The 55,309-nt window shown below is 59.7% G+C and carries 59 protein-coding genes (2 of these 59 running past the window's edge); 29 read left to right on the forward strand and 30 right to left on the reverse strand.

The window, feature by feature from the left end; genetic code table 11:
- The 3 genes from PH558_RS29685 to PH558_RS29695 all read left to right on the forward strand — a co-directional run.
- A protein-coding gene (locus PH558_RS29685) for an extracellular solute-binding protein (protein WP_285208021.1) crosses the window boundary here: on the forward strand, nt 1-1,108 show its 3' portion. Its footprint begins 218 nt before the window's first position; the window shows 1,108 of its 1,326 coding nt (coding positions 219-1,326); its start codon lies off the left edge, out of view; the stop codon is at nt 1,106-1,108.
- A gap of 156 nt (nt 1,109-1,264) precedes the next feature.
- Nucleotides 1,265-2,131, forward strand: a complete 867-nt coding sequence (locus PH558_RS29690) for a carbohydrate ABC transporter permease (RefSeq protein WP_095437510.1) — start codon at nt 1,265-1,267, stop codon at nt 2,129-2,131.
- Between the two features lies 1 nt (nt 2,132).
- A complete protein-coding gene (locus PH558_RS29695) occupies nt 2,133-2,954 on the forward strand; it encodes a carbohydrate ABC transporter permease (protein ID WP_095437509.1) in 822 nt (273 codons plus the stop codon).
- 69 nt (nt 2,955-3,023) lie between these two features.
- Here the strand turns inward: PH558_RS29695 and PH558_RS29700 are convergent, their stop codons facing one another.
- Genes PH558_RS29700 through PH558_RS29715 form a run of 4 tightly spaced genes read right to left on the reverse strand, consistent with a single transcriptional unit; the run spans nt 3,024 to nt 6,455 of the window.
- Nucleotides 3,024-4,010, reverse strand: a complete 987-nt coding sequence (locus PH558_RS29700) for a branched-chain amino acid ABC transporter permease (RefSeq protein ID WP_285208022.1) — start codon at nt 4,008-4,010, stop codon at nt 3,024-3,026.
- A complete protein-coding gene (locus PH558_RS29705; RefSeq protein ID WP_285208023.1) occupies nt 4,007-4,915 on the reverse strand; it encodes a branched-chain amino acid ABC transporter permease in 909 nt (302 codons plus the stop codon). Before PH558_RS29705 ends, PH558_RS29700 begins: the two co-directional genes overlap by 4 nt.
- On the reverse strand, nt 4,912-5,661 hold the full coding sequence (locus PH558_RS29710) for an ABC transporter ATP-binding protein (RefSeq protein ID WP_285208024.1): 750 nt from the start codon (nt 5,659-5,661) through the stop codon (nt 4,912-4,914). Before PH558_RS29710 ends, PH558_RS29705 begins: the two co-directional genes overlap by 4 nt.
- Entirely contained in the window at nt 5,658-6,455 is a 798-nt protein-coding gene (locus PH558_RS29715; RefSeq protein WP_285208025.1) for an ABC transporter ATP-binding protein, read from the reverse strand. The genes PH558_RS29710 and PH558_RS29715 overlap by 4 nt, the downstream gene beginning before the upstream one ends.
- 120 nt (nt 6,456-6,575) lie before the next feature.
- Between PH558_RS29715 and PH558_RS29720 the strand changes: the two genes are divergently transcribed.
- The 8 genes from PH558_RS29720 to PH558_RS29755 all read left to right on the forward strand — a co-directional run bounded on the left by PH558_RS29720 (nt 6,576) and on the right by PH558_RS29755 (nt 13,770).
- Complete coding sequence (locus tag PH558_RS29720; RefSeq protein WP_095437714.1) at nt 6,576-7,310, forward strand: GntR family transcriptional regulator; 735 nt, start codon at nt 6,576-6,578, stop codon at nt 7,308-7,310.
- Nucleotides 7,307-7,795 carry a DUF3830 family protein gene (locus PH558_RS29725; RefSeq protein WP_285208026.1) on the forward strand — a complete coding sequence of 163 codons (489 nt, stop codon included), beginning with the start codon at nt 7,307-7,309 and terminating at the stop codon, nt 7,793-7,795. The genes PH558_RS29720 and PH558_RS29725 overlap by 4 nt, the downstream gene beginning before the upstream one ends.
- A 1-nt stretch (nt 7,796) precedes the next feature.
- Nucleotides 7,797-8,150 (forward strand): TIGR04076 family protein, encoded by a 354-nt coding sequence (locus tag PH558_RS29730; protein ID WP_095437503.1) that lies wholly within the window; start codon nt 7,797-7,799, stop codon nt 8,148-8,150.
- 5 nt (nt 8,151-8,155) lie between these two features.
- Nucleotides 8,156-9,211 (forward strand): aldo/keto reductase, encoded by a 1,056-nt coding sequence (locus PH558_RS29735; protein ID WP_285208027.1) that lies wholly within the window; start codon nt 8,156-8,158, stop codon nt 9,209-9,211.
- Nucleotides 9,208-9,636, forward strand: a complete 429-nt coding sequence (locus tag PH558_RS29740) for a hypothetical protein (protein ID WP_285208028.1) — start codon at nt 9,208-9,210, stop codon at nt 9,634-9,636. The genes PH558_RS29735 and PH558_RS29740 overlap by 4 nt, the downstream gene beginning before the upstream one ends.
- Nucleotides 9,637-9,688: 52 nt before the next feature.
- Complete coding sequence (locus PH558_RS29745) at nt 9,689-10,945, forward strand: ABC transporter substrate-binding protein (RefSeq protein WP_285208029.1); 1,257 nt, start codon at nt 9,689-9,691, stop codon at nt 10,943-10,945.
- 134 nt (nt 10,946-11,079) lie between these two features.
- Nucleotides 11,080-12,378, forward strand: coding sequence for an NAD(P)/FAD-dependent oxidoreductase (locus PH558_RS29750; protein WP_285208030.1), 1,299 nt, complete (start codon nt 11,080-11,082; stop codon nt 12,376-12,378).
- 174 nt (nt 12,379-12,552) lie between these two features.
- The gene (locus PH558_RS29755; RefSeq protein ID WP_285208031.1) at nt 12,553-13,770 is read left to right on the forward strand and encodes an SfnB family sulfur acquisition oxidoreductase; all 1,218 of its coding nucleotides are present in this window, start codon (nt 12,553-12,555) and stop codon (nt 13,768-13,770) included.
- A gap of 76 nt (nt 13,771-13,846) precedes the next feature.
- Here the strand turns inward: PH558_RS29755 and ftsZ are convergent, their stop codons facing one another.
- The 4 genes from ftsZ to PH558_RS29775 all read right to left on the reverse strand — a co-directional run bounded on the left by ftsZ (nt 13,847) and on the right by PH558_RS29775 (nt 18,407).
- Complete coding sequence (ftsZ, locus tag PH558_RS29760; protein ID WP_285208032.1) at nt 13,847-14,854, reverse strand: cell division protein FtsZ; 1,008 nt, start codon at nt 14,852-14,854, stop codon at nt 13,847-13,849.
- A 375-nt stretch (nt 14,855-15,229) separates the two neighbouring features.
- Nucleotides 15,230-16,435, reverse strand: a complete 1,206-nt coding sequence (locus PH558_RS29765) for an acyl-CoA dehydrogenase family protein (RefSeq protein WP_285208033.1) — start codon at nt 16,433-16,435, stop codon at nt 15,230-15,232.
- Between the two features lie 71 nt (nt 16,436-16,506).
- Nucleotides 16,507-17,550 (reverse strand): substrate-binding domain-containing protein, encoded by a 1,044-nt coding sequence (locus PH558_RS29770; RefSeq protein WP_285208034.1) that lies wholly within the window; start codon nt 17,548-17,550, stop codon nt 16,507-16,509.
- Nucleotides 17,551-17,735: 185 nt separating this feature from the next.
- The gene (locus tag PH558_RS29775) at nt 17,736-18,407 is read right to left on the reverse strand and encodes a TetR/AcrR family transcriptional regulator (protein WP_285208035.1); all 672 of its coding nucleotides are present in this window, start codon (nt 18,405-18,407) and stop codon (nt 17,736-17,738) included.
- A 105-nt stretch (nt 18,408-18,512) separates the two neighbouring features.
- Here PH558_RS29775 and PH558_RS29780 point away from each other — a divergent pair, with 105 nt between their 5' ends.
- Nucleotides 18,513-19,880 carry a cytochrome P450 gene (locus PH558_RS29780; RefSeq protein WP_285208036.1) on the forward strand — a complete coding sequence of 456 codons (1,368 nt, stop codon included), beginning with the start codon at nt 18,513-18,515 and terminating at the stop codon, nt 19,878-19,880.
- Nucleotides 19,881-19,924: 44 nt separating this feature from the next.
- Here the strand turns inward: PH558_RS29780 and PH558_RS29785 are convergent, their stop codons facing one another.
- On the reverse strand, nt 19,925-20,962 hold the full coding sequence (locus PH558_RS29785; RefSeq protein WP_285208037.1) for a dipeptidase: 1,038 nt from the start codon (nt 20,960-20,962) through the stop codon (nt 19,925-19,927).
- A 566-nt stretch (nt 20,963-21,528) separates the two neighbouring features.
- Here PH558_RS29785 and PH558_RS29790 point away from each other — a divergent pair.
- The 3 genes from PH558_RS29790 to PH558_RS29800 all read left to right on the forward strand — a co-directional run bounded on the left by PH558_RS29790 (nt 21,529) and on the right by PH558_RS29800 (nt 23,841).
- On the forward strand, nt 21,529-22,716 hold the full coding sequence (locus PH558_RS29790) for a helix-turn-helix domain-containing protein (RefSeq protein WP_483314209.1): 1,188 nt from the start codon (nt 21,529-21,531) through the stop codon (nt 22,714-22,716).
- A gap of 270 nt (nt 22,717-22,986) precedes the next feature.
- Nucleotides 22,987-23,208 (forward strand): hypothetical protein, encoded by a 222-nt coding sequence (locus tag PH558_RS29795; protein ID WP_069609932.1) that lies wholly within the window; start codon nt 22,987-22,989, stop codon nt 23,206-23,208.
- Nucleotides 23,209-23,403: 195 nt separating this feature from the next.
- Nucleotides 23,404-23,841: a VOC family protein gene (locus PH558_RS29800; protein ID WP_095437492.1), complete on the forward strand. Its 438-nt coding sequence runs from the start codon at nt 23,404-23,406 to the stop codon at nt 23,839-23,841.
- 136 nt (nt 23,842-23,977) lie between these two features.
- Here PH558_RS29800 and PH558_RS29805 read toward each other — a convergent pair whose 3' ends face one another.
- The 4 genes from PH558_RS29805 to PH558_RS29820 all read right to left on the reverse strand — a co-directional run bounded on the left by PH558_RS29805 (nt 23,978) and on the right by PH558_RS29820 (nt 27,189).
- On the reverse strand, nt 23,978-24,349 hold the full coding sequence (locus tag PH558_RS29805) for a hypothetical protein (RefSeq protein ID WP_168192600.1): 372 nt from the start codon (nt 24,347-24,349) through the stop codon (nt 23,978-23,980).
- A gap of 225 nt (nt 24,350-24,574) precedes the next feature.
- Nucleotides 24,575-24,997: a hypothetical protein gene (locus tag PH558_RS29810; RefSeq protein ID WP_244575378.1), complete on the reverse strand. Its 423-nt coding sequence runs from the start codon at nt 24,995-24,997 to the stop codon at nt 24,575-24,577.
- A gap of 116 nt (nt 24,998-25,113) precedes the next feature.
- Complete coding sequence (locus tag PH558_RS29815; protein WP_095437491.1) at nt 25,114-25,938, reverse strand: hypothetical protein; 825 nt, start codon at nt 25,936-25,938, stop codon at nt 25,114-25,116.
- A gap of 228 nt (nt 25,939-26,166) precedes the next feature.
- Nucleotides 26,167-27,189: a LacI family DNA-binding transcriptional regulator gene (locus PH558_RS29820; RefSeq protein WP_285208038.1), complete on the reverse strand. Its 1,023-nt coding sequence runs from the start codon at nt 27,187-27,189 to the stop codon at nt 26,167-26,169.
- A gap of 169 nt (nt 27,190-27,358) precedes the next feature.
- Here PH558_RS29820 and ltnD point away from each other — a divergent pair, with 169 nt between their 5' ends.
- The 6 genes from ltnD (at nt 27,359) to PH558_RS29850 (ending at nt 32,912) form a co-directional block, all read left to right on the forward strand.
- A complete protein-coding gene (gene ltnD / locus PH558_RS29825) occupies nt 27,359-28,267 on the forward strand; it encodes an L-threonate dehydrogenase (protein WP_285208039.1) in 909 nt (302 codons plus the stop codon).
- 3 nt (nt 28,268-28,270) lie between these two features.
- Entirely contained in the window at nt 28,271-29,545 is a 1,275-nt protein-coding gene (gene otnK / locus PH558_RS29830) for a 3-oxo-tetronate kinase (protein WP_285208040.1), read from the forward strand.
- Nucleotides 29,542-30,192 carry a 3-oxo-tetronate 4-phosphate decarboxylase gene (gene otnC, locus PH558_RS29835; protein ID WP_285208041.1) on the forward strand — a complete coding sequence of 217 codons (651 nt, stop codon included), beginning with the start codon at nt 29,542-29,544 and terminating at the stop codon, nt 30,190-30,192. Before otnK ends, otnC begins: the two co-directional genes overlap by 4 nt.
- 2 nt (nt 30,193-30,194) lie before the next feature.
- Complete coding sequence (locus PH558_RS29840; RefSeq protein WP_285208042.1) at nt 30,195-30,959, forward strand: hydroxypyruvate isomerase family protein; 765 nt, start codon at nt 30,195-30,197, stop codon at nt 30,957-30,959.
- 193 nt (nt 30,960-31,152) lie between these two features.
- Nucleotides 31,153-32,139: a D-erythronate dehydrogenase gene (gene denD / locus PH558_RS29845; RefSeq protein WP_285208043.1), complete on the forward strand. Its 987-nt coding sequence runs from the start codon at nt 31,153-31,155 to the stop codon at nt 32,137-32,139.
- Nucleotides 32,136-32,912, forward strand: a complete 777-nt coding sequence (locus PH558_RS29850) for an SDR family oxidoreductase (protein WP_285208044.1) — start codon at nt 32,136-32,138, stop codon at nt 32,910-32,912. Before denD ends, PH558_RS29850 begins: the two co-directional genes overlap by 4 nt.
- 59 nt (nt 32,913-32,971) lie before the next feature.
- Here the strand turns inward: PH558_RS29850 and PH558_RS29855 are convergent, their stop codons facing one another.
- On the reverse strand, nt 32,972-33,934 hold the full coding sequence (locus tag PH558_RS29855) for a S1C family serine protease (RefSeq protein WP_285208045.1): 963 nt from the start codon (nt 33,932-33,934) through the stop codon (nt 32,972-32,974).
- A 172-nt stretch (nt 33,935-34,106) separates the two neighbouring features.
- Nucleotides 34,107-34,589: a MarR family winged helix-turn-helix transcriptional regulator gene (locus PH558_RS29860; protein ID WP_285208046.1), complete on the reverse strand. Its 483-nt coding sequence runs from the start codon at nt 34,587-34,589 to the stop codon at nt 34,107-34,109.
- Between the two features lie 39 nt (nt 34,590-34,628).
- Here PH558_RS29860 and PH558_RS29865 point away from each other — a divergent pair, with 39 nt between their 5' ends.
- Nucleotides 34,629-35,897, forward strand: coding sequence for an FAD-dependent monooxygenase (locus tag PH558_RS29865; protein WP_285208047.1), 1,269 nt, complete (start codon nt 34,629-34,631; stop codon nt 35,895-35,897).
- An 80-nt stretch (nt 35,898-35,977) separates the two neighbouring features.
- Here the strand turns inward: PH558_RS29865 and PH558_RS29870 are convergent, their stop codons facing one another.
- Nucleotides 35,978-36,484, reverse strand: coding sequence for a hypothetical protein (locus tag PH558_RS29870; RefSeq protein WP_285208048.1), 507 nt, complete (start codon nt 36,482-36,484; stop codon nt 35,978-35,980).
- 166 nt (nt 36,485-36,650) lie between these two features.
- Here PH558_RS29870 and PH558_RS29875 point away from each other — a divergent pair, with 166 nt between their 5' ends.
- Complete coding sequence (locus PH558_RS29875) at nt 36,651-37,283, forward strand: lysozyme inhibitor LprI family protein (RefSeq protein ID WP_285208049.1); 633 nt, start codon at nt 36,651-36,653, stop codon at nt 37,281-37,283.
- Nucleotides 37,284-37,431: 148 nt separating this feature from the next.
- Here the strand turns inward: PH558_RS29875 and PH558_RS29880 are convergent, their stop codons facing one another.
- A complete protein-coding gene (locus tag PH558_RS29880; RefSeq protein WP_095437480.1) occupies nt 37,432-37,680 on the reverse strand; it encodes a hypothetical protein in 249 nt (82 codons plus the stop codon).
- Between the two features lie 279 nt (nt 37,681-37,959).
- Between PH558_RS29880 and PH558_RS29885 the strand changes: the two genes are divergently transcribed.
- On the forward strand, nt 37,960-39,183 hold the full coding sequence (locus PH558_RS29885) for an ROK family transcriptional regulator (protein ID WP_285208050.1): 1,224 nt from the start codon (nt 37,960-37,962) through the stop codon (nt 39,181-39,183).
- A gap of 88 nt (nt 39,184-39,271) precedes the next feature.
- Here PH558_RS29885 and PH558_RS29890 read toward each other — a convergent pair whose 3' ends face one another.
- The 8 genes from PH558_RS29890 to PH558_RS29925 form a co-directional block, all read right to left on the reverse strand.
- A complete protein-coding gene (locus tag PH558_RS29890; protein WP_285208051.1) occupies nt 39,272-41,299 on the reverse strand; it encodes a beta-N-acetylhexosaminidase in 2,028 nt (675 codons plus the stop codon).
- Between the two features lie 21 nt (nt 41,300-41,320).
- Nucleotides 41,321-41,791, reverse strand: a complete 471-nt coding sequence (locus tag PH558_RS29895) for a GNAT family N-acetyltransferase (RefSeq protein ID WP_095437478.1) — start codon at nt 41,789-41,791, stop codon at nt 41,321-41,323.
- An 11-nt stretch (nt 41,792-41,802) separates the two neighbouring features.
- Nucleotides 41,803-42,729, reverse strand: coding sequence for an ABC transporter ATP-binding protein (locus PH558_RS29900; RefSeq protein WP_285208052.1), 927 nt, complete (start codon nt 42,727-42,729; stop codon nt 41,803-41,805).
- On the reverse strand, nt 42,726-43,541 hold the full coding sequence (locus PH558_RS29905) for an ABC transporter ATP-binding protein (protein WP_285208053.1): 816 nt from the start codon (nt 43,539-43,541) through the stop codon (nt 42,726-42,728). Before PH558_RS29905 ends, PH558_RS29900 begins: the two co-directional genes overlap by 4 nt.
- Nucleotides 43,538-44,440: an ABC transporter permease gene (locus PH558_RS29910; RefSeq protein WP_285208054.1), complete on the reverse strand. Its 903-nt coding sequence runs from the start codon at nt 44,438-44,440 to the stop codon at nt 43,538-43,540. The genes PH558_RS29905 and PH558_RS29910 overlap by 4 nt, the downstream gene beginning before the upstream one ends.
- Nucleotides 44,437-45,420: an ABC transporter permease gene (locus PH558_RS29915; protein WP_285208055.1), complete on the reverse strand. Its 984-nt coding sequence runs from the start codon at nt 45,418-45,420 to the stop codon at nt 44,437-44,439. Before PH558_RS29915 ends, PH558_RS29910 begins: the two co-directional genes overlap by 4 nt.
- 22 nt (nt 45,421-45,442) lie before the next feature.
- Nucleotides 45,443-47,134, reverse strand: coding sequence for an ABC transporter substrate-binding protein (locus tag PH558_RS29920; protein ID WP_285208056.1), 1,692 nt, complete (start codon nt 47,132-47,134; stop codon nt 45,443-45,445).
- A 394-nt stretch (nt 47,135-47,528) separates the two neighbouring features.
- Entirely contained in the window at nt 47,529-47,924 is a 396-nt protein-coding gene (locus PH558_RS29925; RefSeq protein WP_095437472.1) for a RidA family protein, read from the reverse strand.
- Nucleotides 47,925-48,278: 354 nt separating this feature from the next.
- On the opposite strand from PH558_RS29925, the gene PH558_RS29930 reads away from it, so the two are divergent.
- Entirely contained in the window at nt 48,279-49,073 is a 795-nt protein-coding gene (locus PH558_RS29930) for an SDR family NAD(P)-dependent oxidoreductase (RefSeq protein ID WP_285208057.1), read from the forward strand.
- Nucleotides 49,074-49,162: 89 nt separating this feature from the next.
- Nucleotides 49,163-50,050: a non-homologous end-joining DNA ligase gene (gene ligD / locus PH558_RS29935; RefSeq protein WP_285208058.1), complete on the forward strand. Its 888-nt coding sequence runs from the start codon at nt 49,163-49,165 to the stop codon at nt 50,048-50,050.
- Nucleotides 50,051-50,052: 2 nt separating this feature from the next.
- Here the strand turns inward: ligD and PH558_RS29940 are convergent, their stop codons facing one another.
- The 5 genes from PH558_RS29940 to PH558_RS29960 all read right to left on the reverse strand — a co-directional run bounded on the left by PH558_RS29940 (nt 50,053) and on the right by PH558_RS29960 (nt 52,661).
- Entirely contained in the window at nt 50,053-50,619 is a 567-nt protein-coding gene (locus PH558_RS29940) for a methyltransferase family protein (RefSeq protein WP_095437470.1), read from the reverse strand.
- A gap of 3 nt (nt 50,620-50,622) precedes the next feature.
- Nucleotides 50,623-51,360: a glutathione S-transferase gene (locus PH558_RS29945; protein ID WP_285208059.1), complete on the reverse strand. Its 738-nt coding sequence runs from the start codon at nt 51,358-51,360 to the stop codon at nt 50,623-50,625.
- A gap of 193 nt (nt 51,361-51,553) precedes the next feature.
- Entirely contained in the window at nt 51,554-51,868 is a 315-nt protein-coding gene (locus PH558_RS29950; protein ID WP_285208060.1) for a plasmid stabilization protein, read from the reverse strand.
- A gap of 38 nt (nt 51,869-51,906) precedes the next feature.
- Nucleotides 51,907-52,116, reverse strand: coding sequence for a hypothetical protein (locus tag PH558_RS29955; RefSeq protein WP_285208061.1), 210 nt, complete (start codon nt 52,114-52,116; stop codon nt 51,907-51,909).
- A gap of 275 nt (nt 52,117-52,391) precedes the next feature.
- Nucleotides 52,392-52,661: a DUF2934 domain-containing protein gene (locus PH558_RS29960; protein WP_095437466.1), complete on the reverse strand. Its 270-nt coding sequence runs from the start codon at nt 52,659-52,661 to the stop codon at nt 52,392-52,394.
- A 117-nt stretch (nt 52,662-52,778) separates the two neighbouring features.
- On the opposite strand from PH558_RS29960, the gene PH558_RS29965 reads away from it, so the two are divergent.
- The 3 genes from PH558_RS29965 to PH558_RS29975 form a co-directional block, all read left to right on the forward strand.
- Nucleotides 52,779-52,997 (forward strand): hypothetical protein, encoded by a 219-nt coding sequence (locus PH558_RS29965; RefSeq protein ID WP_285208062.1) that lies wholly within the window; start codon nt 52,779-52,781, stop codon nt 52,995-52,997.
- A complete protein-coding gene (locus tag PH558_RS29970) occupies nt 52,994-54,457 on the forward strand; it encodes a phospholipase D-like domain-containing protein (protein ID WP_285208063.1) in 1,464 nt (487 codons plus the stop codon). The genes PH558_RS29965 and PH558_RS29970 overlap by 4 nt, the downstream gene beginning before the upstream one ends.
- A 123-nt stretch (nt 54,458-54,580) precedes the next feature.
- A protein-coding gene (locus PH558_RS29975) for an endonuclease/exonuclease/phosphatase family protein (RefSeq protein WP_285208064.1) crosses the window boundary here: on the forward strand, nt 54,581-55,309 show its 5' portion. 114 nt of this gene lie beyond the right edge of the window; only the first 729 of its 843 coding nucleotides appear in the window; the start codon lies at nt 54,581-54,583; its stop codon lies beyond the right edge, outside the window.

Here is a 55,309-nt window from a genome sequence, read left to right on the forward strand (position 1 = left end):
GCAGGCCGACATGGCAGCCGGCTCGAACGCCTTCGACGTCAATCTGGTCGCGACCTATTCGATCGGCCGCTATGCACCTTACATGGAGCCGATCGAACTTAATGCGGATGCCTCCAAAGTGTTCGGCGACACGGTGCTGAAGACGATGCAGTTCGATGGCAAGCAATATGGCGTGCCGACGGACCTGTCGCTGCATTTCATGTACTACCGCAAGGATCTCATTGATGCCCTCATCGCCGATCCCGATGCCAAAGCCAAATATGCCGAGATCTCCAAGAAATATCTCGGCAAGGAGCTGGCACCGAAGCAGCCTGACGATTGGACCTGGGATGACTGGGCAGCGACTTCGCTCTATTTCAGCAAGCAGGTGAACCGCCAGAGCCCAGTCCGCTACGGCACCGTGCTGCAGATGAAGAACCTTCTCTTCAACATGATGGTGTTCCAATCCCTGCCGCGCTCCTATGGCGGCGACTGGATGGACGCGAGCGGCAATGTCACGATCGAGTCGGATGCATATAAGACGGCACTGAAGCTCTATAAGACGCTTTACGATGCCGGCGCATCGCCAAAGGATTCGCTGAGCTACGAATATGCCGAAACCAATGCCGCCTTCAGCTCCGGCCAAGCCGCGACTGCCCTGCAATGGAATGCCGCGGCTGCCGAGCTCACCGATGCGAAGAAGTCGCCTGCCGTCGCCGACGTCACCGGCATCGTTGCGCCGCCGGCCGGGCCGAATGGTCGCGCCGACCATATCCACGGTCTCGGCCTAGGGCTGAACAAGAACGCGCAGAATAAGGAAGGCGCGATCAAGTTCCTCAAGTGGCTGTCCTCCGAGGATGCGGCTCTTGCCTATGCGCGCGCCGGCGGTTCACCGGCGCTGGCGCCGGATGTCGTCGCCAAGGTGGCCAAGGAGCGTCCCGATCTCGTGAAGCTCGGCGAGTTTGCCAGCAAGTATGGCTACGTCATGACAGGAGCAACCTCGGCCAAGGCGCTTTCAGTCTACGAACTGCAGGCCAAGGAATTCACCGGCTACTGGTCCGGCCAGCAGAGCCTTGAGGATGCGCTTGCCCATACCAAGGCGAGCATGCAGGATCTCCTGAAGAAATAAGGACAAGGGCCGAGTGCCGGCTTTGGAGCAATTCCAGGAAAAGTGTATTGCGGTTTTCCGTCCGGAATTGCGTAAAAACAGAAGAATAGAGCCTTTTCGCGATTCGACGAAAAGCGAAAAGGTTCTGACGGCATCCGGCCAATACGGCTGAAACCCATGGCTCTTGTAAAACGCGCCGAAGGCAGGCTTTACCTGGCACCGTTGGTCGGGTTTCTGCTGCTGTTCCTCGGCTTCCCGGCTCTTCTCAATCTTCTCTATTCCGTTTCGGCCGTTTCGTTTGAGACTTTGCGCAGCCCACGGATCAGTGGCGTCGGCAATTACGTCACAGTGCTGACGGAAGCCGCATTCTGGCAATCCGTCTGGTTCTCCTTCCGCTTCGGCATCATCACGGCTATCTCGGAATGCCTGCTCGGCCTTTTCCTGGCGATCTTTCTGAAGCCGCTTCTATCGGCACGCCCTGTTCTGATGGCTCCGCTGATGCTGCCGTTGATGGTCGCACCCGCCATGGTCGGCCTGATGTACCGCCTCGTGCTGCATGAATTTGCCGGACCTGTACCCTATTATCTTTTCGAATGGTTCGGCGACAGCCCGGCTTTCCTCGACTATCAGAACGCCTTCCGCACGCTTGTCGCCGTCGAAGTGCTGCAATGGACGCCATTCGCCTTTCTGCTCTTCTACGTCGCCTACATCGCCATTCCCGAAGATGTGCGCGAGGCCGCAGCGCTCGATGGCGCAACCGGTCTCCAGCGGCTTTGGCGTATCGAACTGCCCCTGATGCTGCCGACGCTGACCGTCGCCTTCTTCATCCGCTTCATCGACGGCTTCCGCGTGTTCGACAATGTCTACGCCCTGACCGGCAGCGGGGCCGGTGGATCGACGACCTCATTGTCGATCTACATCTACCAGGCCTTCTTCAAGGAGGGCGCCATCGGCAAGGCGGTGGCGGCATCCGTCGTCCTGTTCATCACCTCATTGCTGGTTCTCTACAGCCTGAACTGGCTTGGCGCGCGAAGGAAGAGATGAGATGCTGAAACTCCTACGCTGGATCGTTTATGGTATCGTGGTCTTCGCGATGAATTTTCCGATCCTCGTCACCCTCATTACTTCGTTCAAGACCACACGCGAGATCTCCAATAATCCCGGCCTTTGGATCGAACAGCCGACCTTCGACAACTACGTCAAGGTACTGACAGACATCGAGCGCTTCAACATTTTCCTTTATCTCGCAAACAGCGCCGCGGCAGCGCTCATGGGCACTCTGCTGGCGATCGTGCTTACCTTCCCGGCGGCTTACGTGATCGCTCGTAGCGAGACCGGACAAAAGCTCCTGCTTCCACTCGTTATCAACCTTCGCGCCGTGCCACTGGTCGTTTTCGCGATCCCGCTTTATATGATGTATCAGTGGCTTGGCCTGCTCGACACCCGGATCGGCCTCGGGCTTATTCTGACGATCGTCAATATCCCGCTGGCGCTGGTCATGCTGGTCAATGCCATATCCGACATACCGATAGAGCTCGACGAGGCCGCGACGGTCGACGGAGCCAACGTCTTCCAGATCATGATCATGGTCATTCGTCCGGTGATCCGCCCTGCGCTCGTCACCACCTTCATCTTCGGCTTCATCACTGCCTGGAACGAATTCCTCTTCGGCCTGATGCTGACGACCAACCGCGCCGTCCCGATGACGGTCGGCGCCTCCTTCTTCTTCGCGGCCAGCGGCGGCGGCGTGCAATGGGGGCTGGCATCCGCCGTCATGATCCTCGGCGCCTTGCCGCCAGCCTTGCTCGGCCTCGTGATGTATCGCCAGCTTTCGGGCTCGATGACGGCAGGCGCCGTTAAAGGTTAGAGGCAACACGCCTTGCGACTGCGCATAGCGTAAAACTGGAGCAACGCTCCAGCTCCCTCAGGCGCTAGGTTATGAGGCGGCGCTGTTCTTGTCCTCGGCCGTTTTTTGTTGCGGCGCGACCGCCGATCGCCGCCGCGGCATATTGCCAAAGAGGCCGCCGGGACGCACCAGCAGGATGATGCAGAGCATGATGCCGATTGCCACGATCTGCAGCGATGCCGCGCGAGCCTGCTGTTCGGGCGAAAAGAGGATGCTCGTCAGCGCACCGGAACCAGCCCATATAGCCCAGACCAGAACGCTGCCGACGATAGCACCCTTATTGCTGCCAGAGCCGCCGACGATCAGCATGACCCAGACCTGAAAGGTCAGGATTGGAAGATAATTATCCGGCGCGATAAAGCCAATGAAATGCGCCTGTATGGCGCCGGCCAATCCCATGACCGCACCACCGACGGCAAAGGCCTGTACGCGATAGAAGCGAGCGCTCTTGCCGAGAGAAATGGCGGCACGCTCGTCCTCACGCAGCGCCTTGAGAACACGTCCCCAGGGGCTTTTTACAAGATGCTCCAGCGCAAAATAAACGATCAGCAATGCGACGACCACGATGCCGAGATTGGCCAAATTGAAAAGAAGCGGCGTTTCGGCGAGGCTCGAAAATGGGCGCGGAATGAAGCCGATACCAAAGGGGCCACCGGTCAGTTTCTGCGCATTCAGCGCCACGAGCTGGACGACGACGGCTACGCCGAAGGTTGTGATCGCCAGATAATCGGATTTCAGTCGGAGCGTCGCCACACCGATGATGGCGGCGGCAAGACTGGCGATAATCATTGCGCCGAGCCAGCCGACGAGGATCGGCAGATCGAACCCACCAAACCGTCCGTCCGTATCCGGCGTCGTCAGCAGGGCCGAGGTATAGGCGCCAATCGCTACGAAGCCGGCGAGCCCGACATTGAAGAGGCCGGTTAGGCCCCATTGCAGGTTCAGGCCGAGGGTGATGAAGGAGAAGATCAGCGCGGTGGTCAGGAAGAAAGCGCCATAGCCAATAATGTCCATCATCGCTCTCTCACTCCGAAAAGGCCAATCGGTCGGATGAACAGCACCGCCATCAGGATGATGAACGAGATGGCGGCACGCCATTCCGCTCCGATCAGCTGAACAGCCGCTGCCTCGGCAAGGCCGATGATCAATCCACCCAAAACTGCGCCCGGCACGCTGCCGATACCACCGAGAATGGCCGCAGCAAACATCGGCAGCAGCATGTCGAAGCCCATTAACGGCCGGATCTGCACGAGAATGCCGATCATCACGCCGGCAACGCAGGCGAGCCCTCCACCGATCAGCCAGGTGACGCGCACGACCTTGGCGACATTGATGCCGACGACACGGGCAAGCGCCGGATTTTGGCTCAGCGCCTGCATGGAGCGCCCTGTCTGCGTCCTCGTCATCAGCATATGAACGCCGAAGACCAAAAGTGCCGTGACGATCAAAAGGGCGATCTGATCGGGCGTGATGCGGATGCCGAAACCGACGGGCATGGCGATCTGGATGGCGCGGCTGAAATAGGTCGGGCGCGATGTGAAGAGAAATTCGAGCAAGCTGCGCAGCGCCATGGAGGCACCGAAGCTCGCCATGACGACGATGATCGACTGGCCTTTGGCGCGTAGTCTCGCAAACAGCACCTTATCGAGTGCGAGGGCAAGGACGCCGGTAAAGCCCATCGCCACGATCACCGCCACGATCAGCGGCCAACCGAAGGAAAGCGGGCCAATGGGAGCGACTTTGCCGAAGATTGCGCCGATAGCACTGACGACGGCAAGCGTCGCATAGGTGCCCCAGGCCATGAAATCGCCATGGGCGAAGTTCGAGAAACGCAAGATCGAATAGGTGAGCGTCACACCTATCGCGCCAAGGCCAATCATCGAGCCCGTGAGCAGGCCATCGATGATGAATTGCAGGTTCATGCCGCACCTCCCTTTATCGACGGTGCTGGTCGCTGCCCGAGATAGAGTTCGGCAATGACGGGATCGTTCCAAAGCTCCGACGCAACGCCTTCATGCCTGTCCTTGCCCTCGACGAGAACATAGGCACGATCGCCAATCGCAAGCGCCGCCTTGGCATTCTGCTCGACCAGCAGAATAGTGACGCCGGATTTGCGGATTTCGGTCAGCATGTCGAAGACCATCGAGACGAATTTTGGCGAGAGGCCGGCCGAAGGCTCATCGAGAACGAGAAGCTTCGGATGCACGATAAGAGCGCGCGCAACGGCCAGCATCTGCCGCTGCCCTCCGGAAAGATTCCCGGCCGCGATGCGGCGATGACGGGCAAGATCCGGAAAGGTCGCATACATCTCTTCGATGCGAGCAGGCACGTCTCTCGGCTTCAGAATGCCGCCGGCAACCTTCAGATTGTCCTCGACGGACATCAGCGGAAAGACATTCTCCGTCTGCGGCACGAAGGCAAGGCCGAGCCGAACCATCATATGTGCGGGCGTACTCGTAATATCCCTGCCGGCCAGCTCGACCGTGCCGCTTTCAACCGGAACCAGACCGGCAATCGCCTTGATGAAACTCGATTTGCCGGCACCATTGGGGCCGAGCACGACGACAATTTCCTTCTCGGCCACCGTAATCGAAGCACCGCGCACGATCGAAACACCCGGCTCGTAACCGGCAACGAGATTGCTAACACTCAAGACCGGTTCGCTCATGCTGCGCCTCCCAGATAGGCTTCGATGACGCGTGGATCACGGGCGACCTCTTCCGGTGTGCCCTCGCAAAGAAGCTGGCCGCTCGCCATCACAAGCACGCGGTGACAGAGGCGCGTGACCATATCGATATTGTGTTCGATCAGAAGAAAGGTGACACCACGCTGGTTGATATCGCGGATACGGTCGATGATCGTCTCAAGAAGAGTGGCGTTGACGCCGGCGGCGGGCTCATCGAGCAGGATGAGGGCAGGATCGGCCATCATGACGCGAGCAAGCTCCAGAAGCTTGCGTTGACCGCCCGACAGAACGCGCGCCGGTTCATACGCCAGACGCGTCAGGTGAACGAGGTCGAGCAACTCCACCGCCTTGGCATGGGCCGCCTTCTCTTCAGCGGCGACCTTCCATGGCCGCAGGAAATTCGACAGCAGGCGCTCTCCTGTCTGACCTTGGGCGGCCAGCATGACGTTGTCGAGAAGCGTCAGATTGGGAAAAGGCCGCGGGATCTGGAAGGTGCGTCCAAGACCGCGTGCGATCCGCCGATGGGCTGCCTCGCCTGCAACAGCAGCCCCATTCAATACGATCTCGCCGCTGCTTGGTGCAACACTGCCGGCCAGAAGGTCGAACATCGTCGTCTTGCCGGCGCCGTTCGGACCGATCAAGCCGAGGATCTCGCCCTGGCGCACGTGGAAGGAAACGTCGTTGACGGCTACGAGACCGCCGAAACGCCGCACCACGTTTTGGGCCGTCAGAACAGGCGGGGCTTCCTCCCCATGCCGTTCAGTTGTCGTACTCATGAGATCCCTCTGGCCGGAAGCGATCGTTGCCGCTCCCTGATTATTTGATTTGTGATCACACTTGCATTGATCACGCTAATCAGCTTTAATCCTCTTCGCAAGCCGAAAAAGGGATTTCGAATGCAAAAGGCCACCGCCGACAAGAGCGATCCGATTGCCGCACAGCTTGCGCCAGTAGGGCGAGAAACCGTTCAGGACCGGGTCTATCTGGAGCTGCGCCGCGCGCTGATCGGCGGGCTTTTCGAGCCGAGCCAGGTGCTGACGATCCGCGGCTTGGCCGACGCATTGATGACCAGCACCATGCCTGTGCGCGAAGCGCTCGGTCGGCTTATTACCGAAAAGGCATTAGAAGCCCTTCCCAATCGATCCGTCCGCGTGCCGCCGATCACGCTGGAGCGGATGGACGATCTTCTGCGCGCCCGCATCCTGATAGAGGGCGAGGCGATCGCGCTTGCAGCCACCCGCATGACACCGCGCCAGATTACGACCATCGAAAGCATGCTCGGCGAATGGGACGAGATGCGCGCGCTGAAGCACAAGAAGGATGTCGACCGCGAGGTGACGCTCAATCAGGCCTTTCACTTCGAGATCTATCGCGCCTGCGGCTCCGCCGTTCTGATCCCGATGATCGAAAGCCTTTGGCTGCAGTCCGGCCCCTGTATCCGCGTCGCCATTTACGCCTTCTCGGATGCAGGCGAGGTCGATACTGCCCATTATCACCGCACGATCGTCAAGGCGATCGCCGCGCAGGATGCAAAGGGAGCCCGCGATGCGCTGGTGGCAGACATCAGCCGGCCGTTCACCTTCCTGCGCAGCAAACTGGAAGCCGAAGCCAAGAAGGGCCTATCCGCATGAGCCAACGCGCCATCAAGATCACCGAACCACGTTCCGGCCTCAGTATCTTGGCGCCTCTGCTGGAAGCCAAGGCGCCCGACAATACCGCCTTTCTCTGGACCTATCTGAATGAGCCGCGCGTGGTTGGCGGCATTCATGCCATGTGGACCGGCCCGGAAATCTCATGCCCGATCCCGCCGGCGCATCTGAAGGGTGCTTCCTATGCGAACGCCCTGCCCGCCGAGAACGCGACACTGACGCCGCAGCCGGGCGATATCGTACTCAGCTACGTGCCGCCGCGTATGTGGGGCGGCACTCCAGATGCGATTTTCGATATTGGCTTATTTTATGGTCAGGGCGCTCGCCTGCTCTTCCCGATCGGCTGGCTTGCCGGCAGCGTCGTCGCGCAGGCGCGCCCTGAAGAACGTGAGCACTTCGCGGCCGCTTGCGGCATCATCCGCCGCAACGGCGCCTGCGACGTCACCTTCGAACGCGCGGAGATCTGAGATGGCGGCTGAAAGCGACGACAGTTTCGAGCTCTTCGACCTTAGGGTGGAAGCGGTCATTCCCGAGGGCAAGCCGATCTATTGCGGCGCCAAGCCGGGCGACTATTTCGAACTCAAGGGCGAAATGCTGTCCCTCCCTGCGGGCCAGGGCTTTTCGATCTACTCCATTTCAGCCGTCCTGCCGCTGCTGGCGGCCAAGCAACGGCCCACCCACAAGAACGACTGGATGACCTCGGACGCAGAAATCGCCTGCCCCGACCCGAACTGCGCGAGCCGGCTGCGCATCGTCAGGACGGGCAAGCGGCGGTTCAGCCATGCCGAAACAACGGCCGTGCCGTTGCCCGAAGGAGAATAAACCGCATGACCGCCAAGACTTTTGAGCTCAGCCCCGGATACAAGATTTCCCGCGTTATTCGCGGCGGTTGGCAGCTTGCCGGCGGGCACGGCGCCATCGATCGCACCCAGGCGGTGACCGACCTGATCGCCGCCTTCGACGTCGGCATCCGCACCTATGACTGCGCCGACATCTATACGGGCGTCGAGGAGCTGATCGGCGCGGCGCGCGAACGGCTCCGCAACGAGCGCGGCACGGAAGCCTCAAGCGCGATGAAGGTCCACACGAAGCTGGTTCCCGATCTGGAGAAGCTCGCAACCATCAGCCGCGATTATATTCGTGGCATCGTCGACAAATCGCTGCACAAACTGAAGACCGAACAGCTCGATCTGGTCCAGTTTCATTGGTGGGACTACTCCCTGCCCGGCTATCTCGAAGCGCTTGGCTGGCTCGACGAGATGCGCCGCGAGGGCAAGGTGCGCAATGTCGGCACGACGAATTTCGATACGCATCATATTGCCGAGATTCTGAAAGCCGGCATTCCACTGGTCAGCCAGCAATTGCAATATTCCGTTCTCGATCAGCGGCCGTCATACAGCCTTGCCAAACTGGCCGCGGAGAATGACGTGAAGTTCCTCTGCTACGGTTCGGTGGCTGGTGGCTTCCTGAGCGACAAATGGCTGGGACAGCCGGAACCCGAGATGCCGCTCGAGAACCGCTCGCTCGTCAAATACAAGCTGATCATCGATGACTTCGGCGGCTGGGAGCTGTTCCAATCACTGCTCAGGACTTTGAAGGATATCGCCAACAAGCATGGTGTCGATATCGCGACGATCGCCAGCGCCTGGGTGCTGGAACAGCCGCAGGTCGCCGCCGTCATCGTCGGCGCCCGCAATCAGGCACATGCGCTTGCCAATGCCAAGATCATGGATATCGCCCTTTCGGACGACGACCGCCGACAGATCGCCGGCATCATCGCCCAAAGCCCTGGCCTTGAAGGCGATGTCTATACGCTGGAGCGTGACCGCACCGGCAGGCACGGCTCAATCATGCATTACAACCTCAATGCGGGGAAGATATGAGCCAGCAATCGCCCCTCTTTCAAAAGGCCAGCGCCGAAGTGCTGGATTTTCATCGCTTCTTTGAAGCCTGGTATGATGCCGCAACTGCCGACAAGACGGATTTCGGCCGCTGCGAGCGCACCTTCGGCCAGGCTTTTCACATGATCCCGCCGACCGGCCGCGTCTTCGACCGCGCTGAAACCATCGAACTCATCCGGGCAAACCGGGCGACGTTTCAGGGCAATTTCACCATCGAGATTTCGGATATCAGCGCGAGCTACGAAACTACGGATACTATCGTCCTGACTTATGTCGAAGCCCAATCGCGCGCCGGCAAATATAGCCGCCGCCAGGCGAGCGCGCTTTTCACTGCAAGTTCATCGGCACCCAACGGCGTCGAATGGCAGCATCTGCATGAAACCTGGCTGCAGATGCCGGAGACCTGACAGGTTCTAAAAAACAGAAATGAAAATCGTTGACCGAACAAGGGGAACAAAGATGAAGAAGACGATATTTCAAATCACCACGGCTCTGGCCCTTCTCGCCGCAGCCGGCGCCGCCAATGCCGCGGACTGCAAAGTCACGGTCGGCCTCGTGATGGAACTGACCGGCCCGGCCGGCGAATACGGCCAGGCGGGCGCGAAGTCTGTCGAGATGGCCTTCCGCGATATCAACGCCGCCGGCGGCGCCCATGGCTGCGATCTGGTGACGGATACGCGCGACAGCCAGAGCCAGGGCAATGTGGCAGTGGATGCTGCGACCCAGCTGGTGCAGGTCAAGAAGGTACCGGCCATCATCGGCGGCATCATTTCTTCGGTGACGATCCCGATCCTGACCTCGGTCACCGCACCCGCCAAGATCGTGCAGGTATCGCCGGCCGCCTCTTCGCCGACGCTGACGGCGCTCGGCCGCGACGGCAAGACCAACGGTATCTTCTTCCGCACCATCACATCGGATTCGCTGCAGGGCATTGCAGCCGCCAAATATGCGATCGACAAGGGCTTCAAGAAGCTTGCGATCATCCACGTCAACAACGATTTCGGCGTCAATATGGTCGCCGAATTCTCGAAGGCCTATAAGGCGCTCGGCGGCACGATCGCCTCGACGACGCCCTACAACGAAAAGCAGTCGAGCTATGCTTCGGAAGTCACCGCCGGCATGGGCGGCGATCCGGACGGCCTCTATCTCGTCAGCACGCCGGTCGACGGCGCGACCATCGCCCGCACATGGATCTCGCAAGGCGGCCCGCAGAAATTCCTGCTCAATGACGGCATGAACAGCCCGGACTTTATCGATTCCGTCGGCGCCGACTATCTGAAAGACGCCTATGGCACCTCCTCGGGTACGACGCCGACGCCCTCGACCGACTATTTCAACAAGAACTACAAGGATTTCTCGGGGATCGAGCCGACCAACCCGGCCGCTGACCGAGCCTATGATGCGGGCGCGATCGTCGGTCTCGCGCTGGCTATCGCCGGCGACGACACATCCAAGCTCAAGGATGATATCTATAAAGTCGTCGATCCCAAGGGCACGCCGATCTATGCCGGCAAGGAAGAATTCGCCAAGGCGCTCGGCCTGATCAAGGAAGGCAAGCCGATCCGTTACGAAGGCGTCATCGGCCCGGTCTCCTTCGATCAGTATGGCGACATCACCGGCCCCTTCCGGCTTTGGAAGATCGCCGACGGCAAGGTCGCGACCGATGGACAGCTGTCGATGGAAGACGTTGCAGCGCTGAAGGACAAGATCAAGTAGGCGGCACTCCACTTTGCAAAACGGCGAGGCGCTCCCATCGGCGTGCCTCGCTTGAAACCATCCTGGCGCAATCCTTTCAGCCGCTGATCCATGGTGACGGCTATCTGGTGTAGTTATTGAGAGACCCTCCGCTGATGCTCAGCAGTGCCGCTCGCCCCACCAATCCGACTTTATGGACGCTGACAGCCGACCCTGCCCCTGAACTTTCCCGCGACCTGCCTTCCCGCTCGAACGTCGTCGTGATCGGCGGTGGCTTCACCGGCCTGACCGCAGCCCTTCATCTTGCCCGCGCCGGCCGCTCTGTCATCGTCCTCGAAGCCGCGCGATTGGGCGCCGGTGCCAGCGGCATGAATGCCGGCTTCGTCGTTCCCAATTTCGCCAAGGCCGATCCGGCGACCGTCCGTCAGAAGCTGCCGCGCGACAAGGCGGATGCGCTGTTGTCGCTCGTCGGTGCGGGCGCCGACGAGGTGTTTGCGACCATCGCGGAGGAGCAGATTTCATGCGATGCCGCGCAGACCGGTTGGCTGCAGCCCGCTTACGGCGACGACATGGCCGCGATCCTGCGCCAAAGGGCGAAGGACTGGACAGAGCTTGGCCGTCCAGTCGAATTTCTCGATGCCGGCGCCATCCGGAACGAGACCGGTATGGCGATCTATTCCGGAGGATTGATCGATCACTCCGGCGGCACCATCCACCCGCTAAATTATCTCTATGGGCTCGCAAGGGCGATCATGCGGCGCGGCGCTACGATCCGCGAAAACAGTGTGGTCGAGCGCGTCGAGCGACATGGCGGCACCTGGCGCGTCGGCCTCGGGAGCCATGAAATCGAAACGGATGCCGTCATCCTCGCCACCAACGCCTTCACAAGCGGCATAGCTTCCCGCATGGGCCGAACGGGCGTGCCGTTAAAGGTGTATCAAGTGGCGATGAAGCCGATCGATGCCGAAACCGTTGCCCGGATTGCCCCAAATCGCCGGCCTGTCGGCGATACGCGCTCCAACCTCTTCACCTACCGGCTCGATCGCGACAACAGGCTGATCAGCGGTGGCATGGCGATCAATCCCATCGGCGCCTTCGAGCGTGTCGGCCGCGCAGTCGTCGACCGGCTCGCATCCGAACTCCGCCTGCCCCACCGTCCTGGGGTGGAGATCGTCTGGACCGGAACGGCGATCATGACGCCGGATTTCCTGCCGCGCCTCTACCGTTTCGGCGACGGTTTCTTCGGAGGGATCGGCTGCAACGGCCGCGGCATCGCTATGACGGCGCAACTCGGCCGGACGCTGGCGAGACTGGCGCTCGGCGAAACCGCGGAATCTCTGCCGATCCCGCTGCAATCCGATCGCCCCCTGCCATTCCACAGGTTCACGCCCCTGGTCGCCTCGCTTGCGCTGGCACATGCCCGCTTTGAAGATTGGCGAGACGGCCGTCATTGATCCACCAGGATTGCCGGCGGCCATCGAGCTGAACATCGCTCCAGACAGTAAATGACCATTAATTCTATAGAGAAAGGAATGAAGACGCGACCGCATCCCCAAAAATGAAATGCCTTTTCTCGAAGCCTGGCTTTGAATGCGGCATCGTGGCGCGAATAAAATCGGAGCCTGCCCATGAACGCGCAATTGCACCATATCAACGCCACGCACCCGGAGGCCACGGTACTGGAGACCGAACAACAGGCGCTGGCAGTCGCCCAGAAGCTCGCCGAGCGCTTTGCCGCTAGCGCATCTGAGCGCGACAGCGAGAGGTTGCTCCCCTTTGCCGAGATGGATGCGCTGGCCCAATCTGGACTGCTGGCGATTACCGTCCCCGAAGAGTATGGCGGCCTCGATGTTTCGAATGCAGCGCTGGCCGAGATCACGGCGATCCTGGCTGAGGCGGATGGCTCGATCGGACAGATCCCGCAGAACCATTTCTATATCCTTGAGGCTCTGCGCGTCGATGGCTCCGAGGATCAGAAACGCTACTTCTTCGGCCGCGCCTTGGCTGGCGACCGATTCGGCAATGCCTTGTCCGAGCGGGGCACGAAAACGGTCGGGCACTATAATACCCGCATCACCCGCGACGGCCCCGGCTATCGCATCAATGGCCGCAAGTTCTATTCGACCGGCGTTCTCTTTGCCGATTGGATCACCGTTTTCGCGCTTGACGAAGCCGATAAGCTGGTCATGGCTTTTGTGCCGAAGGGCACGGAAGGCGTCGAGATCATCGACGATTGGGATGGCTTTGGACAACGCACGACCGGCAGTGGCACGACGGCGCTCAACAATGTCTATGTGAATGCCGACCATGTCGTCCTGCATCACAAGGGCTTCGAGCGGCCGACGACGATCGGCTCCGTCGGCCAGATCATCCATGCCGGCGTTGATCTCGGCATTGCTCGGGCTGCCTTCGCCGAGACGCTTGATTTCGTGAAGGCCAGATCGCGTCCCTGGATGGATAGCGGCGTCGAGCGCGCCAGCGACGATCCGCTAACGATCGCCAAGGTCGGCCAGATCGCCATCCGGCTGGAAGCGGCGGCTGCGACCATCGAACGCGCCGGCCGCAAGGTCGATGCCGCGCAGGTCGAGACGACGGAAAAGCGGGTGGTCGAGGCGACGCTGGCCGTTGCTGCAGCGAAGGTGCTGACGACGGAAATCGCGATCGAAGCCACGAACACGCTGTTCGAACTTGCCGGAACAGCCTCCGTGAAGCTCGACCTCAATCTCGACCGCCACTGGCGCAATGCCCGCACGCATACGCTTCACGACCCCGTTCGCTGGAAATATCACGTCGTCGGCAATTATCACCTGAACGACGTCATCCCGCCGAAGAACGGCGCGCTTTGACGGATAGACGAAAGCCCCGTCGCCGGGGCTTTCATACAATCAAAGGCATAAATCGGGAGGACCACACTAAGGCCAGCTAGTGCCGATCCATACTGATTTCCATGGGCTGACCGGCGGACGCCGCGAGACTTTCCAGACCGGTTGCAACGACCGATACTCTGAACACCCCGTCGAGAGTCTTGTCAAAGATCGCACCGACGACGATATCGGCATCAGCAAAGACTTCGTCGCGGATGCGACTGGCGGCCTCATCGACCTCGAACAGCGTCATGTCTGTCCCGCCGGAAATGGAGATCAGCACGCCTCGCGCGCCCTTCATGCTCATGTCGTCGAGAAGCGGATTGGAGACGGCGGCATCTGCCGCTTTCGACGCGCGGCCCGGCCCTGACGCCTCGCCCGTTCCCATCATCGCACGTCCCATTCCCCGCATCACGGATTTGACGTCGGCGAAGTCGAGGTTGATGAGACCTTCCTTGATGATCAGATCCGTGATGCAGCTGACGCCCGCATACAGAACCCGGTCCGCGGTCACAAAAGCATTTTCGAAGGTGGTCGTGGCATCTGCAATGCGAAACAGGTTCTGATTGGGAATGACGATGACAGTGTCGGCACTTTCACGGAGGCGCTCGATGCCTTCGTCGGCCGTGCGCATGCGCCGGTTGCCTTCGAACGTAAAGGGTTTGGTGACGACTCCAACCGTGAGGATGCCTGCCTGCCGCGCGGCTCGAGCGATGATCGGTGCGGCGCCCGTGCCAGTGCCGCCACCCATTCCGGCCGTCACGAAGCACATGTGCGTGCCGTGGAGATGGTCCATGATCTCATCAATGGATTCCTCGGCGGCGGCTCGTCCGATTTCCGGCAGGGAGCCCGCACCGAGACCTTCTGTCACCTGTGCGCCAAGTTGAATACGCCTGGTCGCTTTGGACGTCGCAAGCGCCTGCGCATCCGTATTTGCCGCTATAAATTCAACGCCCTGAAGTTGTTGCGCGATCATATTGTTGATTGCGTTGCCGCCGCCACCGCCGACACCGACGACGGAAATCTTCGGTATCACCCCTGAAAGTGGTGCGCGCATGTCTGCCATGAAGGACTCCATTGGATCAATTTCATTCTCAATCGCAATCGCCTATCCCTGAGGAAACGGACATTGGAGCGATTCGTGAGTGAAGAGATCCTAGTGAGGAACGTGTGCGCATTGCGGCGCGCGGCGGCAACCCTCCACAGAATAGTGAGTTGAGCACAGGATTTGTGAGCCAGATATCAGAACATCAATCGTCCAGCGTTGCGTGAAGGCCACAATCGGGCGAGCCCGCTTGAAGCTGTGGCGTGTTCCAACAGGGGCCCACACCACACCAGATACCAATGACGCGGAGCGATCTTGAGTGCGGGTAAAGTCACCATCGACTCGGATTACGAGCCGACCCACTTTCTAGACTCCCCCACGTCCTCGCCCCGGCGTTCAGCTGTAGAGGCTGACCTCGGGAATCCGGTCATTGAGCACGAACTCGCCGACCTCCTTGGCCTTGTAGAAGACCGGATCGTGCAGGGTGTGGGTCCGAACATTGCGCCAGAAACGATCGAAGCGGTATTTCTCCGCGGTCGAGCGGGCGCCGGTGATCTCGAAGACGCGCGAGGTTATATCGAGGGCAACATGGGTCGCGTGCACCTTCGCCGCATAGGCTTCGGCTGCTGCTTCACCGCGTTCGCGCGCCGTTGCCTTATGTCCCTTTGCAAGAGCCTCCTGAACCGCCGCGGCAGCGCTGTCGGCCAGAGCGGCGGATGCCTTGAGGGCTGCGGTAAATTCACCGACACGCTCAAGAATATACGGGTCGTCCGATGCCCGCTCGACGCCGGAGGTGATCCAGGGCCGCGTCGTGGTGCGGACATAATCGACAGCCTCGCGTAGCGCACCCTCCGCCGTGCCCAGATAGAAGTTCACGAAGACCAGCTGGATGAGCGGCGTGTTGAAGGTCGCAAGCACCGGCGCTTCGCCGCCGGTCGATGCCGCCTTGTCCAGATCCTCTTCGTAGACGGGGAAGTCGTGGAACTCGACGCTGCCGCTGTCGGAAAGGCGCTGGCCGAAATTGTCCCAGTCGTCATTGGCCTTGTAACCGGCCCGATTGGTCGGGACAGCGAAGCCGACGATCCGGTCATCAAGCGCAGCATTGGCGTTGACGTAATCGGAGACATGCGCGGCGGTGGAGAAGGATTTGCGGCCGTTCAGGACATAACCGTTGCCGCGGCGCGTCAGCACGAGACCGGGATCGCGCGGATTGACTGCTGCACCCCAGTAAAGGCTATTGGCGACCGTCTTGCCGCCGAGCTCCTGGGCGCGGGCCTCGTCGAAGGCCCAATAGATGTACTGGCTGTTGACGTAGTGATAACCGAGAAGCTGGCCGATGGAGCTCTCCCCGCGCGCGAGAATGCGCACCAGCCGCAAGCCGTCCACCCAATCGAGGCCACCGCCACCGATCTGCAACCCGTGCAGCGCGTTCAACAAGCCGGCATTTTTCAGCTTGACGATCTCGCCGAGTGGCGGACGACCTTCGCGGTCAAGCTCTGCGGCGCGCTTGGAAAGATCGGCTGCAATCTCTTCGGCTCTGGCGAAGAGATCCGCGCGCGTGACACTGCGATTGCCCGCAAAGATGACGTTGGACTGGCTCATGATGTGCACTCCGGTTCTGTAACGTAATCCGGCGGGATCGGAAATCCCGCCGGCATCTCGAGAATGGCCGCTTAAAAAAGCTTGTCCGGTATCCAGCTGGCGGTCACCGCATCGCTGGCGTTGAAGGCCGGAACTTTCTTGGCCAATTCCTCGATCGTCTGGACGTTGGCGGCGCGAAGTCCTTCCTGCGTCAGCAGCGTCGGCTTGACGGTGATCTGATGCGGGACCTCCTGCCCTGCGACCTGCAAGGCGGCGGCACGGATGGAAACGGCGCCGACGACGGCCGGATTGGTCGCGACCGTTGCTACCCATGGGCTGCCCGGTTCGGTGATTTCCTGAATGTCGGCCGTCGATACGTCGGCCGAGTAGATCTTCAGTTTGTTGGCAATGCCGAGATCCGTGGCCGCAAGCTTCACGCCGCGGGCAAACTCATCATAGGGTGCGAAGACGACTGATATATCGGGATTGGCCGAAAGTGCCGCCTTGGCCTGATCGGCGGTCGAGGTCGCCGTCGTATCGCTGACGTTGCCGAAGCGAGCCTTTTCGACGACGCCGGCATTCTGCTTCTTGAAAGCATCCCAGACCTCGTTGCGGCGGTCGAGCGGCGCAAAGCCGGCGACATAGACATAGCCCGCCTTGAAGCTGTTGCCATTGTCCTTGACGACCTGCTTCAGCGCGAGGTCGGCAAGTTCGTGATCGCTCTGCTCGACCTGCGGGATCTTCGGATTGTTGAGATTGACGTCGAATGCGACGACCTTGATACCCTTGTCGAGCGCCTGCTGCACAACATCGCCAAGCGATTCCGGCAGGCCATGATCGATGACGATGGCAGAAACGCCGAGATTGATCGCCTGAAGGATCTGTTCACGCTGGGCGGCTGCGTCCTGGCGCCCGGGGAAAACGCGAAGATCGATATCGAGCGCCTTGGCCTGCGCTTCGGCACCCGCCTGATAGGCCTGGAAGAAATCGCCGGCGGAGATATAGCTCACCAGAGCAACTTTTACGCCGCCCTTGTCGAAGGGCGCAGGCGCACCGTTCACACCGGCAGCCAGCGCGGTCTGTGCCAGAAGAAGCGGGGCAACGGCCGACAGGGCAAGCCGTGTGAATAATCTCATCGTCGCGATCCTCACGATCCATCGGAAGCGTCGTCTGACGGATAGATGACCCTGCGACGCATGCAATTATTAGATATAAACCCTATGTTTTTAGTAGATTAAATCATCCGATTTTGGCTGGCTTCTGAGATTCTTTGTTCCTTTGCCAAGGGAATGACGGCAAGGACTTACCCGGCGTAAAAGCCTCAGGCGAAGGGTTCCGCGAGCATCTCCTCGAGATCGACCCGTGCCTGCGGCGAGAGATAGGGTCGCAACAGACTCGCGACCTGACCGAGCCCCCAATGCACATGCTGAGGCGTCAATTCACCCACGCCCTCCTGAAGTCCGAGATAGACGGCCCAATAGGTGGCAACGATCCGCATATTGGTCATCAATGCATTGCGCTCCTCCGCGGCGGCGCTGATCAGGCCGGCCTCTTCCATGCGCTGAAAAATGGCATCGACGGAAACACGCATGCCGGCGCTGACCATCAGGATTGGCCCTCTCAAGCCGGGCGCGATTGCCAACAGGCCGGGAATATCGCGAAAGAGGAAGCGATATGTCCAGATCAGCGAGAACCATTTGCGCAAAAAGCCGGCATAGGCTTTCGAATCCGCCCCTTCTACACAATCGGCTTGACTGACGAGCGCCAAAGCATCGGCTTCGAAGCGGGAGAACAACGCTAGGACGAGCGATTCCTTGGTGCGGAAATAATAATAGAGATTGCCCTGATTAATGCGCACGGCCTTGGCGATTTCCGCCGTGGTGACGGCTTCCGGCCCCTTCCGATTGAAGAGCGACAATGTCGAGACGAGAATCCGCTCGCGCGTATCGGGCCGCACAGCCACGTCCTTCTTCCCACCTTTACTGGCCGCCATCTCGTTCCCCCTTGAAGCTCTAAGGTATCCACCTTATTCTTTGTAAGGCAAATACCTTAATCCTGATCTACAGGCATCCGCCGGGCTGAACAAGGAGACTGAAGGATGAATGCACGCGTGAACGCTGCCGATCTCTCGCAGACGACGTTTCCCCTCACTCCGCGCTCGATGCCGCATGTCCTCCTGTCGCTGATCCGCAATCCGCTCGACGCTCTGCCGCCGGAAATCTTCACCGAGCCCATGGTCTTCACCAAGGTGGGTGGAAAACTGCGGATCTATCTCGCCGATCCTGAGCTCATCTATCAGGCGCTGGTGCGCAATTCCGACGCGCTCGGCAAAGGTGAGGATGTCCGCCGCGTGCTAGGCCCGGCCCTTGGCAACGGCATTCTCACATCGGATGGCGCCCATTGGAAATGGCAGCGACAATCGGTGGCCGGCGCCTTTCGCCATGAAAAACTGCTGGAACTGCAGCCGGCCATGATTGCAGCTGCCGGGCGCAGGCGCGATCTCTGGCTCACCCACAGGAACAGCCCCATCGACCTGTGTCAGGAAATGATGCGCACCACCTTCGATATCATCGTCGATACGATGATGTCGGGTGGCGATGACATCGATGTCGACAAGGTCGAGCGCAATATCACCAACTACCTCAAGCCGACCGGCTGGAAATTCGCGATGGGCCTTCTTGGTTTGCCCGACTGGATGCCTCATCCCGGCAAGGAGGAGGCGCGATCGGCCGTTGCCTTCCTGCGAACGACCCTTGGCGCGGTGATTGCCAAACGGCGCCGCAGCGGCGGGGAACGGAGCGATCTGGTTTCCATGCTGCTAGACGCAGCCGACCCCGAAACCGGTCGCATGATGACCGACGAAGAGGTCATCGACAATCTGATGACCTTCATCACCGCCGGGCACGAGACAACGGCGCTCGGTCTTGCCTGGACCTTCCATCTTCTCGCGCGCCATCCCGATTGCCAGGCCAAGCTCTTCGAAGAAATTGCCACCGTGACCGAGGGCGGCCCGTTGACGGCCGAGCATCTCGCCAAGCTCACCTACACCAGGCAGGTCTTTTCCGAAGCCATGCGGCTCTATCCGCCGGCGCCAATCGTTTCGCGCGCGGTGATCCACGAATTTACCATCGGCACGCACATGATACCGGCCGGCACTATTATCTACGTACCGATCTACGCCGTGCACCATCATGCGGACCTTTGGGAAGACCCGCAGGTTTTCGATCCCGACCGCTTTGAGCCGGAAGTGGCGCGAAACCGCCATCGCTACGCCTTCATGCCCTTCGGCGCCGGTCCGCGCGTCTGCATCGGTAACGGCTTTGCGATGATGGAGGCCGTTGCTATCCTCGCCGTGCTCCTGCAGAAATTCCGCGTAACCGGCTCGACCGAGCCTTCGCCCAAGCCGGTCATGAAGGTCACGTTGCGGCCCATGCATCCGTTGTCGATCAACCTCATGGAGCGATAGTCGAGCAGGTCGCCTGCCCCGGACAGAAACGAGAGGGCGGCGGCTCAGCCGCCCCAAGTCTGTTCGAGGACTCGGATCCAGTTCTGATGCGCGATCTTGGCAAGTGCCTGATCGTCGAACCCATGAGCACGCAGGGCTTCGATCAGCTTCGGCAGGCCGCTCGCATCGCCGAGTGCGGCTGGAATGGTCGTGCCGTCGAAATCGGAGCCCAGTGCGACATGCTCAATGCCGATACGTTCGGCGATATAAGCGACGTGGCGAACAAGGACCTCGAGCGGCGTGTCGGTGTTCCTCACACCATCATCCCGCAGGAAGAGCACGCCGAAATTGATGCCGACCAGGCCGCCGGTATCGCGGATCGCATCAAGCTGCTTGTCGGTCAGATTGCGGCTGTGCGGGCTGATGGCATGCGCGTTGGAATGCGAGGCGACCAGCGGCGCATTCGATAGTTTGGCGATATCCCAGAATCCCTGCTCGTTCATATGCGAGAGATCGATCATGATCCTGAGCTCGTTGCAGGCACGGATCAGATCCTTGCCGGCGTCGGTGAGCCCTGGGCCAATATCCGGCGTCGAAGGAAACCGGAAAGGCACACCATAGGCAAAGACATTGGGGCGGCTCCAGACAGGTCCGAGCGTGCGCAGACCAGCCTCGTGAAGGACGTAAAGCGCGTCGAGATCGGCCGCGACCGCTTCCGCACCTTCGATATGGAATACCGCAGCGAACTGGCCCTCGGCAATCGACCGCTTGATATCTGCGGCCGAGCGGCAAACCTTCACAGCTGCCTCGGACCGGGCTTCGATTGCAAGCAGAAGCCGTGCCATCGCCAGGGTTTCATTCAGGGCATCGGGCTGAGCAGGTGTTGCGAAATCGGCATTTTCAGCCTTCGGCTGATCCGGTGACGGGATAAATATGGCGCAGAGGCCGCCCGCGAGGCCGCCACGGCGAGCGCGAGGCAGATCGATATGTCCAGCAGCTTCGCCATTCAGGAAAGCATCGACGGAATTCAAGCCACCGCGGCGCAGCCGGAGCAGCACGTCGTTATGGCCATCGAAGACGGGGATTGTCGAGGATTCGGTCATGTCTCATTCCAAAAATTGCAGTTGATATCTGCCTAGGCAAGCTTGGCGGAATGGGCAACTGCAAACTACGTATAGGGTCTGTGAAAATGGAATTGGTCGGTTGCAAGACCCCGCTGTCAAAACGTTCGGAAAATACGATGGCTGCCGGATGCTGCCAAGCCGGCGAGGCAAAAGCGGAATAGTTTCGCAGCGGTTTTGCAGGGCGTCTCCATGGAACAAGTTTTCGCTTTCGCCTGAATGTGCTCGGACGAAGCATGCCGGTCCCTATGCCGCGTTTGACGTGGCAAATGTACCGGCGCGAGACAAATCGGCTCAGCCAGCACCACATTTTGCGGCAATTGCAGCGGGAATATGGGTTTGGCGACCCGCAACACTTGCTTTTTCTAAAATGCGCAGCAAATGAAAGCTTTAGTATGGTGAAAGGGCTGGGAATACGGCAGGAATTACAGCAGCATACCAGCTCGCTGAAAAAAGGCGGCTCGAAGCGGAGACAGCCGTCCACTTGAATGATGGATGGAGCGGCGCGGCGCTTACGTCCTGTTCCAGCCGTGTTCGGGGAGAACGGATTGTCTGATTTTCGGCGCGAGGAACGATCCGGATCTGCGTCAGACGAGGCGAAGGAATCGTCATGGCGCAAGGACAGGAAGTCGTTACAGTCAGAACGGCGGCGCTTCCCGCGACCGGAGAAGGCGGCGACGGAGGAAGCCCTGCCACCGCCGGCCTTGCAGCCGCTGAAGTTTTCGACGCGCGATATCGAGCCGGCCGCGCAATTTGCCGCCTGGCAAGCTTATGTCGCTCCCGTGGCCGACGTGCGATTGCCGGATAATATCCCGCCGGAAGCCGGCTTTCCGGCCGATCATATCGCGTGGAATCTTGGCGGCATGCTCATCGTTCAACAGGATACGCCGCCCCACAGCTACATGCGCTCGCAGGCGAAGGTGAAAACCAATCACATCGATCACTGGCATGTTTCGGTGCCGAGCAGCGGCAGGACCTGGACGGAAGTCGATGGCCACGTTCTGGAAGGCGAGCCCGGCAAGGTGGAACTGCGATCGCTGGGACACCCCTTTCGAGGCCGCTCGACCGAGGCGAAAGGCCTCTCGCTCTTCCTGCCGAGGGCATTGCTGTTCGACGTTCCCACACCGGTCGAGATCGAGAACAATATTGCGCTCTCCGGCGTGTTCGTCAGCATGTTGATCGAATTCCTCGATAGCGTCGAACACAATCTCGCGCGCCTTGCAGCCACCGATCTACCGCATGTCGTCCAGACGGTGCGCAATATGATTGTGGCTTCCGTTTCGACCTCGGCGGCGCAATCGACCGGCACGGAACAGCATAGCACCCTCGCCCTGACGGAACGCGTGCGGCGGTTCGTCGAAGGCAATCTCACTTCGGGCGATCTCACGGTCGAGCACATATGCCGCGAGCTCGGCATATCCCGTACTAGGCTCTATCAGATATTCGAACAATATGGCGGCGTGCATCACTATATTCAGCGCCGTCGCCTCCTGTCGGCCCATGCCGCCCTCAGCGATCCCGCCAATCGGGAGCAGATCGTCGACATCGCCTTTGCAGTCGGCTTTTCCTCGGCAGCGCACTTCAGCCGAGCCTTCGGCAAGGAGTTCGGCTACAGCCCTCGTGAAGCCAGAAACCTTACCATCCCGCGTTATCTCGGGCAGGTCATCTCACCGGCATCGTCCGGCAACAGCCACTCCTTCGACGAATGGCTGAAAACCCTCGGCTATTATCACTAGACCGCGGATTCCGATGCCTCAAGGCAGGCGCGCCGGCGGAAGACACGCGCAAGCGAGGGGCACATCTTCCCATTAATCCCTGTGCCCATCCGAAACCGCACTTCAGCAATTGCGAAAATGGACGCTGCTGCAAGTTTCCGGATGCACGTCTAACGACATACGCTGCGTAACCCATTAGAAAAGAAGAATAATAGTTGTTCGGAGACCAAAGCCCGACTGTTTGGTGAATGTACTGTGCGTCCAACGGGGCAAGTCATAGGGAAAACAGCAATGGTATCTACTCGCCAGACAATAGAGATCAGCAAACCTCAGCATCCCGTCAATGACTCATACCGCGCGGTCGAGCGCGAAGAAGTCCTTGAAGTGGCCTTTCGTGACTTTGTTCAAATGGCGCTCGCTGCCGGCTGGAACGAGCCCGAGGTCGCTTTGACCTTGGCCGATATTGCCGATGACTATGTGATGGCTCTCGCTGGTAGAGTTGCTGAGAAATAGTGTACCGCGTCCGTCCGCGCTCCGCAGGGGTGAGCACGAACGGTTAGAAGCAACTCTCCAGCATGCCGTCGGTGACACCGCTCAAAAGAACAAGAAGGCGGCTCACCGGCGGCATGAATTTTATTCGGCAAGCAGTCAGCATGCTTCCTTCATGCCCTGCCCCATCCAGGCAAGATTTGTAGAAAGCAGGTCGCGATGAAGATCAGGCAACATCTCTGGTTTCAACATGACATGGAAACGGCGATCGAACTTTATACGTCGCTTATCCCGGGTTCGGCAGCCGGATGGGTCTCAAGTATTCTCACCGACAATCTGAATGGACCGGCCGGCAGCGTAAAGTTTGCAGGTTTCACACTTGGAAATCGCGCCTATATGGGCTTCGAGGCAGGACCATTCGACCGCTCGGAGCATAGTTCTTCCATCACAGTCGAATGTGCGACACAGGACGAGGCGGACCGTTTGCGTTATGCGCTGAGAAAAAGCCGTCCGGACGATCGCGGCCTTGTGAGAGATCCGTGGGGCATATATTGGCGGTTTCTGGTCAGGCAGCAAAGCGCTGACGCCAAAATATCCGCCAAATGCGAGCAAGTCGGCAGCGTCACGGTCGCAAAAAAGAAATTCGCCGCCGCCTGAAAGGCGCGGCAAAGCTATCGTAGAACTCGAAGGTCGCGGCAAACGCATGGCTTTCAGCCAGTCGAGAGCATGCGCCGCCGTGATGTAAGCGGAGGCCGACCCACACTCGGCTTCCGCTTATGCTCTATTTCGAGCGTCAGTCGAGGACCGGGCAGCCACGCCGATTGGCGAAGACCATGCGGTCCGGACCGCCGTCGTTCCAGCCGCGAACGACGATGCGCCGTCCGTTACTGTCGACCGAATCAATACGACGGAAGCCTTCCGCCCGCGCGGCGCGCATAAGATCGCGTCTGTCGCAGCCACGATCACGATCCCAGCCCCTGTCGCGGTCACGATCCCAGCCGCGCGGCGGACCTCTCCAGTCCCGACCCTGGTCGCGCTGCCAGGGCGGCGGTGCATAATCATCATCGCCGCCATAATACTGCGCCGAAGCGACAGACGTCATCAGTTGCAACGCGGCCAATCCGACCACGGCAACACGCGAAATCCGTACCAAACCTTCAAGCATTTCCCTTACCCCTATTTCCTGTCTTGTGGACAAGAATAAAGATATGCCGATTCGCATGAACTCTGCCTGAACGCAGCCGGAGCCGGATTGAGTCCCGCACTGCCGCCCGATCGCAGCGTTTTTGCGCGACATGTCTCAGCTGAAGGGAAAGGCGCGAAACTCCTCGCTCTCCTCGGCGCAGACCGACAACGCATGAACACGCCCGTGTGTTCGACTGAACAATGGCTATCGCGTTTTGGAGCCTTTGGAGATGTATGGTTTCCTCCCGGCGGTACGGCGGGGAGGCGGCGGCTGCGAGAGCCGGTCTCGACCGTGCCAGTCCGTGATTGCCGAATGGATCGACTGGGACAGCAGCATCGCGCCGGCCAAGCAATAGAGCAGCACGATGATGGCCGCCTCGATGATGAGCGGTAGAAACGCAAAACGAGCGCCCGGGCTTTCTTCCTCTTCGGGAAGAAGATCAGGCAAGCCGAGGATCATAGCCGTCAGCGGCGAAGCAAGAATGATGACGAAAGCGACGGCGTGGATCCAGAGACGGAACCGGGGCAATTTCCCCCCCACCCAAAAGGCTAGAAGAGGAATACCGATATTGCATAGCAGACCAAGTGAAACAGCGATCTCTGTCGGCAGGATCGAATCGTCGAGCATGAATTCCCAATCCCTCAATGCTACCTAGATTAGTGCCATGCACCCTAAAAAACAACTTGATCATCTCCGCCATCACCCAGCGGCATAGAGCTTTCCCCGCCGAAAATGATCGTGAATTATTGCCACCATGGTTCGCGGCGATGCCATTTGAGATCACGCCTGCGGCTCCTTCCGGCAGCCTTCCTGTCGCCCTTCAAATGATCCAGATAGCTACCCAGGACGCTGTTGATGAAGACATGGGTTTTCGTCAGGCTCGAGCCAAGCCGCCTGAATCTAGCCTCCTTGTCCTGTTCCATCTGCTGGAGCACCTTCCAGAAGACGAAGCTGTCATGGCTTTCCTTCAGCGTCAGGAAATAGCCGGAGGAATAAGCCCCTTCGAAACGGTCGATGAAGGTCAATATCGCCGGATGACGCAGGTTGTATCCCACCCATCCGCATTCGGGATAGATTCTCCTGTTCAGATAGGAGGCGAGCTGATTTCCACGCGGGGCGATTCCATCGAGAAAACTCTTCGGAATGGGCCTATGGGTCACGGTATCGGCATCGAGCCATATCAGCTGATCAACCGTGTTATGATAGCGCCTGACGGCATCGGCGACCGCAAAGACCTTGTTGGAAAAGCGCACGGCGTCCCACCGGAAATCCCGCACCAGCCCATTGTGTGACGAGATATATCCATTTGCCTGCGGCTTGCTGCCATAGGCATCGCGAAAACCGCGCAGCCGGGGCAATGTCTCGCAATGATCGAACACCAGAAGACGGCGGTCCTTCTCCTCGATTTCGACATCCTCGGCATAAACGACCAAGGAAACTTCATTCGGCCAGTGGGCAAGGAAGGTCTCGATACATTTCTTGCCGTAGTCACGATAACCCTTTTCATGAAAGGTGGTGACAACGATATGGCTCAACTCTCCCCGTTGCCACGGATTGGTCAGGAACATCGGCAGTCGGACTCCGCAATAAGATAACTTCCTGTGCGTCTATCCGATCACCTTGGCCTGCCGGTTTCCGAACATTTCCGAACTGTGGATTTTCCGGGAAATCTTGTTGCAAACCTTAGGCTTATCAGGCTGGAACCCATATGCAGGCATCACGGCTCACATGGTTCAAACGGACCTGTCGCCGACATCAATCTGGGCATGCGTCGGAAGAGAAATTATGAAGAGATGTCAAGAAGCGCCGTCAGCCGCTCCATAGCCATCGATTCCCACGATTGTCGGCTTGAACACTATGGTTTTTTCCATCGCATCCCCGTTGGTCACGACCGCGTGGCGCACCAATTGCGCCGCAACCTCGCCGATAGCGCGCCGGGGCGAGCGGGAGGTAGCGATCGACGCGGGCAAGGAATTGACCAGATCCAGCCCATTGAAGCCAGCGATCAGGATCTTCTCAGGAACCGCAACGCCCAGCTCCATGCAGGAAAACAGCCCGCCACTCGCCATATCGTCATTGGAGTAATAGATACAATCGAGATCCGGCACCGCCGCTAGCATGGCCGTCGTCAGCCGTTTTCCAAGCGCGATCGAGGAAAAGGCATCATCGATCCGCTGCTCGGCAAACGCCAGGCCATGGGCATGCAGGACACGTTCGAAGCCAGCCTTGCGCTTGGCCGCGCGCAGATCCCGCGCCAAAGCACTACCGACATAGCCGAACCGTCTTCGCCCGGCCGCAATCAGCGCTTCGGCCATCTCCTCTCCCGCCGCGCCATGAGACAGTCCGACATTGAAATCGATCGGTGTGCCGTCGAGATCCATAAGCTGGATGACCGGAATATTGGCGTGCCGAAGCAGCTCCACCGTCTCCTCCGGTTGATCGAGCCCGGTGACGATGATGGCGCAGGGCTGCCAGGAAAGCATGTCACGGATGATCTCGCGCTCCTTGGCGACATCATAATCGGATATGCCGAACACGGCCTGCATTCCGGAACCGTCGAGCCCGGCGGAAATGCCGGCAAGCACTTCAGGAAAGACGATGTTCGACATGCTGGGAACGACGACGGCGACCAGATTGGTGCGCTGCGAGGATAGCGAGAGCGCCAGCCTGTTGCCGACATAGTTCATCCGCGTCGCCGCTTCGATCACCCTGTCACGCGTCTCGCTGGAAACATCGGCAACGCCGCGAAGCGCACGCGATGCCGTCATCTTGCTGACACCCGCCTCGATCGCAACTTCCTCAAGAGTGGGTTTGCGCATCCCCAAGCAATCCCCGACAATCCATAGCGGCTGGCACAATGCCGCTTCTCTTCATAGAATGTTTCCATGAAAAGGCAAACATCAGCCTATTGACAATTACCATGAGAATATCGCTATGTTACCGATACCGGTACCGGTAACATATACTGAAAATCGCAGAGGTAACACCGTGCAGAACACAAAGAAGGCCGCCGTCATCGGCCTGGGATCCATGGGCTGGGGCGCGGCTCTCTCCCTTCTGAAAGCGGGTTTTGTTGTCTACGGCTGCGATGTCCGCGGTGAGGTCCTTGCCCGTTTCGCCGAGAGCGGGGGTATGCCCTGCACGACGCCTGCATCTGCCGCCAAAGACGCTGACGTGATCCTTGTCTATGTCGTCAACAGCAAGCAGGTCGAAGACGTGCTTTTCGGCCAAGACGGTGCGCTGAAAAACGCACGGCCGTCGACCGTGTTCCTGCTCTGCACGACCATGGCCCCGAGCGCGACGATCGCCATTGCCGAAAGACTGGAGGAAGCAGGCATGCTCGTCGTCGACGCTCCCGTTTCCGGCGGTCACGTACGCGCGCTTGCGGGCGAAATCACCGTCATGGCATCTGGCACCCCCGAAGCTTTCGAACGAGCCTTCGCAGCGCTCGAAGCCATCTCCGCCAAAGTGTTCCGCCTCGGGGATCGCCCCGGCGCCGGCTCGCAGGTCAAGATGATCAACCAGTTGCTGGCCGGTGTGCATATTGCCGCAACAGCTGAGGCGATGACGCTTGCTGCCAAGGCGGGCATCGATCTGAAGACGCTCTATGACGTGATCTGCGTATCTGCCGGCTCGTCCTGGATGTTCGAAAACCGCGGCGAGCATATCGTATCCGGCGATTACACGCCGCGTTCGGCGGTCAACATCTTCGTCAAGGACCTCGGCATCGTCACTTCGGAGGCCGGCAAAGCCGGTGCCGTCACTCCGCTCGCAGCAACGGCGCTCGATCTCTTCGTAGAAGCCTCGGAAGCGGGTCTGGGTCTTGAAGACGACGCAGCCGTCGCAAAAATCCTGGCCGCCAGGAGCGGCGCCAGCCTCCCGGGCGTGAAGGACTAGGCCATGACGCTCCTGCTTGGCTGCATCGCCGATGACTTTACCGGGGCGACCGATCTTGCCGCGCTGCTGGCGCGCAGCGGACTGCCCGTTTCGCTGCGGATCGGCATTCCGCAAGACAAACGCGACCCGAACGAGACGGCGGCCTTCGAAGTCATCGCCCTCAAATGCCGGACATCGCCTGTCGATGTCGCCGTTAATCAGGCACGTCAGGCGCTGGCATGGCTGAAGGACGCCGGTGCTAGCCGCTTCTTCTGGAAATATTGCTCGACATTCGACAGCACGGCCGAAGGCAATATCGGTCCGGTCGCCGAGATGCTGATGGCGGAGACCGGGGCGACGCAGACGATCTATTGCCCGGCCTTTCCGGAGAACGGACGCAGCGTCTTCATGGGCCATCTTTTCGTCGGCGAGCAGCTTCTGTCGGAGAGTCCGATGAAGGACCATCCACTGACGCCGATGCGCGATTCGAGCCTTGTACGGCTTCTAACCCCGCAGGTAAACGGGGCCGTCGGCCTCGCCAACCGCAACGTCGTCTCAAAGGGAACGGCAGCGCTGAAAGCGCGGCTGGAGCAATTGAGCAGCGATGGCATTCGGCATGTGATCGTCGATGCTGTGTCCGACGACGATCTTCGAACCATCGCCGCAGCATCCTTCGACATGCCGCTGCTGACCGGCGGCAGCGCAATTGCCGGTCAGCTTCCGCGATTCTACCTGGAGCAGGGTCTCGTTGGCCTCTCCGAACATAGACAGGCGCCGCCGAAGGTCGCCGGCGGTTCGATCGTCCTATCCGGCAGCTGCTCCGCCATGACGAGGAGGCAGGTTGCCAACTACGCCGGCAAAGTCGCCAGCCTGCAGCTCGATCCGGTCGTGCTTGCAGAGGAAGGCGCCGGTACTGCGCTGGAATGGCTGCGTCAACAGTCCCCCGATGCGCCGAAACTCATTTACGCGACCGCCGAACCCGATGAGGTACGGCAGGCGCAGGAGCGGTTGGGGCGGGACAAGGCGGGCCAGGTCGTCGAGGACGCGCTTTCCGAGATCGCCCGCGCGGCGTTCGATGGCGGCACCCGCCGCTTCGTCGTGGCCGGCGGCGAGACCTCCGGGGCGATCACGCAGGCGCTCGGGGCGGTGCATTTGACTATCGGGCCGGAAATAGCACCCGGCGTGCCTTGGACTTTCACGACCCTTGGGGGCGAAACAGTCGCTCTAGCTCTAAAGTCTGGCAATTTCGGCGAGGAAACCTTCTTTACGGATGCTTTCGATGGATTGGGGGCGCCATGAGCGAGGAAGCCGCGCTGCGCGAACAGATATGCAAGATGGCCAAATCGCTTTACGATCGCGGCCTGACCGCCGGCTCCTCCGGCAATATTTCGGCGCGGCTCAGCGACGGACGGCTTTTGGTGACGCCGACGGGCAGCTCCTTCGGGCGCCTCGATCCCGCCCGCCTCTCCCTCTTCGACGACGAAGGCCGCCTGATCGGCGGAGACAAGCCAACGAAGGAGATGCCGCTGCATGCCGCCTTCTATGAGACACGACCGAAAAAGACAGGCGCCGTCGTCCATCTTCATTCCAGCCACTCGGTGGCGCTTTCGATCCTGCCCGGCGTCGATGCCGACAACATGCTGCCGCCGTTGACCGCCTATTCGATCATGAAGCTCGGCAAGGTGAAGCTGTTGCCCTATTTCATGCCGGGCGACCCGGCCATGGGCGATGCCATTCGCGGCCTTGCCGGCAAGCGCAGCGCCGTGATGCTGGCAGCACACGGCCCCGTCGTTTCGGCGAAAGATCTTGAGGCGGCGGTCTATGCGATTGAAGAACTGGAAGAGACGGCAAAGCTTGCCATCTTGACACGCGGAGCCAATCCTTCGCTGCTGACGGATGCGCAAATCGCCGATCTCGTCCGCACCTATGACGTGGAATGGGACTGAACATGACGCGCTTTTCCGCCAATCTGGGTTTTCTGTGGCAGGAGCTTTCCCTTCCCGATGCGATCCGCGCCGCCAAGCGCGCTGGCTTCGACGCGGTGGAATGCCACTATCCCTACGACACGCCCGCTGAAGCCGTGCGTCAGGCGTTGGAGGAGACTGGTCTTTCCATGCTCGGCCTCAACACCGCCCGCGGCAATATCACGGCTGGCGACAATGGACTTGCCGCCATTCCGGGCCGCGAGGACGAAGCCTGCGTGCTCATCGATCAGGCGATCGACTATGCGGCCGCCATCGGTGCGCGAAACGTGCATGTGATGTCCGGCAAGGCTGGCGGCGACGAGGCGCGAGCCATCTTCATTGCTAATCTGCGCTATGCCTGCGAACGCGCCAGCAAGATGGGAGCGACCATCCTGATCGAGCCGCTCAACTATCGCGATGCGCCAGGCTACTTCCTTCAAACGGCGGATCAGGCACTCGACATCATAGCTGCGGCCGGCGCCGAGAACCTCAAACTGATGTTCGACTGCTATCACATCCAGATCATGCAGGGCGATCTGACACGTCGGCTGCAGGATCATATGGCAGCAATCGGCCATATTCAGATCGCTGCCGTACCGGATCGGCACGAACCGGACCACGGAGAGATTGATTATCGTCATATTCTGCAGTTTCTGGAAAAGCTTGGCTATGACAGGCCGATCGGCGCGGAATATCGGCCGGCAACCACGACGGATGCCGGGCTTGCCTGGCTGCAGGCATTCAAATGAGAGACCGGCCTTCAGAATGACTAGCGGCCTTCAAAGAGATTCACTCGGGAAGTCTCCCGAATACTGATATCAGCTCGGAGCGGTTCAGTTTTTCATTGAACCCATGAACTGCCCCGTCTGTTTGATTCTCGCAATTCCAGGAAAACCGCTACGCACTTTTCCTGGAATTGCTCTACTGGGAGGAAAATCCGATATGCATGTTTTGATCCTGGGTGCTGCGGGCATGGTCGGCCGCAAGCTTGTCAACCGCATCGCCGCCGAACCGACGATTCTCGGCAAGGCTATCGATCGCCTGACGCTGGTCGATGCTTTCCAGCCGCCGGTGCCGGAAGCGCTTCAATCCGTGTCCAAGGCTTTGGCGATCGACCTTGCGACACCGGGTGTTGCGGAAAAACTCATCGAAAACCGTCCGGATATGATCTTCCATCTCGCCGCCATCGTCTCCGGCGAAGCCGAGGCCGATTTCGATAAGGGTTATACGGTCAATCTCGATGGCACGCGTGCGCTCTTCGAAGCCATTCGCCAGCAGGGCCTGAAATCCGCCTATACCCCGCGCGTCATCTTCGCCTCCTCCATTGCGGTGTTCGGCACCCCCTTCCCCGACGTCATCGGTGACGAATTCCTGACCGCGCCGCTGACGAGCTACGGCACGCAGAAGGCGATTGCGGAACTCCTGCTTGCCGATTATTCGCGTCGCGGCATTTTCGATGGCATCGGCATCCGACTGCCGACCATCTGCGTTCGCCCCGGCACTCCGAACAAGGCGGCCTCCGGCTTCTTTTCCAACATCCTGCGCGAGCCGCTGGTCGGCAAAGAGGCTGTCCTGCCCGTCAGCGATACGGTGCGCCACTGGTTCGCAAGCCCACGGGTGGCGGTCGGTTTCTTCGTGCATGCTGCAACGCTCGATACCGCGAAGGTCGGACCACGGCGCAATCTTACCATGCCCGGGCTTTCTGCACTCATTTCCGATGAGATCGATGCGCTGCGCCATGTCGGCGGCGACAAGGCGGTTGCGCTGATCCGCCGTGAGCCTGATCCGGTGATCGAGCGCATCGTTTCCGGCTGGGCGACGCAGTTCGACGCCAAGCGCGCGAGCGACCTCGGCTTCAAGGCCGAACAGAGCTTCGACGAGATCCTGCAGGCACATATCGAAGACGAATTGGACGGGAGGGTCGCATGACGGAGGGATCATCGAACGCACAAAACCCAATCGCGCTGGTGACCGGCGGCGGCACGGGCATAGGCCGAGCCATCGCCAAGGCACTCGGCTCGGCAGGTTTCAAGGTCGTCATTTCGGGGCGCCGGTCGGACGTTCTCGAAAAAGCTGCCCGTGAGCTTTCGGAGGAAACCGGGGCGGAGTTTTTTGCGATTGCAGCCGATGTCAGTGATCCCGCATCGGTCCGCAGCCTTTTCGGCACCATTGCAGGTCGCTATAGTCGCCTCGACCTTCTGGTCAACAACGCGGGCATGGGTCTGCCGGCGGTGCCGATGGAGGAGCTGAGCTTCGAGCAGTGGAATGCCATTGTCGGCGCAAACCTGACCGGCGCGTTTCTCTGCACGCAACAGGCTTTCCGTCTGATGAAAGCCCAGACGCCGCAGGGCGGCCGCATCATCAACAACGGCTCGATCTCGGCAACGACGCCGCGGCCGCATTCGGCACCTTATACGGCCACGAAACACGCGATCACCGGCCTGACGAAATCGACAGCGCTCGACGGCCGTCCCTTCGATATCGCCTGCGGCCAGATCGATATCGGCAATGCCGCCACAGACATGACGGCGCGGATGAGCGCCGGCGTGCTGCAGGCAAATGGCGAGACTGCAGCAGAGCCGACGATTTCGGCAGAGCATGTCGCCCGCGCCGTCGTCTACATGGCAACCCTGCCGCTCGACGCCAATGTTCTTTCCATGACCGTCATGGCAACGAAAATGCCGCTTGTCGGCAGGGGATAAGAAAACGATCAGCAGCGCCGTGAGTACGATGCTGCCGATGGTATGTGTTGCCGTATAGGCTAGATGGCGGGTCGTGCGGAAGGTTTGACCTGCCTTCGCTCGATCAGGCCGCCGACGCTGAAGATCAAAACTTCGATCTCGGTGTCGATCTTGTCGCCATCGAGCAGCCGCACGACATCGTCTATCCCTGATACCGCGTGACCGTCGATGGCAAGCAGGTAGTCACCCTCCTGCAAGCCGCCCTTTTCGGCCGGACTATCCTTTTCGACACGACGCAGGCGCACGGCGGTTGAATGCGTGACGCCGGCCTCCAGCGCGATCCGCCGATGCAGCTCAACCGTGTCGGCGGCAATGCCGATATAGGCGCGCCGGACATGGCCGAAACGCAGGATCTCTGACACCACATGCTTGGCCGTGTTAGAGGCGACCGAGAACGCGATGCTCTGCGCACCCTGGATGACGGCGGTATTGACGCCGATGACCTCACCCGCCGACGAGACCAGCGGACCGCCGGAATTACCTGGATTGAGGGCGGCATCGGTCTGGATGATGTCTTCCATCAGCCGACCGCTCGCCGCGCGCATGGAGCGGCCAAGCGCCGAGACAATCCCGGCCGTAACGGTCCATTCGAAACCAAGGGGATTGCCGATGGCAATCGCGATATGACCGCGCTTCAGCGATTTGGAATCGCCAAGTCGCGCCCAGTTGCCCGGCCAGTCATTGGCGCGGATGAGAGCAAGGTCGGTATCCGGATCGCGCCCGAGCACCCTTCCCTCGACGGTTGCCCCTTCCGGGGTCTTGATACGTACGGCTTTGGCATCGTCGACAACGTGATTATTGGTCACGACAAGGCCGTCAGGCGAAATGGCAAAACCGGAACCATGTCCGGTGCGGCCACCTAAACGCTCGATCCGGCTGACGGCCGGCCCAACGAGATCGACGGCACTCGATACCGATTGGGAATAGGCATCCAGCAGCCCGGCATCGGATGACGGCTGGATGTCACGATCAATGAAGCCCATGAAAACTCCTCCGACGCGGACGCGTCGCTACGAGGACCGGCAGCAACTGTTGGGAGGCAGGAGGCTGTCAGTTCGACAGGTTGAAGTGGTGACTATTCAAATGAGATGTCCCGTCAGCGAGTTCAAGAGCCGACCGAACACACGCATTCAACCCACCTTTCGATGATCGAAATCAGCTCTTGTCCTGCTGCAATAGCCGCTCGAGTTCCCGCTCCTGCATCTCGATGGCTTGCGTGACGAAGCGCAAGATCACCTGCTTTTCCGCCTCGGAAAACTGTTTGAGCATCTGCGCACCGGCCTGCTCGATCGGACCATAGGCTTCGCGTCCTAGCCTGATCGCCTTCTCGGATGGTGCCACCAGCACGCGACGCCGGTCGTTGGGATCGGGAACGCGGTGCAGAAGGTCGCGCGCCGAAAGACGGTCGATCAAGGCCGTAACCGACGGAGGCGCAAGGCCGATAGCTTTGGCCACGGCGTTCGCAGGCTGCGGCGCGCGCATGATCACGCTAAGGCAGCGCCGCTCGGCGCTATTGAGCCCATGCAGCTTACCGAAGGTTTCGTCGAAGCTCTCGGTCACCTCCTGCCAGCGCATGCAGGCAAGGCTGATCGCTTCCATGAGGCGATGCTGTTCTTCATTTGACTTTTGTTCGATCATCGAATAATTCATTTGTCAAACTATTAGAAGGAAGAACCAATGTGCCCCATTGACGATCCTGCCGCAACCATGAATCGAGCGACACACCACGAGGCGACGATCGGCATATGCGGCGGCGGCATTGGCGGGCTTGTGCTCGCGCTCCGCCTCGCAAGGCTGGGCTTTCGTCCAATACTGTTCGAAGCCCGCTCAAGAGAGGCCGCCTTGTCCGAAGGAGAATTTCTGACACTCGCTTCCAACGGCATGAACGGGCTGCGAGCAGTGGACAGCTGCGAAGAAGTGTTGCGCCAGGGATTGGAGACCCGCGCCATCGAACTCTGCAACGCACGCGGCAAAAGGCTCGCGCTCGTCGACCAGAGCGACCATTTGGCGACATTCGGCACGCCCGCCGTCACCATCAGGCGCGGCGTTCTCACAGGCATCCTGATCGAAAAGTGCCAGGCCGAAGGCATCATCATGCAATTTGGCCGGCGCGTGACCAAGGTCGACAATCTCCCGCATGCCGTAACGCTCAACTTCTCCGAAGGTGCGGGTCTCGCCGTCGACCTGCTCGTCGCCGCCGACGGACTGCGGTCCTTCGTCCGCACGCAAATATTTCCGGATTATCCCCTACCGCAATTTACTGGCCTGATCGGCACAGGCGGCATCGTCGATGCCGACATACCGGATACCGATGGCGTGATGCGCATGACCTTCGGCGAGAAAGCCTTCTTCGGCTACCTCAAGACGGCCTCCCAGCCCGTCTACTGGTTCGATTCCTTCCCCGCCGACACGCCGGACGCGGTACGCGCACTGGAACCGACGGCACTGGCCGCTCACGTCCGCCAGATGCATGCCGACGATCCCGAACCCAATCGCTCGATCCTTCGCACTGTTGACATGATCGAGCGCAGCTATCCCATTTTCGACATGCCGCAGCTTCCGGTCTGGTCGAGCGGGCGTGTCGTCTTGCTCGGCGACGCCGCGCATGCCATCGGCCCGCATGCCGGCCAGGGTGCTTCAATGGCGATAGAAGATGCGGTGGTCTTGTCATCTTGTCTGGCGGATACGCTCGACTACGGTACCGCCTTTGCCCGTTACGAAACCTTGCGGCGCCCACGCATTGCCCGCGTGGTGAAGCTCACCCGGCAAAATGCTTCCAGGAAACGGAAAAACAGTCGGCTCAACCTGTTTCTGCGCGATCTGCTTCTGCCCTTGCTTATTCCGTTAAGTGTCAGAGCCAGCCGCAGATTGTTTGCATATCGAGTGGATCTCGATCCACTGGAGGCGAAGCACTCAGTCGAAAACGGTCGCAAGGATGCAGCCTGACATCGGATCGTCTACTGACGACGATGCAGGAGGTTGTAATAGCCGGCGAAGTTTCTACCCGCCCTACCGGCACAAGGGCGTTATTCGCGCGGCCAGGCCAGCCTGCTCCAGTTCGCGATATAGATCACGAATGCGATGAACATTCCCGATCCAATAAGGTCGAGCCGGTGGTGGCCGAAAAGAAAGAGACCGAGAAGCGCCAAGCCGATCGAAGAGGCGACCAGGAAGAGCGAGGGGATTATGCTTGTGATGGGCACCCCCGCCTCGCCTTCGGCTTCGACGCCATCGCCGGTCACGTGACCATTGGAGCCCGGTGATCGATTACCGAGCGTGACCGTCACCTTGCCGCGCCTGGTACGGACCCTGCCCCGCACCTTCTTTTTCGAGGTCAGAAGCACGAGCGCCATCGATATCAGCATGCTGCCGAAGCCCCAGGAGAAAACCGTGCATGCTGCCATGGCGGTCGCATTTGCATAGGTCCGATAAAGATGAAGTGCCAGGGCTCCCATTGCTATGGTGATGGCAAGAAACAAGGAACCGACGATCAGGAATGTGACCCTGCCGGACAATTGCGTTTCACCTTCCACGTGACCTCCCCATTGATGTCCATCTGCTCAATGCAAATTAGGAGAATACCGACGATCTTCAAATGCCGACGCGATATTCGGCCCAGTTCAACTGCACGCCGGCATGATCTTTACGAAGCCGCGAGCAGCCATAATTAGCTGACGTATCGGGTGATGGAGGTGCCTCATGCAGATAGCAAAATCCGTTTCGGCCATGATCATCATCGGCCTTTCTGCCATACCTGTCGAAGCCGCGGGGATCAATTGCTCAAAGCCAGGCTCGCCAAGCGACCGTATGATCTGTCAGGACAAATCGCTGCTTGCTCGCGATGCGATGGTGAGAGATCTCTATGCCGCCGCATTGAAACGCGATGATGCGGACAAGGTTCGGGAACGGCAGCTGCGCTGGATCACCAAAGTGCAATCCTGCAGCGATGCAGCATGCGCCCGGCAGGCCTATGACGACCAGATTGCGTCTCTCTTGAGGACTAAGGGCGGACAAAGCGCTTCAACGGATTTCCAGTCGAACAGCGCCGACGGCAATGAGGGCCACCTTGCGATCTTCGGGCCGGTCGATGGTCTCCTCGCAGTTTCGCTCTCCTCGACTTTCGTTGGCCCGGGCGGAGCAGATGCCGGCGATGTCAATGCCGACAGTCTCGACGGCGTCGTGCCGCTGGCGAAAGAACATGCTGAACTCTCCAGAGACGCGTGCAAGATCGGCCTCGATCGCCTCAACGCAAAGACCTGGCGTGTGTCGCAGGGGGGCACGTGCGATTTCGCGAACGGCGTGACCCTGCAGGGTACCTACCGCAAAGAGTAGTATGGCCTGAGCGCGGTTGGCTGCCAAGCGAGGAATATCTCGCAATATGGCAACGTCACCGTGCACCATTGAGAACCAGCAACTTTTGTGATCCGGCCGCCGGCGACGGCCGGAGTGTTTTGAGAAATCCTGAGTTCGGACGATCAGCTCAGCTGCCGACTGCGTCGGAGGTGCACTTCTTGACGAAGCTCGTCTTGGCGGCACCGGCAAGCTTTTTCGATGCGGCCTGAGTATCGCAGGCGCTTGCGGCATCCTTCTCGCATTTCTTGGTGAAACTCGTCAATGCGGCGCCTGCCAGCTTCTTGTCGGCAGCCTGGGCCTTGCATGTCGCATCCGCTGCCATCGCACCGCCTGCGATGCAGGTCGAGATAATGGCTATTCCGAGCAGTCTGATCATCGAATTCCTCCGCGCTATTCCGGCAAAAGACCGGGTTAGCGGAATCTAACGGAATGCCCACCGGAGTAAAGATATGCGCCGATCATCCACGCAAAAGAAAAAAGCCTTCTGTATTATCTCTCAAACGGCACGGACCTGGGCCGACCCAGTCTTGAATCGATCGACAAAAGAATAGAAACTGCCCACATAGGGCAAGCAAAGTCATGCGGCCACCCTCACCTCACGCACTGGCGAAGCGCGACAAGCAGCAACACGAACTGAGTGCTCCATTATCCTCTCATGAAGACTATTTCAGGCACGAATCTCGAACAGGCCAAATCTCACAACCGGCGCGTCGTGATCGAAGCCATTCGCACCAATGGCCCGATGTCGCGGGCCGCCATTGCCCGCATGACAGCGCTGACCACGCAGACGGTTTCGAATATCGTGGAGGAACTTGCGCGCTCGCATCTCCTGATCGCGATGGAGGCGCAGAAGATCGCCCGCGGTCAACCGATTACGCCCTACATGATCAATCCGGCTGGCGCCTACTCCATCGGTTTGGAACTCGGGCGCCAGCGTGCGGCCGGCGTGCTCACCGATCTGTCCGGCACGGTCTGCGCCCGCGTCGAATGCCATGTCGACAGGCCGGGACCGACCGAGGCGATGCCGGTCCTTGCGGAGATTGTCAGGGATCTGCAGAAAGCCTTTTCCTTTGATCGAGACAGACTGCTTGGCGTCGGTATCGCCTTGCCAGGACGCTACGCCGATGGCGGCGTAACCTCGCTGAGTCCATTGAATCTGCCGGGCTGGCAAGACTTCCCCGTTGCCAGCGCACTCGAACGCCTGATCGGCCTGCCTGTGCTTGTCGAAAACGATGCCACGGCAGCGGCGATCGGCGAGCGGCTCTATGGCGTTGCCCGCGGCCTTGGCAGCTTCGTCTATCTCTTTCTGGCCGGCGACGGCGGCATCGGTGCCGGCATGTTCCTCGACGGCCATCTCTACAAGGGCAGCCGCGCCAATGCCGGCGAAATCGGCCATATCATCGTCGAGCCGCATGGCAGGCTCTGCACCTGCGGCAAACGCGGCTGCCTAGATCGCTACGTCTCGCCATCCGTCGCTTACGAATGTCTAGGCATAGAGAATGCGCAGGAGCTGGATCCCGACGACCTGGATGCATTGATCGCGGCAAACGGTCATGGCTTGAAGGCATGGCTGGAACAGGCGGTGCAGCCGCTGCGCCAGACAATCGACTTTCTCGAGCTGGCCTTCGATCCGCAGACAATCGTGCTTGGCGGCAGTGCACCGACATCCTTGATGACAGGGCTGGCCGAAAGCGTCGAGCCTCTGCACACCCCGGTCAACCCAACGGAAGAGCGCAGCATTCCGCGGTTGATGATCGGCGCCAGCGGCAAGGATACCGCCATTTTAGGCGCGGCCGCGCTGCCCATCTTTTCCGAAACAAATCCGCAGTTCGATGTCCTCCAGAAGCCGTTGACGCATCGTGCCGTTATTCATTCTTGAACGGCCGGGAATAGAGCCGGCCTTGTATTACTGATTTAACTCAGGCGCGGCCAACGTGGATCGCGCCTGAGAGCCCCGCATCAGGCTGTCAGAATTGATGCAGACCGTAGAGCAGCGGCATGGTGCCGGCCAATGCCTTGAAACGTTCCCAGGATTTGGCCGAGGGCTTCGTCCAGCCTGTTTCGGCAAGTGCCGAAAGACGCGGAAAGACCAGCCGATCGAAGATGGCCCGGTCAGTCATCGATTCCGACCAGATGCAGGCCTGAATGCCACGAAGCTTTTCCTTCTGGGCGTCCGTCCACCCACCGATGGGATCGAAAGTGTAGAGTTTCTCCGGATCCGAATGACCTGCCCAGCTTGCGCCCGGCTCGTCCCAATCGGGGCGCATCGCCATGTCGAGATAATAGACCTGGCCCGGGCAAACGACAATCTCGTATCCGCGACCGGCAAGCTCGGCCGCGACCTCGACGTTACGCCAGCTACAGAGATAGCTCTTGTCCTTGTCGATCCTGTCGCCATGGGCAGCCTCTTCCCAACCGCCTGTCACGCAACCCTTTGAAGCGAGAAATGCCTGGATGCGCTCCAGGAATTCCGCCTGCAGGAAGGCCGCGCCCGAGCCATGAATATCGTCGGCCCCGTGCGTGTTGGTGATGACGTTCAGGCGCTTGGCATGCGCTTGCGCAACGTCATCACCGGCGATCTCGCGCAAGCGTGCCAGCGCCTCCGGCGAGCCGGACCAGGCGCCGAGGGGAACCTCGTCGGCACCGATATGGATCGTCTTGAACGGGAAAAGCTCGATCAGCTCCGAAAGGATCGTCTCGATCACTTCATAGGTCTTCTCACGCGCCGGGTTGAGGCAGTTATCGGGAAAACCCTGGACCGAATAATAGCTGCCGGCTTCATTCGGGTCGCGCAGCTCGGGAATTGCCTGGAGCATGGCATAGCAATGGCCGGGTATATCGATCTCCGGCAGAACTTCGATGCCAAGGCCCTTAGCGTAGGAGACGATGTCGCGCACAACGGCTTTGGTGTAATAACCACCGGTGCGAGCCGGGCTGGAGCCGAGAAGCGGCGGCAGCGGCAGGCCATGGCCGCGCCACGCGCCGATCTCGGTCAGAGCCGGATAGGCATCGATCTCGACACGCCACGCTTCATCATCCGACAAATGCCAATGGAAGCGGTTCAGCTTGTTCCAGGCAAGCACTGCCATCAGCTTCTTGATTTCAGCCGAACCGTAGAATTGCCGTGCGACATCGAGGTGCAGGCCGCGCCAACTCATCGCGGGCTCGTCGACGATCTCGCCGGCAGCAGGGAAATGGAAAGCCTGCGGATGCAGGCGCGCGCCGCGCCAGATCTGGCCGATGGTGACAAGACCATAGACGAAGCCGGTCTGCGCGCTCGCTTCGACCGTTATGGTTTCTGGCGAAAAGGCAATCCTATAGGCCTCGGCGCCCAAACCATCGGCCTCTCGCAATTCCACCGGCACGGCACCCTCCGCTTCGGAGCGGATCAGTCCTTCAGCCGAAAAGAGATGCTCGACAAGAGTGGTAAAGCTTTCAGCAGCAGCCTGCGCCTCCGGCGCCGTGGCCTTCAAGGCAAAGCCCGCGGGAAGCGGACGACGGGAGGAGACGGCGACACGGTTCGGCCAGGGAATGATCGCCAGCGGCACCGGCGGATTGGACGGCACCGGATAGACCTCTGCGCCGCGCTTCAACGGCGCATTGCTTGACGACGTGCGCGTCGGCTCGGTGCCAAGTGAAACCGTGGTGCCATCGGCAAATGCGAGATAGGCGCTATTGGCGCCATCGTTCCAATGTCGGAACTGCCAGCTTAGCGCACGAACGGTGATCGTCCATATCCCGCCACCGGCCAGCAGGAAGCCCTCGGGCGGCTGGAATTCGGTAAAATTGGACAGCCGCTTGGTAACCGTTGCACCTTCGACAACGCCGGCTGGATCGACACGACCGGGACCGCTGACGCAGAGGGTGAAGCCCCAAAGCGGCTCCGATGACAGGTTCTTCAGCCGCAACACATAGGAAAATTCCGTTTCCTCGGTCGGCGGGTTCCAGGTGGTTTCGAGCCGCAGAGCCGGGGATCGCGGTGTGGACATGAGCATTCTCTCTTCCTGAAGGATCGTTCAAAGCTTGAGCATGCCGGCGTAGATGCCGGGTGCGGAATTGGGGATCTGGATCGCGCCGACCGTCTTCTCGTAGAATTCCGAGGGGCCGACATCGCCGATGATGGTGTAGGCATAGCCGATGGCCTTTGCGTCATTGAGGCAGGCAAAGAGAAGCGCGCGACCGATGCCAAGACCGCGCACGCTCTCGTCAACACCGGTCGGGCCGAAGAAACCGCGCGCCGTCGCCTCGTGGCAGGCAAAGCCGACAATCTCGCGATTACGGGTGGCGATGAAGCAGGTCGGCGGCTGGCGGGTCATCGCGACCGTCGTCTCGCTTGCCCAGCCCTCGCTGAAATGTTCAGCCACCCAGCCGGTGATCAGTCGCAATTCCGGCGGCAACGCGCGGCGGATGGTGACACCAGCCTTCGCCATGCGCTCGGGCGATTGCGTGTCAATCGGCAGGGTCGATAGATTGACTAGGTAGTCCAAGGGAATTCCTCCTAACTCGATGCGACCAGCGCACGCATGAAATGATTGGGGCCGACCTCCTCGACCACCGTCGAGACCGGTCGGCTAAGTGCGCGGATCTTTTCCGCCTGTTCGAGGAAGCGAGCGCTGCCGCCGGTCACAAACCTGCGGCCACCATCCGGCACGGCCGAAAGCAAAAGCTGCGTATAGGGATGCTTCGGATTGGCAAGGACGGCATTGGTTTCGCCCCACTCGACCATCTGACCGGCAAACATCACCACGATCTCTTCGGCAACATGGGCTGCCGTCGCGATATCATGGGTGATGTAGAGCATGGCGAGATCCTTTTCCCGCTTTACCCGCGCCAGCAGATCGAGAATGTCCTTGCGGATCGAGACATCAAGCATCGAGGTCGGCTCGTCCGCGACCAACACGCTCGGAGATACCGCAAGCGCACGGGCGATGTTGACGCGTTGGCGCTGGCCGCCGGAGAGTTCGTGCGGGAACTTCTGCCGCGTCACCGAAGGATCGAGCCCAACGCTTTCCAGCTGCTTTGCTATATCCTCATCCCGCTCGGCCTTGGGTTTGTCTCCACCGTGCAATTGCAGCGGCCTTGCGATGTGATGATTGATGGTAAAGGCCGGATTGAGCGACGAGAACGGATCCTGAAACACCATCTGGACGTCCTTGCGGAACATCCGCTCTTCCCTGCCCGAACCGCGTGCAGTGCGATCCTGCCCACGAAACAGCAGCCTGCCGCCCGTCGGTTTGTCGAGCCGGGCGATGATGCGGGCGCAGGTGGTCTTGCCGCAGCCGGACTCGCCGACCAATGCCAGCGCCTTTCCCGCGAATAGCGAAAAGGAAACGCTCTTCAATGCGTGCACGGGACCAAAGTGGCGCTGGATATCATCAAGCCGGATGACGGGTTCTGCAGTTACGGCCTGTATCTGCGGGTTCATGCGAAAACTCCGAGAGGATGGGCGCTGGCCGGAAGCTGCGGGATGGCATTCCAGAGCTTGCGCGTGTACTCGTGAACGGGCGACTGGCTGACCTGGGCGACATCGCCGACCTCGACTAATTCGCCTTTCAGCATGACGCCTATACGATGGCAAAGCTGTGCCATCAGATGCAGGTCATGGGTGATGAAGAGCACCGAGAAACCATAGGTCTGCTGCAGGTCGAGAACCTGCTCCAGAATCTCACGCTGCACGACGACATCGAGCGCCGTCGTCGGCTCGTCCATGATGATGAGTTCAGGACGCAGCGCCAGGCAGATGGCGATGACGATGCGCTGACGCATGCCGCCGGAAAACTGGTGCGGGTAATCGCCGACGCGATCCGGCGGGATACCGACCAGCTTGAACATCTCCTCGGCCCGCGCACGCGATTCCTGGCGTGAGCAGCCGGTATGGCGATGCAGCACGTCGTGGAACTGCGCCTCTACCCGCATCAGCGGATTGAGCGAATTCATGGCGCTCTGGAACACCATGCCGATGCGTTTCCAACGGATTCTCTGCAGATCGCCTTCCGGCATCTTCAGCAGATCCTGGCCGTCAAGGCGGATGCTGCCGCCGCTGATCCAGGCCGGAGCTTTGGAGAGCCGCGTGATCGCATAGGCAATCGTGCTCTTGCCGCAGCCGGATTCACCAGCAAGACCGAAGATCTCGCCGCGGCCGATATTGAAGGAGACATCCTTCACCGCCCGGAAATCGCCCTTGTCGAGCAGGTAATCGATGTTGAGGTGTTCGATCTCAAGCAGATTGTCGCTCATTGCTCGGTCCTCATCATGCGATTGCGGGCACGCGTCAGGCGGAACCAGCGGGTCAAGGCCGGGCCGGAACGCAATTGCGGATTGGCGATTTCATCGAAAGTGAAGTTGATAAGCGCGAGACCGAGCCCCGTCAGCGCGATGCCGATGGCCGGCACGCCGATATCCCACCAGGCGCCGACCATGATGGCCGAGGCGTTCTGGGCATTATAGAGCATGGTACCCCAGGTGACCTTCAGCGGATCGCCGAAGCCGAGATATTCGAGCGTGGTCTGGGCGACGATTGCGTAGATGATGCTGCCGACCAGGTTAATGCCGATGAGCGGTGTCAGGTTTGGCAAGATCTCGACGAAGATGATGCGCCAGGCCGGCTCGCCGATCATCTTGGCAGCGGTGACGAAATCGCGGTTGCGTAAGGCCATCGTCTGCGAGCGTGTCATGCGCGCGCCCCACGGCCAGGACGTCAGCGCAATGATGGTCATGATCGTTATCGGGCCGACAGTACCCGCAAAGGAAGCGAGCAGGATGAGGAGCGGCATGTTCGGGATAACAAGCACGGCGTTTGTAGCGAGATCGAGCGCAGCATCCGTCTTCCCGCCCGTATAGCCGGCGATGAGGCCGATGGCGGTGCCGAGCACGGTAATAGCGATGCCCGTGGCGAAGCCGACGGAAAGCGAACTTCTGGCGCCCCAGACAAATTGCTTGTAGACATCGCGGCCCATCTTTGTCGTACCGAATACATGCTCGACGGATGGCGGCTGATGCGAGCGGCCGACACGAGCTCCTGGCTCGCCGGGAGCGATCACCGGCGCGAAGATCGCCATCAGGCATAGCGCGGCGACGATGACGAAGCCGACAAGCGCCTTTTTCTGGCTGAAAATTGATCGGAAGGAGAAGCTCATCGGCCTGCCTCCCTCAATCGCGGGTCGACGAGACCGTAGATGATGTCGACGAGAAAATTGGCGCCGAGGGTTGCGAGCGTCATCAGCAGCAACTGCCCCTGGATGACGGGATAGTCGCGCGCCACGCTGGCGGTAAACAGCGTCAGGCCGAGACCCGGATAGTTGAAGACGATCTCGGTGACGATCGAGCCGCCGAAAACGGCGCCGAGCATCAGAGCAAGATTGGTGAGGACCGGCAGAAGCGCATTGCGCGCGCCATAGCCGAACATGACGGCGAGATTGCTCAGCCCCTTGGCTCGCCCCATCGTCACGTAATCCTCGCCGAGCACGACGATCATGGATGAGCGCATGGTGGTCTGGAACTCGCCGATCAGGAAAGGCGACAGCGTCAGCACCGGCAGGATCGCGTGCATGAACACGCTGCCGAAGAAGGTGAAATTGAAGCCTGGATCGAGATTGGGATCATAGGCATATCCCACAGGAAACCAGCGCAACGATACGGCGAAGACGAACAGGGTCGTGAGCGCCACAATGACGGGCGGTATCGAGAACAGGATGACAGCAAAGGGCGATACGATCGTATCGAACCGCCCGCCACGCCTCCAGGCCGCGATGGCGCCGAGCACGACGCCGACACACAGCGAAAATATGATCGCGGTGACCACAAGGAAGATGGTCCAAAGCGTGGCTCGGCTCAGCACCTGGACCACTGTCTGCGGGTAATATTTGACCGAAACGCCAAGATCGAAGGTGGCAAGGCCTTTAAGGTAGTCAAGGAACTGCATCATAATCGGCTGATCGATCTCGCCGAAACGGGCCTTGATCGCCTCCACAGCCGCGGGTGTGGCCCGCGGCCCGAGCTGGGCGACCATGGCATCGACGGGACTCCCCGGCATGAGCCGGGGAAGAATGAAGTTCACGACGATCGCGAAGGCCAAGGCCACCGCGTAGACGCCGAGGCGCCGGCTTGAAACACGCATCTCTGCTTCCTTCGCTGTGGTCTTATTGGACCGGCTTCAGACGCAGAAGATGCATGAGGCGCATGCGGTTGTTGTCGTGGTTTTCCGGGTTCATCACCGGGTCCTTGTCCGTGACCCAACCGGTGAAACGCTTGCTCGAATACTGGTACCAGGTCGGGCCGTTGAAGACCGGAACGACCGGGAAATCGTCGGCGATCAGCACCTGAATATCGTTGAAGATCTTCTTGTGATCCTCATCGGAAGACGACTTCAGATATTGATCGAAGAGCGCATCGAGCTTCGGGTTGGAGTAGCGTGCCGCGGCGACGGTGAGCTTGCCGGCATAGGCCGTCGAAAGGCTCTGATAATAGCCCTGGAATGGGGTTGCGCTGTCGGCGCGCGAGTTCATGACGACATCAAAGCTCCCATCGAGAAGCTGCTTGCGCCACTGCTCGTATTCGGGCGTGGCAACCGAGGCGTTGATGCCTGCAGCGCGCAGCCCTTCGACGGCGATCTGCACCGCGTCAATCCAGTCGGTCCAGCCGTTCGGTACGATGACGGTGAAGGTGATTGGCTTGCCGTTCGGTGTCGTACGGAAGCCGTCGGCACCCTTCTTGTAGCCGGCGTCATCGAGGATCTTGTTCGCCTTGTCGGTATCGAAACCCATGAAGGCGTCCTTATCGCCCTCGGCAGCCTTGTTGCGCCAGCTCTCGAAGCGCGGCGGCAGGCCGCTGGCATGCAGGTTGACGACCGGATAGCCGAAGCCGGCAATATCGACCATCGACTTACGGTCCATCGCCAGGCTGAAGGCATGGCGGAAGTTGAGGTCCCTGAAAGCCTCGAGATTGCCGGCATTCGTGGATTTGAAGTTCATCTCAAAAGCAACGGTTTCCGCCGGCGGCTGCCAGTAACCATTGTGCTGCGGGTCGAGCGCGACGAAGGTCTTGTCGATCTGCGGCAGGAACGAGCCGATCCAATCGACGGTGCCTTCCGGCAGCAGCGCCAGCATCTGGTCGTTGCCCGAGATCTGTGGCAGGCGCAGGCAATCGACGTGCAGCGATGCTGCATCCCAGTAGTTCGGATTGCGGCATTGCTCGTAGACCTGTGGCGTAAAGCGGCGAACTTCGGTCATCGGGCCGGATCCGACCGGCTTCTCGTTCTTGAAGGCGACCGGATCGGCAACGTCTTTCCAGATATGCTCGGGCACGACGGCGAGATCCGCGAGCGATTCCGGGAATTCGGAATTCACGGCCTTGAGCTTGATCGTCACCTCTGTCGGCGACGGTGCCTCGACCGATGCGACGGTCTGGCCGACACCGACGGTATCGACGGCCGGGTTCTTCAGCATCAGATCGATCGTGTATTTCACGTCGGCCGAGGTCAGCGGCTGACCGTCCGACCATTTCACGCCCGAACGCAGCTCATAGGTGATCGACATCAGATCGTCGGAAAACTTGTAGCTGGTCGCAAGCCGCCAGACCGGCTTGCCGCCATCATTAGCATTGAAGATGACCAATGGCTCGTAGATGAAATCCATCGTGCTCTGGCGACGCCCGGCAAGATCGAAAGGATTGAAGTTGCTGACCCAGCTGGTCTGCTCCTCGATATGCATCGTCAGTACGGATTCAGCCGCGGAGGCGATACCTGCACTGAATGCCAGCGAAGCGCTGAGCGCCGCCGCTGCCAATGATGTCCGCTGAAATAGATTGCGTAATGACTTTTTCCTTATTCTCATTTCCAGCCCCTCTTGCTGTTTTGGAGTAGTCAATCAAATTGATTTAATCGTTAGTTTTGAAACTCGTCAATCGCTGATTGGAAATCAACAGGCATTGATTTTGAGGTCTGGAGGATTGCCGCCGATGTCGGCGCCCCCACCGTCGCTACCGGAAATTGTGTGGAGATATCGGGAGCCACCGCGCAGTGGCGCGTTTGCAGTAGCGGTCACACGGAGCGCAATCGCGAAAAAGCGTGGCTCATCCACAATACCCGAACAGGCGCCCTGCCGGCTTGTGGATTTAAGAGCAAATATTCGGGAGATTGATCATCTGGACGCACCATCGCAAACAGACGCGAGATTGATTGCGATGCAGCCCTTGCTGCATCGCAATCGAGGCGAAATCAGCGTTTGCTCAGTCGAGTGGCTTGTAGGCGACAACATCCATTTCGACTTTCACATCCACCATCATTGGCGACTGAACGGTCGAGCGGGCTGGCGGATGATCGATGAAATACTTTTCGAAGACGGCGTTGAAGCTCGAGAAATCGCGAGCATCATCCAGCCACACATTCACTTTCACCACGTGCTCGAGCGTGCAATCGGCAAGGGCAAGGACATCCTTGATATTGGCGATGACCTGCTCGGTCTGCGTAACAATATTGCCGGTGACGATTTCACCGTTGATGGTCGGAACCTGGCCCGAGACATAAACGAAATCGCCTGCCCTGACGGCCTTGGCGAAGGGACGTCGCTGGCCGCCAGCCTGATTGTCGGCGACGTCGAAGCGGATCAGCTTGTTCTTGCTCATGATGTCCTTAGTTTTTCCCTGTTGCTGAAAGCCGCGGTAGCCATCGTTTCATCGTAACAGGCGCACGCGTTCGACTCTCCTGGTAGCTTCCTTATCCGTCGCAGCGGCGCCACGCCAGATCGTTTTGTCCATTTGCAAGATGGGTGTGGAGCAATGCTTCTGCGACTTCGATCGAAGCTTTAACTTCAAATGCAAGAAAAACTCTTTTATTTTCCGCAGATTACGGACGCTTTCTCCACGAAATCTCATCTCGCCCTTTTGTCGCGCTTGGCGTGATTGCCTTTCCGCCCCGGAGCCTGATAAGACAAACGCATATTTCGTCGTATGATTGGTCGACGTTCAGGAGGAGTCGTCATGGCAGAACTCGCGCAATCGCTTGCGTCCATTCGCATTCCCGATCTTGCCGGCAAAAGAGTATTGATCACAGGTGCTTCAACCGGCATTGGCGCTGCCGTCGCGCGCGCCTTTGCTGCACAGGGCATGAAGATCGGCCTGCACTTCAATGCAAGCCGCGAACCAGCGGAAAAACTGGCCGATGAAATCAAGGTCGGCGGCGGTACGGTCCATCTCATTCAAGGTGATGTCTCACAAGACGGAGAGACCGAGCGCGTCGTCAAGGACGCCGTAGACGCATTGGGTGGCCTCGATGGCCTGATCAACAATGCCGGCGGTATGCTCGGGCGGCTTCCGACCGCCGATATGACGGATGCGCATTACGAGCGGGTGATGAACCTCAACGCCCGTTCCGTGCTTGCGGCGACCCGTGCCGCTCATCCTCATCTCAAGAAGCAGGGCGGCTTCATCATCAACACGACCTCGATCGCCGCTCGCAATGGCGGCGGCAACGGCGCGATCCTCTATGCGGCTTCCAAAGGGTTCGTCTCGACCATTACCCATGGCCACGCCAAGGAATTCGTCAACGACAAGATCCGCGTCAACGCGGTCGCACCCGGTGTCATCGCAACGCCTTTCCACGAGCGCTATACCAACGACGAGCAGATGGAGCTGCAGCGCAAGACGATCCCCATGGGATTTGTCGGCACTTCGGAAGATTGTGTCGGCGCCTACCTCTTCCTCGCCTCTCCGACGCTGTCCGGCTACATTACCGGCCAGATCATCGAGGTCAATGGCGGCCAACTCATGCCGTGAGATGCCGCCATCGGTCGCTTTGTGTGCCGGGCAATGCTAGTCTTGCCCGGCGCGGCGCCTTCGCGTCGCAGAAGATGGAGCGCATGCGGATGGCAAAGACGCCCATTCCCGACGGCATAAAGACGTTAGTCGAATTGACCCATCCGGAACGGATCTATTGGCCCGGCGACGAGGTCAGCAAGCAAGACCTTCTTGATTACTACGCTTTGGCCTGGCGTAGAATGGCGCCTTTCGTCGTCAACCGTCCCCTCGCTCTCCTGCGGTGTCCGGATGGCATCGATGGACCACGCTTCTTCCAGAAACATGCCTGGAAGGGCATCAATCCGCATATCGAGGAAATTGCCGATCCAGAAGATGGGGACGCTGCGAAGCTTCTGAAGATTAGGGATTTCGATGGCCTGGCAGCCCTTGTCCAATCCGCGGCGCTGGAAATTCACCCCTGGGGCACGACGACGGATCATTGGGAAAAGCCCGACATGATCATCATGGATCTCGACCCCGGAGAGGATGTCGTCTGGAACAAGGTCGTGACCGCGGCAAAAGAGATCAGGGAACGCTTTTCCACGCTGGGGCTAAACTCTTTCGTCAAGACTTCCGGCGGCAAGGGATTGCATGTGGTCGCATCCGTCAAGCCGCAGGCGACCTGGCCGCAGGTCAAGGATGCTGCCGAGGCGATCGCCCATGCCATGAGCGCCGATAGCCCGGAGACATATTTGTCGGTTGCCAGCAAGGCGAAACGGGCGGGCCATATTTTCATCGATTATCTGCGCAACGGTCGCGGCAATACTGCCGTGGCGCCCTATTCGACACGCGCAAGAAAGGGCGCTCCCATTTCGATGCCGGTTAGTTGGGACGAGTTGGACGGCAGGATCGGGCCGGCTTCCTTTACCGTAAAGAATGCGGCATCGCGCATCGGCCAACCGAGTACGGATCCCTGGGCCGATTTTTTCAAGGCGGCATCACCGCTCAAGGTCTGACGTTATACCAGAAACGGGACCAGCGCCGGTGTGCTGGCCTTATAATCGGCATAGGCCAAGCCGAACGTCTCATTCATCCAGCTTTCCTCGATTTGCACGCGGCGCAACACGGCATAGAGCACTGCGATGATCGCAAGGACGGCCGCGATATCACCGCGCGCAATTGCCGAGCCGATAATGGCCAGCATCAGACCGGAATAGATCGGGTGCCGCACAAGCGCATAAGGACCGGAGCGAATGAGCGCATGATCCTCCTTGAGAGTGATTACCCCGCTCCAGTTGCGCCCGATATGATAGCGAGCCCAGACAGCGAAAACGAGACCGATGAAGGTCAGAACCGCGCCGATCGCATAGGATGTAAGATCCTGTGGGATGAGGCGGAACCGCAAGGGACCCAGCCAGGACGGATTGACGACAAGAAGGAAAGCGCCGATCCAGATCGGCACGGTATTGCCGAGCCGCGACAGGGGGTCCTCCTGTCGCACGCTCCTCTTGACGCCGAACGAAGCGAAAAGCCAGATCAACAGCCAGACGATCCAGCATGCGGGAATGAACTGATAAAGCAGCATCGCTTAGGCCACATCTTTGTCCAGTTCCGGATAGTGCCGGAAAATGCCGTTCTCATTGAAGGGAATGCGGCGATCGGACTGAAGATAGCGAGCAATGTTGGGCCGTTTCATGACAGCTCTGTGCAGCGCGGTCAGATACGGATATCGCCGATCCAGATGTGCCGTCGCGCGGGGGAAGGCATAGCGAAGTCCCTCATAGACCTGAAACAGCGAAAGATCGACATAGGTCAATTCTCCGCCGAAGATATGGCTCGGCCCTTCGGGGTTCTGCTGAAGCACTTTCTCGAAATAGCCTAGGAACTTGGGAATGCGGTTTTCGATGAATTCTGCAGCCCGCGCCTTGGCCTCTTGCTTCTGATCCTCGTAATATTTCGACGTCGCGATCGGGTGGTGCGTGTCGTGTACCTCGGCGACGAGATCGGTGATCGTCAACTGCAGGCCGTTCAACACGTGGCGCTTTCCTTCGTCTCTTGGCGCCAGACCCAGCTTCGGCCCGAGATACATCAGGATATTCGCCACATGCGGAATAATGAGATCACCGTCCTTCAAAAACGGTGGGGCAAATGGGAGACCGAGTTCAGATTTACCCTCCATGATGGCGAACATGGCGGGCATACCCTGCCCCCTGCCTGCAGGAGCACGACAAACATCGACATAGTCTGCGCCGGCTTCCTCCAGCGCCAGCCGGACGAATTCGCCGCGCCCCTGAATGCCATCCCAATAATAGAGTTCATAGGCCATTCGGTTTCATCTCCCCGATATTGAGAGCAATCCGCTGCAATGATCGCCGCAAGACTGCAATTTAGCGCCGACATCCCGAAAGATAAGAGGCAATCGACGATTACAGGCGGAGGCATATACACAGGAAACCTTATGAACTTCATAGCGACGGCCGAATGAATCTCGACGATCGCATCCAGTTCTCACCAATGGCCTAGGAATGTGTGTTGTGCTCGTGGCGTTTACGCGTCGCAGCCGCCTTCTTTGCAGAGGCGGAGCGCTCCGCAGCGGGTCGGCTCGTAGCGGCGCGCCCGCCGATCCTGCCACCCTTTTCGGACGATTCGTGGTTTTCGGAATGGCCGCGACCGGAGCCTGACTTCTTGCCGCCGCCGCTTTCCTTGTTTACGGTCGCCCAGGCACGCCGCTCCGCCTCTTCGTGCGAAACGCCGCGGTCTTCATAGCCTTCCTCGATATGTTCGGCCTTGCGCTTCTGCCTGTCGGTATAGGCGGATTTGTCTCCTCGGGGCATGATCTTTCTCCTTGCTGGGAAGAAAGACCAACCCGTCGTCAGGGAAAAGGTTCCGAGATCTGGCCGGAAGAACTGCGATTGCCGGATAGCAGACTGCTCGGGAGCACCCGCAAGCGCCGATCATGCCGTACAGCCGCACGTTGCTTGGCGGAAGCAGGGAAAAACACGCCGACCGAGCGATCGATGATCAGAATGAGGACCAAGGCCGCCAGAAGATAGAGCACAGCAAGCACGAGGAGTGATGTCATCGCACCAGCTCCGATCCAGCGGCAAGACACAAAGGCCGGCGCGCTGCGCCAATCGCCACAGCCGTCATGTCCAGATCATCGATATAGCTGCCACACATTGCTGAGCTCCCTTCGCTATCTGTAGCATCGATGTGTGACAACTATTTCGCGGATGAGAGCCAAATCACCGAAATTATTGCGAATATTCCGCCAGCTACCGTCTCGAAAAGAGAGACGGCTCGATGTTGCCATCGAGCCGCCCTCATCTCCGCCACACTCCTAAAAGCTGACGCGTCCTATATCTTCGCGGCTGCAGCCTTCTTCGATATCTTCTTTACTGGCTTGGCCAGCTTTTCCTCGGCAACAGCCGCCGCGGCGACCGCCGTCTTGCGCTTCGCCTTGGGCTTGATATCGATCGTGCCGCCGTCTGCTGCCGTTTTCTCAAGCGCGATGCGCTCACTGCTCGCCTGCGCCCAGTGCTCGACGTCGCGACCGGAAGGGTAGCCTTCCTCTTCCCATATGGCGTATGCGCGCTTCTTGATCCATTCGTCCCGAGATTCCAACATCTGCTGTTCTCCGTTCGCATCATTGAACAAGGTTTTGATGAACGAGCCCGTTCTTGAAACGCGGGCTTTGTCGCCTCCCCCGAACAGCCAAGACGCTATGGCTAGCGTTCTTCGATCTTGACTGTCGAACCGCAGTGGCGCTTCAAACAAGAAACAGTAGTTACCGTGGGGACGGTAGCGAAGCAGCCGAAGCACCCTAAGTATGATGCTGGTCAGAACGGGGTTCAATTAAAATTATCTAATAAGATGAGATTTCGCACCGCTATTGATGACATCCTGGCGATCGCCGGCCCGCTCATTGCAGCTTTTGCGGGCAAGGATATACTTGCATCATGATCGACCTCGTGGCTGCCCATTGGGGCCAAATTCTCGCCGTCCTGTCCATCGTGATGGGGGCAGCCGCTGCAATCCATGCGGCCATGACCAAAGAGGATGTCCGAGCTGCGATCGGCTGGGTCGGCGTCATCATCCTGTCGCCCATCATTGGTGCCGTCCTCTATGCTGTCGCCGGCATCAATCGCATCCGCCGGGCCTCGCTCAGCTCGCAGCGCGACGCGCTCTTCCGCAAGGATGCGAATGGCGAGCTCTCCAGCTTCGACGCCGATGACGGCGAAGTGCGGCGGCGGTTCGGCGATCGGTTCGGTTCGATGAAGACGCTCGGCGACCGCGTCGTTCGCTATATGATGAGCACGGGCAACACGATCGAGATGCTGACGAACGGCGATGTCGCCTATGCTGCGATGAAAGCCGCAATCGACGGCGCCGAGCGCAGTATCCTGATGGAGACCTATATCTTCGATCGCGACCCGATCGGCCTCCGCATCGCCGATGCCCTGATTGCCGCGACCAAGCGCGGTGTCAGCGTCCGCGTGCTCATCGATGCCGTCGGCGCCCGCTATTCCGTGCCGAGCATCATGGGCTATCTGCGCGAAGGCGGCGTGCAGGTCGACGTCTTCAACGGCAACGTCATCATCGGTCTGCGGTTGCCCTATGCCAACCTGCGTACCCACCGAAAGATCCTCAGCATCGACGGGCGACTTGCCTTTACCGGCGGCATGAATATCCGCCAGGGCTTCACGCGCGAATTCGCAAACGAGCACAGCGCTCGCGACATGCATTTCTGCGTAACGGGTCCTGCAGTCGCCGATCTCTTCAATACGGCGGCCGAGGATTGGCGCTTTACCACGGGCGAAGTCCTGAATGGCGGGGAATGGCGGATTGCCGCGCCCTCCAACGAGCCGGGAGCGCCCGTTTTCATGCGGGTTGTCGCCTCCGGCCCGGATCGCAGTGTCGAGACCAATCACAAGATGCTCATCGGCGCGCTGTCGGTGGCGCACAAATCCATCCGCATCATGTCGCCCTATTTCCTGCCCGACCGGGAGTTGATCAGTGCGCTGGTGACGGCGGCGCGGCGGGGAGTCGAGGTCGATATCGTCGTGCCGACAGCCAACAATCTGGTGCTCGTCGACCGGGCCATGACGGCGCAATTCGACCAGATGCTGAAGAACTATTGCCGCATCTGGCGCGCCGAAGGCGCCTTCAACCATTCCAAGCTTTTGTCCATCGACGGTATCTGGGCCTATGTCGGCTCATCCAATCTCGATCCACGCTCCCTGCGGCTCAATTTCGAGGTGGATCTCGAGGTACTCGATCGCGGCTTTGCCAGCACGATCGACGACCATATTGGCACGATCCTGGAAACGGCACATCGGGTAGACCTCGAAAAGCTCAGGGCGCGGCCGTTTGTCGTACGGCTTATTGAAAAGGTGCTCTGGCTTGGCTCACCCTATCTCTGACGACTGCAACGAAGGACTATCTGCCTTTGTCGCAGCCTTTTTACATGACAAGGCCAACAATCGCTTCTTATACTCTTTCCCACGTGCCCGACATGATCTGATCAAGGAACGGTCGACGGATAGATGCGAAAAAAGAACGACAGTCTCCGTGCGAGCATTCTGGAAAGCCTGAAGAACCGAAAGAAATCGCGCCCCAAACCGGCCGGCAGCAAGCCGGACCGCCCGGAAGGCACGTTGATCGCTTCCTACAATGTCCACAAATGCGTCGGCGCCGACCGCCGCTTCGATCCGGAAAGAACGAGCCGCGTCATTCATGAAATCGATGCCGATATCATCGGCCTGCAGGAAGCCGATACGCGTTTTGGAGAGCGCACGGGCATTCTCGATCTGCGCCGGCTCGAACGCGAGACAGGCCTCATCCCGGTGCCGATCGCCGGCGTCACCAAGGCGCATGGCTGGCACGGCAATGTGGTTCTTTTCAAACAAGGCACGGTTCGCGACGTCCACCAGATCAATCTGCCAGGGCTTGAGCCGCGCGGCGCCTTGATCGCCGAACTGGAATTGGCGCGTGGCGGAAGCCTCAGGATCATCGCGGCGCATCTCGGCCTGCTGCATCGCTCGCGCGCGCAGCAGACGCGTCTGATCGTCGACCTCATGAACGACGGCAGCGAGACGCCGACCATCCTGCTGGGCGATCTCAATGAATGGCGCCTCGGCGACCGCTCGTCCCTCAATACCATCCAGAACGCGTTCGGACCGCTACCGCCTGCCGTACCGAGCTTTCCCTCGACACTCCCGCTTCTCGCGCTCGATCGCATCATGGCAAACCGCCGCGGCATGATCTCCGCAGTC

It is taken from the genome of Rhizobium pantanalense (genome assembly GCF_030182525.1).
In the GTDB taxonomy this organism is placed as follows: domain Bacteria; phylum Pseudomonadota; class Alphaproteobacteria; order Rhizobiales; family Rhizobiaceae; genus Rhizobium.

What these genes read in the sequence shown, in the direction of transcription:
- PH558_RS29690 (WP_095437510.1), top strand. Translation starts at nt 1,265, where the DNA reads ATGGCTCTTGTAAAACGCGCCGAAGGCAGGCTTTACCTGGCACCGTTG.
- PH558_RS29695 (WP_095437509.1), top strand. Translation starts at nt 2,133, where the DNA reads ATGCTGAAACTCCTACGCTGGATCGTTTATGGTATCGTGGTCTTCGCG.
- PH558_RS29700 (WP_285208022.1), bottom strand. Translation starts at nt 4,010, where the DNA reads ATGATGGACATTATTGGCTATGGCGCTTTCTTCCTGACCACCGCGCTG.
- PH558_RS29705 (WP_285208023.1), bottom strand. Translation starts at nt 4,915, where the DNA reads ATGAACCTGCAATTCATCATCGATGGCCTGCTCACGGGCTCGATGATT.
- PH558_RS29710 (WP_285208024.1), bottom strand. Translation starts at nt 5,661, where the DNA reads ATGAGCGAACCGGTCTTGAGTGTTAGCAATCTCGTTGCCGGTTACGAG.
- PH558_RS29715 (WP_285208025.1), bottom strand. Translation starts at nt 6,455, where the DNA reads ATGAGTACGACAACTGAACGGCATGGGGAGGAAGCCCCGCCTGTTCTG.
- PH558_RS29720 (WP_095437714.1), top strand. Translation starts at nt 6,576, where the DNA reads ATGCAAAAGGCCACCGCCGACAAGAGCGATCCGATTGCCGCACAGCTT.
- PH558_RS29725 (WP_285208026.1), top strand. Translation starts at nt 7,307, where the DNA reads ATGAGCCAACGCGCCATCAAGATCACCGAACCACGTTCCGGCCTCAGT.
- PH558_RS29730 (WP_095437503.1), top strand. Translation starts at nt 7,797, where the DNA reads ATGGCGGCTGAAAGCGACGACAGTTTCGAGCTCTTCGACCTTAGGGTG.
- PH558_RS29735 (WP_285208027.1), top strand. Translation starts at nt 8,156, where the DNA reads ATGACCGCCAAGACTTTTGAGCTCAGCCCCGGATACAAGATTTCCCGC.
- PH558_RS29740 (WP_285208028.1), top strand. Translation starts at nt 9,208, where the DNA reads ATGAGCCAGCAATCGCCCCTCTTTCAAAAGGCCAGCGCCGAAGTGCTG.
- PH558_RS29745 (WP_285208029.1), top strand. Translation starts at nt 9,689, where the DNA reads ATGAAGAAGACGATATTTCAAATCACCACGGCTCTGGCCCTTCTCGCC.
- PH558_RS29750 (WP_285208030.1), top strand. Translation starts at nt 11,080, where the DNA reads ATGCTCAGCAGTGCCGCTCGCCCCACCAATCCGACTTTATGGACGCTG.
- PH558_RS29755 (WP_285208031.1), top strand. Translation starts at nt 12,553, where the DNA reads ATGAACGCGCAATTGCACCATATCAACGCCACGCACCCGGAGGCCACG.
- ftsZ (WP_285208032.1), bottom strand. Translation starts at nt 14,854, where the DNA reads ATGGCAGACATGCGCGCACCACTTTCAGGGGTGATACCGAAGATTTCC.
- PH558_RS29765 (WP_285208033.1), bottom strand. Translation starts at nt 16,435, where the DNA reads ATGAGCCAGTCCAACGTCATCTTTGCGGGCAATCGCAGTGTCACGCGC.
- PH558_RS29770 (WP_285208034.1), bottom strand. Translation starts at nt 17,550, where the DNA reads ATGAGATTATTCACACGGCTTGCCCTGTCGGCCGTTGCCCCGCTTCTT.
- PH558_RS29775 (WP_285208035.1), bottom strand. Translation starts at nt 18,407, where the DNA reads ATGGCGGCCAGTAAAGGTGGGAAGAAGGACGTGGCTGTGCGGCCCGAT.
- PH558_RS29780 (WP_285208036.1), top strand. Translation starts at nt 18,513, where the DNA reads ATGAATGCACGCGTGAACGCTGCCGATCTCTCGCAGACGACGTTTCCC.
- PH558_RS29785 (WP_285208037.1), bottom strand. Translation starts at nt 20,962, where the DNA reads ATGACCGAATCCTCGACAATCCCCGTCTTCGATGGCCATAACGACGTG.
- PH558_RS29795 (WP_069609932.1), top strand. Translation starts at nt 22,987, where the DNA reads ATGGTATCTACTCGCCAGACAATAGAGATCAGCAAACCTCAGCATCCC.
- PH558_RS29800 (WP_095437492.1), top strand. Translation starts at nt 23,404, where the DNA reads ATGAAGATCAGGCAACATCTCTGGTTTCAACATGACATGGAAACGGCG.
- PH558_RS29805 (WP_168192600.1), bottom strand. Translation starts at nt 24,349, where the DNA reads ATGCTTGAAGGTTTGGTACGGATTTCGCGTGTTGCCGTGGTCGGATTG.
- PH558_RS29810 (WP_244575378.1), bottom strand. Translation starts at nt 24,997, where the DNA reads ATGCTCGACGATTCGATCCTGCCGACAGAGATCGCTGTTTCACTTGGT.
- PH558_RS29815 (WP_095437491.1), bottom strand. Translation starts at nt 25,938, where the DNA reads ATGTTCCTGACCAATCCGTGGCAACGGGGAGAGTTGAGCCATATCGTT.
- PH558_RS29820 (WP_285208038.1), bottom strand. Translation starts at nt 27,189, where the DNA reads ATGCGCAAACCCACTCTTGAGGAAGTTGCGATCGAGGCGGGTGTCAGC.
- otnK (WP_285208040.1), top strand. Translation starts at nt 28,271, where the DNA reads ATGACGCTCCTGCTTGGCTGCATCGCCGATGACTTTACCGGGGCGACC.
- otnC (WP_285208041.1), top strand. Translation starts at nt 29,542, where the DNA reads ATGAGCGAGGAAGCCGCGCTGCGCGAACAGATATGCAAGATGGCCAAA.
- PH558_RS29840 (WP_285208042.1), top strand. Translation starts at nt 30,195, where the DNA reads ATGACGCGCTTTTCCGCCAATCTGGGTTTTCTGTGGCAGGAGCTTTCC.
- denD (WP_285208043.1), top strand. Translation starts at nt 31,153, where the DNA reads ATGCATGTTTTGATCCTGGGTGCTGCGGGCATGGTCGGCCGCAAGCTT.
- PH558_RS29850 (WP_285208044.1), top strand. Translation starts at nt 32,136, where the DNA reads ATGACGGAGGGATCATCGAACGCACAAAACCCAATCGCGCTGGTGACC.
- PH558_RS29855 (WP_285208045.1), bottom strand. Translation starts at nt 33,934, where the DNA reads ATGGGCTTCATTGATCGTGACATCCAGCCGTCATCCGATGCCGGGCTG.
- PH558_RS29860 (WP_285208046.1), bottom strand. Translation starts at nt 34,589, where the DNA reads ATGATCGAACAAAAGTCAAATGAAGAACAGCATCGCCTCATGGAAGCG.
- PH558_RS29865 (WP_285208047.1), top strand. Translation starts at nt 34,629, where the DNA reads ATGTGCCCCATTGACGATCCTGCCGCAACCATGAATCGAGCGACACAC.
- PH558_RS29875 (WP_285208049.1), top strand. Translation starts at nt 36,651, where the DNA reads ATGCAGATAGCAAAATCCGTTTCGGCCATGATCATCATCGGCCTTTCT.
- PH558_RS29880 (WP_095437480.1), bottom strand. Translation starts at nt 37,680, where the DNA reads ATGATCAGACTGCTCGGAATAGCCATTATCTCGACCTGCATCGCAGGC.
- PH558_RS29885 (WP_285208050.1), top strand. Translation starts at nt 37,960, where the DNA reads ATGAAGACTATTTCAGGCACGAATCTCGAACAGGCCAAATCTCACAAC.
- PH558_RS29890 (WP_285208051.1), bottom strand. Translation starts at nt 41,299, where the DNA reads ATGCTCATGTCCACACCGCGATCCCCGGCTCTGCGGCTCGAAACCACC.
- PH558_RS29900 (WP_285208052.1), bottom strand. Translation starts at nt 42,729, where the DNA reads ATGAACCCGCAGATACAGGCCGTAACTGCAGAACCCGTCATCCGGCTT.
- PH558_RS29905 (WP_285208053.1), bottom strand. Translation starts at nt 43,541, where the DNA reads ATGAGCGACAATCTGCTTGAGATCGAACACCTCAACATCGATTACCTG.
- PH558_RS29910 (WP_285208054.1), bottom strand. Translation starts at nt 44,440, where the DNA reads ATGAGCTTCTCCTTCCGATCAATTTTCAGCCAGAAAAAGGCGCTTGTC.
- PH558_RS29915 (WP_285208055.1), bottom strand. Translation starts at nt 45,420, where the DNA reads ATGCGTGTTTCAAGCCGGCGCCTCGGCGTCTACGCGGTGGCCTTGGCC.
- PH558_RS29920 (WP_285208056.1), bottom strand. Translation starts at nt 47,134, where the DNA reads ATGAGAATAAGGAAAAAGTCATTACGCAATCTATTTCAGCGGACATCA.
- PH558_RS29925 (WP_095437472.1), bottom strand. Translation starts at nt 47,924, where the DNA reads ATGAGCAAGAACAAGCTGATCCGCTTCGACGTCGCCGACAATCAGGCT.
- PH558_RS29930 (WP_285208057.1), top strand. Translation starts at nt 48,279, where the DNA reads ATGGCAGAACTCGCGCAATCGCTTGCGTCCATTCGCATTCCCGATCTT.
- ligD (WP_285208058.1), top strand. Translation starts at nt 49,163, where the DNA reads ATGGCAAAGACGCCCATTCCCGACGGCATAAAGACGTTAGTCGAATTG.
- PH558_RS29940 (WP_095437470.1), bottom strand. Translation starts at nt 50,619, where the DNA reads ATGCTGCTTTATCAGTTCATTCCCGCATGCTGGATCGTCTGGCTGTTG.
- PH558_RS29945 (WP_285208059.1), bottom strand. Translation starts at nt 51,360, where the DNA reads ATGGCCTATGAACTCTATTATTGGGATGGCATTCAGGGGCGCGGCGAA.
- PH558_RS29950 (WP_285208060.1), bottom strand. Translation starts at nt 51,868, where the DNA reads ATGCCCCGAGGAGACAAATCCGCCTATACCGACAGGCAGAAGCGCAAG.
- PH558_RS29955 (WP_285208061.1), bottom strand. Translation starts at nt 52,116, where the DNA reads ATGACATCACTCCTCGTGCTTGCTGTGCTCTATCTTCTGGCGGCCTTG.
- PH558_RS29960 (WP_095437466.1), bottom strand. Translation starts at nt 52,661, where the DNA reads ATGTTGGAATCTCGGGACGAATGGATCAAGAAGCGCGCATACGCCATA.
- PH558_RS29970 (WP_285208063.1), top strand. Translation starts at nt 52,994, where the DNA reads ATGATCGACCTCGTGGCTGCCCATTGGGGCCAAATTCTCGCCGTCCTG.